The sequence below is a fragment of the Mariniphaga sp. genome (assembly GCF_041687215.1).
In the GTDB taxonomy this organism is placed as follows: Bacteria; Bacteroidota; Bacteroidia; order Bacteroidales; family Prolixibacteraceae; genus Mariniphaga.
In genome coordinates, this window is sequence record NZ_JAWLCI010000002.1 from 115,343 (window position 1) to 173,013 (window position 57,671).

The window sequence follows — 57,671 nt, forward strand, 5'->3', positions numbered from 1 at the left end:
CCCCGCCAACAGGAAGTTTCAGGGCGCGTTTTGCACCTTTTTCGGTAAGCAGTTCGCAGGCTCTGTCCACGCCAGCCACCGAGCCCGAAATAACAAGCTGTCCCGGGCAATTGTAGTTGGCAGCCACCACCACATCGTCAATGGAATTACAAACTTCTTCCACTACCTCATCGTCGAGGCCAACAATGGCAGCCATGGTTGAAGGTTCCAGTTCGCAGGCCTTTTGCATGGCTTGTGCACGTTTCGAAACCAGGGTCAGCCCATCTTCGAAAGTCAGCGCCCCGGCAGCTACCAGTGCCGAAAACTCACCCAGCGAATGACCGGCAACCATGTCGGGTGCAAAATCTTTTAATGTTTTGGCCAGCAGCACAGAGTGCAGGAAAATGGCCGGTTGCGTAACTTTTGTCTGCTTTAAATCGTCAGCCGAACCCTCAAACATAATGTCGGTGATGTTGAAGCCAAGAATTTCGTTGGCTTTTTCAAACAATGCTTTTGTTTCAGTCGAATTCTCGTATAAATCTTTCCCCATGCCGGGGTATTGCGCTCCCTGTCCGGGAAAAACGTATGCTTTCATTTTTTCGCTTTTAAATTCCGGGGCAAAGGTAATGGATTTTAAGAAAAATACGGAAAGGTATGTTTCCGGGAAGGTCTGAAAACTTAAAAGATTAGTAAAAGTATCAAACAATCCTATAATTTTCTTGTTTAATTTTTCGGGTTTGAATGGGTATTTAAAAACCAAAAAAACAGGATAGACTTTAAAAATCAGTTTAAGTTTCTTAAATTTAAAGCATGTTGAAAAAACACAACAATAAGTTAAAAATATCAGTATATAAGAAATACTAATACAAATTATCGGAATTTTAACACAACAAATAACTTAAAAAAACAAAAAAAGAATGGAAAACAAAGATCCGCACAACCAAGCTTACAACGCGAATGACGAAAGCAAATGTCCGGTAACCGGGCACGGGACAAAACCCGTTGCAGGCGGTGGCACACGAAACCGCGACTGGTGGCCAAACAAATTAAATCTGAACATTCTGCGCCAACACTCTTCAAAGTCGAACCCAATGGGGCAAAACTTTAATTATGCAGAAGAGTTTAAAAGTCTTGACCTGAATGCCGTAAAAAAAGACCTCACACAATTGATGACCGACTCACAAGACTGGTGGCCTGCAGACTGGGGACATTACGGACCATTGTTTATCCGCATGGCATGGCACAGCGCAGGAACTTACCGCGTTACCGACGGCCGTGGCGGCGGTGGCACCGGAAACCAGCGTTTTGCACCGCTGAATAGCTGGCCCGACAATGTTAGCCTCGACAAAGCCCGCAGGTTACTTTGGCCCATCAAACAGAAATACGGCAAAAAACTCTCGTGGGCCGATTTGATGATTCTGGCCGGAAACGTAGCCCTTGAATCCATGGGCTTTAAAACATTCGGATTTGCCGGCGGACGTGAAGATATTTGGGAACCCGAAGAAGACATTTACTGGGGCTCGGAAGGCAAGTGGCTGGAAGACCAGCGCCACAACGAAAAAGGCGAACTGGAAGGACCGCTGGCTGCCGACCACATGGGATTAATCTACGTAAACCCGGAAGGTCCCAACGGTGATCCCGATCCGAAAAAAGCCGCACATTACATCAGGCAGTCGTTTGAACTGATGGCCATGAACGACGAAGAAACTGTGGCGCTTATTGCCGGCGGACACTCGTTCGGAAAAGTGCATGGTGCCGCGCCCGATTCCAACCTCGGACCCGACCCCGAAGCCGCACCACTTGAGGAAATGGGCCTCGGCTGGAAAAACAAATACGGCAAAGGAAATGCAGAAGATACCATTACCAGCGGACTGGAAGGAACCTGGACAAAAACGCCCATCCAATGGAGTATCAACTTCCTTGAAAACCTGTTCGATTACGAATGGGAACTGACGAAAAGCCCGGCAGGCGCATGGCAGTGGAAACCACGCGGACAGGCAGGCGCCAACAGTGTGCCCGATGCCCATATCCCCGGAAAACGAAACCAGCCGTTTATGTTGACCACCGACCTTTCGCTGCGATTTGACCCCGATTACGAAAAAATTTCACGCCGGTTCCTCGAAAATCCAGCTGAGTTTGAAGATGCGTTCGCCCGTGCATGGTTTAAATTAACTCATCGCGACATGGGGCCGAAAACACGCTACCTCGGGCCGGAAGTTCCTGCGGAAGATTTGCTCTGGCAGGACCCGATTCCCGAAGTTACTCATAAGTTGGTTGACCAAAACGATGTGGCCAACCTGAAAGGCAAAATACTGGGTTCAGGACTGACTGTTTCTGAATTGGTATCAGCAGCCTGGGCATCGGCTTCCACGTATCGCGACTCCGACAAACGGGGCGGAGCAAACGGCGCCCGCATCCGACTGGCGCCTCAAAAAGACTGGGAAGTGAACAATCCGCAGCAACTGGCCAAAGTGCTGAATGCATTGGAAGGCATTCAAAAAGAATTCAATGATGCCGGCGGTGAAAAACAGGTTTCGCTGGCCGATCTGATTGTGCTGGGTGGTTGTGCTGCAGTAGAAAAAGCAGCCAAAGATGCCGGATTCGATGTTTCGGTGCCCTTTACACCCGGACGCGCCGACGCTTCACAGGAACAAACCGATGTGGAGAACTTCAAATATCTGGAACCACTGGCTGACGGATTCCGCAATTACATGAAAGTAAAATACATGGGCTCAGCCGAAGAAATGCTGGTTGACCGGGCCCAATTGCTGACACTCACTCCACCCGAAATGACGGCGCTGGTTGGCGGGTTGCGCGTGCTGAACTCCAATTACGACGGCTCGAAACACGGAGTGTTTACCGACAAGCCGGGAATGCTAACCAATGATTTCTTTGTGAACCTGCTGGATATGCGCACCGTTTGGAAAGCTGTTTCGGAGGACAAAGAACAATATGAAGGACACGACCGCAAAACCGGCGACCTGAAATGGAACGGCACCCGCGTTGACCTGCTGTTTGGTTCCAACTCCGAACTGCGTGCCCTGGCCGAAGTGTACGGTTCAGCCGATGGACAGGAAAAATTTGTGCACGATTTTTTGGCCGCATGGAACAAGGTGATGAACCTCGACCGGTACGATCTGGCATAACACTGGTTCATTAGATATTCATAACGTTATTTACTCAAAAAGGCGGTTCGGAAACGGACCGCCTTTATTTTGAGATTCACTTTATCAAATTCTTAAACGCTGATCCAAAAATTAAATAACTGGTATTTCCGCCAATGGTACCTTCGTTTTGGCCCCACAGGAACGGCCAGTCGTCGTAGTTTTCAAAATGGTCGGGTTGCCGGAACAGTATGCCCGGCGCCACATTGCCCGGAATGAAGGAAAAATCGGCCCTGTTATTCCCGTAAAAAACTTCTTTGGGACGGGCGGCGCCAATGGTTGCCACCAGTGAATAGTTGTGGTACGGATGGCAGCCATACAGCCAGTTGGTGGTTTTGAACGCATGGCTGGCGTCGATAATATCCGGGAAATATTTGTGGGCAAAACAGATGGTAGTGCCAAAGTTCACGATGGCTCCGCTACCTGCCCAGTTGCCCAATCCGATGGGGACTCCGTAGGGATTGTCCTTTTCAAGCCCTTCGACGTATTCTTTGTACTGTTCAACATAAGGCAGGAGTTTTTCCTTGTAGGAGGCGTCCATGTGCGGAATGCCGTGCAAGGCCGTCAAAATAACGTAACTGAGGTTCCTGTCGAGTGCGGGCCATAAAAGTTCCAGGAATTTATCGGCATATTGCTGCTCGCCAGTGGAGATGTACAACTGGAGATTGGTTCCCACATCTGCCGCTCCAAATCGCCTGCCGCGGCTTTCCTCCGGCTGGCTGGCAAGCAGTTCCGTGGCCTCGTTCAGCAATCGTTTTGACTGGGCCAGCGCGCGTTCCGAAAGATCGTCGTTGTATCCCTTCAGCGCGCGACTGACAGCGGCAAACATGGTGGCTGCCCTGAGGTCGAGGCCGGGATTGCGGCTCGTGAATGCCCACATGTCATCCTTCATCCCGCTGGAAAGGCCGGTGGGGGCCACTTCGTACGGACCGAGGTCAGGATTGAAGGGAAGGCCGTCGGTAATGGAGGCGGCATCGCCCAGGTGATGGTAATTGTACAGCACCGAGTTGGAAAGCGTTTGTGCCATGTGGCCGATAATCTCGGCCTGGGCCACCAGGTTTTTGGCTCCGTGTTCGATAAACTGCAAAATATCCGGAGTGCCGTCCGGACGGTGAAGATCCACATAGCGCTGCTCCTGACTGACAAACGTCTGGTCGCGTTGGGGTTTGAAATACTCCCAGGTTTGCACAAAGTTCTGCACCACACCAATGTTCGAGCCGGTTTCGATATCAAAATCTCCGGCGTCGAAAAAACCGCCAACGTTTAATCCGGGAATCAGTTCCAGCCCTTCGTATTTTGTATCGGTTGTGGGTCCCTGTCCGTGGAGGTCGAAATGATCGGTGTTTGGCGGCGCCTGCCGGTAGCCTTCCTTAAACGGTTCGCCATGCCACACCCGGTACCCCTCGCGCACAAACATGTGGTTCATGTGTATGGGAATCCATATATCGCTGGTGGCGTCTGTAATCTTGTCGTAAACGGTATTGGCTATAATGAAGTTGTTTGTTGTAAAGTCGCCATACTGAATGTAATAAATACCGGGAGTGGTCACCGCAGTAAAATCAAATTTCACATAGTGGTATTTGTAATAGTCTCCCCAGGGTTCGATGTTTCCGCTGAACACTTCGGCAGCTTTGCCGTCGGCGCCCATTTTATACAGCGATGCATTTGCAAGCGGTGTGTCTTTTTTGTCGAGTTCAATCACCGAAACTTTGGGTTGCGACGGGAGGTAGCCCACCTGTGAGAACCCGATGTTGGGCTCCCGAATCCAGCCTTCGATGGCATGGGGTTCCACAATCCAGCTCAGCACCTTACCTGTTTTTCCAGCGGGGAGCAGACTGCGCACCACATACCAGCCGTTTTGTGCCAGCATCCGGCCATCGAATAGCATGATTTCCGCATCGTGCGAGGTGATTTTCACCCTGCGTTCCGGGTCTTCGGGCGCGAGCAGAAAGGTACGTCCGGTTTCCAGTGGAAGCGGATCGACAAACCGGCCGGTTCCCCTGTCGTCGGAAGTTACATACCCTTTGTATTGCTTTATTTTTTCACGGTTGGACCGGGTAACGGTGTTGCCCACCACATAGCGCGGGAACCGGTTCAAACGCCCGTCCATCAGGTAGGTTTTTCCCCAATATTGCGAGGGCAAAAACTCCAGGTTAAATCCGGCAGCACCTTCCAGTTCGGCAGGAAAGGGTTTATCCAGGTAAACCGCTATCTCAACGCCTTTGCCTTTGGCCGTGACCACCACCCGCGAATCAAAATCGTAATCTTCGTACCTCAGCACCGCCTCAATGGCATTGGCCTCCCGGGTTACCGTGCGGGTTGGTATGGCAGGAACCAAATCCCACTGCTCCGGCGTGTTGGAAAGCCGCACCGCGCCGCCCTGCGCGGTACGCACGCCATGATGAATCAGCTCGATGCCGGCGGTTTTTTCGTCGTTGAACCCTCCGGTAAACAGGTTGCTGTAAACCAGAACATTGGCGCCCTGGGTTTCGAAATATTCCAGATCATTTAGTTTTAGCTCCTGCCCCAGAGCCTGTTGAAATGCTGCCAGCAGCAGCACTAATGTGAAAAGCATTGAAAATGTTCGTTTAGTCATATCAGTTAAAATTAAGCAGTGAATAAAAATCATTTCGGTTTGCCCCGGTTGCTCCTGCGTCAGGAAAAACAAATCTATTTAAAATGTGGTGGGAAACAAAATTATTATTTTTGGTTGGAGATTGATTAACATCGGAATGAACTTTTGTGAATCTTCATGTCTTCGTGTTTTATACCACAGGTATCACTATGTGTGTGGCATATCTTTTTTTGCCATAAAGCCTCAAAGACATAAAATTTCACGAAGTGGACTTGCGAAACTTTGGTCAGTTTTTTTATTCTTTTCCTGATACATAAAATGTCACATTTTCGCCATTCCAATAATCATTACTTTTTGGCAACACGTTATTGTAGCATTTTATTTCTCCAAACCCATGCATTTCTAAAATCTCAACCAAATCTTTTGTTTCGAAATAATGCGTCCAGAAAATGTAAGTATCAATTGTATCATTTTCACCAATGATTATATGATGATTGGCCAGGACCTTTGCTTCAGGGTAATGGTATCCATTTGTTAAAGCAATATATGGTGCATCTTTCCAAAACCCGGTTTCCTGAATTTCCCATGATTGTGCAATTATCTTCTTGTCGATATTCATTTCGTTTACGACATCACAGATAAATAATCCACCCTTTTTTAATGCTCTGTAAATGTTTCTTAATACTTTATCCCGTTCTTCCGGGAGCAAAACACAAAAATCGAGATAAATCAGGATGACCAAATCAAATTTTTCCACAAAGTCTATATCTAAGTAATTCTGATTCAGGTATTCAATGTCAAGTTGTTTTTCTCTCGCCTGTTTGATTGCATATTGAATGGAATTTTCCGAAAAATCAACTCCTGTTACTGAATGTCCTTTTTGAGCCATGAATTCGGCATAGAGCCCGGGCCCACAACCCAAATCAAGAATATTCATTTTAGAATTGTTGGCTTGTTGTAATATCCAATTTGAAATATTTTCAATCTTGGTTTTGTTTCTGCTTGCAATATCGTGGTCAGGATTTATATGCAATTCAAGCAATTTTTTCGAAATATACGGGTCAGTCCACATAACAGACGAACCTTTCTCATAAAGTTTGGGTTTAGAGGATAATTTTTTAATCAGTTCGAAATTCATTGCATTTTTTTTTATCTTTTGCTTGCAGCCTGTTTATGTATCGATTCATATCACCCAATTCACGGCACAAACGGTTGCCTGATATGTACAGGTATCCATGTTTTCAAAAACTTTGATGATTTTTTGTCTGGTCATTTTGGCTTTCATCCTGGTTTAAAATTTAACGGACTAAAACTATAAAACGATTTGATTTAAAACAAGTACCGGTAAGCGGAAATCCCCTGTGCGCACATAAAAAAGGCAGCAGATTACGTGAACCTGCTGCCTTTATTTGAATTTATACAGTTCAGGATGGTTTTCCACCCGCTCCTGTAAAATATTATTTGTTCATTGCCGGTGTGATAACAAATTTACGGAATTCCACAGCACCGTGGTCGCCTTGAATCATAATCGGCCCCGGGTTTCCTTCGTTACTGTCGAGCGAGCCGCCGGTAATTCCGGGGATAGGCCGGTTGGAAATCACTTCAATACCATTATGTACCAAAGTTAAATGACGCCCAACCAGCGTAACCTCAAAAGTTTGCCACTCACCGGGTTTTGCTCCTGCATAAAAAGCCGGTTCAATGAACCCGTAGATGCCTCCTGTAGTTAAGTCGCTAACCGAAAGACTATCCACAATTTGCATTTCGTACCTTCCGCGCAGGTATATGCCACTGTTGCTTCCCTTGGGATACTTGAATTCAACACTGAGTTTAAAATCATCAAATTTCTCCTTGGTTACCAAGTTCCCTCCTGATTCTGCGTTTACCAAAACACCGTCCACCATTCGGAACTGATTGTTTGCCGGAATAATCCACCGGGACATGTTGTCATCGAGCAGGTTTTTGGGATTTCCCCAAACCGGCGGGTTTTCGCGGGTAAGCGATGGTTGGCGTACGCCGGTCCACTGCAATTTATGGCCGTCGAGCATCATGTAGCCGTTCAGTTTATCGTTTTCCAGACTGAATTCAAAATATTTGTCCTCTATTTCCATCCACTGCGGAGGAATAGTGAAACTGTATTTTCCGGTTTCAGCCGAATAATGCACTTCCGAAATGGGACGGGCGCTTCCTTCGTAACCCACATAATACCCCACCAGGGTTGAGAATCCTGACAGTTTTACTTCGAGCCAACCCGGAAATCCGGCGGCATCCATAAGTCCGTGCCTGAAGAGCCCAAGTTCTTCCAATTCATCGCCTTCAATAACAATAGTGAGGTTCCAGCGGCCAATCACCTCCTGACCGTTATTCGCATTTTGTGCCATAACAGAAGTTTGGGTAACCAGTGCCAATACAAAGATTAACAGGGTGTTTTTTAATTTTTTCATCATAATCAGGAATTTAAATGATACATTTTCTGGAATAAGCCAGATTTTATTATTATTTGGACAAATCTACACAAAAAGGAATTTGGGAGAAAATTTTATATTCAATTCAATCGGGAAATTGAAAAAATACCAAATTTCAAAAACCAGTGACCGAAGAAGGAAGTCGGAAGACCGAAGTTAGAAGACCGAAGACGAAAGCCAATGACCGATGACATTCTTCTCCCCATTCCCTCATTCACTCACTCTCACTCACTCACTAATGACAAGTGACAAATGACTAATGACAGATGACAGATGACCGATGACCGATGACCGATGACCGGTGCCTACTAACAATTCAGGATTCCGCATTTTTTGACTTGTTACCCCGGGCGAGGCCAATTAAAATGGCCACACTTACAAACATCATGGCCAGGGTTAAGGTTACAAGCGAGAATGTAACAACTGCTTCGGCCACCGGATGTCCCTCCTGCCCCTTTGCTGCAACAGTCAACATTTTGCCGGCATTAAAAATGGCTGCGATTAAAATACCAAACCAGTTGGCAAAGGTGCCGTAAATAGCCATCCAAAAAGTTATTGCCAGCCATTTGGAAGGTAATTTTACCCGGTTCCAGATGAGTCCGAAAATGATGAGCAGCATCCCGTTCATCACCCCTTCAATATGACTTGAAAGTCCCATGCGCGGATTAGCCAGTACCGGTACAATTAATCCCACAATTAATCCCAGCAGAAACAACATAACACCTAGAAAAATCAGCCGATCAGCCTGGTTTTTAACAATAGTTTTAGTTTCCATATCCAAAATTTAAAATGATTAGCCCTCGTACTTATATCCCAGTCCGTTGACCGTCTGCTTTACTTTTTCCAGGTCGAAGCCGGAGCCGGAAATCTTCACCGTTTCGCTGCGGTTGTCGGCAATCACTTCTGCAATTCCTTTTAATGCTTCCAGGTTTCGTTTCACATTGGCTTCGCAGTGCGAGCAGGTCATTCCTGTAACTTTTACTGTAATACCTTCTGTTTTATTCATTTTCTTTCTTTTTTTATGAATGGAATAAAAATAACCGCCGACCATGGAAACAACTAAAACGATTGCCGAAACCCACTGAAGCCAGACCGGCAACATTTGCTGCTCATGGCCGTCGCCATGCAGATGGGGGATTTGGCTCAAAAACCAGTCTGCCGGAATAAACGCGTTGATAAGCACTCCAAAAAACAGCGCCCCGCCAATAATGGTTGCCATATAGGCCATCAACGACTTTCGTCCCATGGTTTTGCCCAGAACAGCCATAGTAGCTACGTTGGTAGCAGGCCCGGCCATAAGAAAAACCAGCGCAGCGCCCGGCGAAATGCCCTTCATGAGCAAAACAGCCGCAATGGGAATGGAGCCCGTGGCGCACATATACAGCGGCACGGAAGCAGCAAGCACCACCAGAAGTTCCAAAAACCCGAGACCGCTGAAGGAACTAAAAAAATCTTCGGGCAACGCCACTGAAATGAGCGCAGCCAGCAAAAACCCAATAACCAGCCATTTGGCGATATCCTGCAGCAATTCAATAAAAGCATAATCGGCGGCCCTGACCAGTGAATGTCGGTTGTCTTTCTTTTCTGGCTCGTGGCAACCACAGGAATCATCGCTGCAGGTCTCCTTGCGATTATTGATGGCACCGGTATCTATTTTCAGGTTCGAAAACGGCGATTGATCCTGAATTGTTACTTGTTTGTCTTTTACAAAAATATTGGTAATAACACCTCCGGCCACCCCGGTAACAAAAGCCACAAACGGACGTAGCAACGCAAACGGCCAGCCCAGCATGGAGTATGTAGCCAAAATAGAATCCACCCCGGTTTGCGGCGTTGAAATGAGAAAAGAATTGGTGGACCCTTTTGAAGCGCCATTCTGGTAAAATGAAATGCCGGTGGGAATTACCCCGCACGAACAAAGCGGTAAAGGAATGCCAATGAGGGAAGCATTTACCGACGACCGAAAATTTGATTTCCCCAGCAACCTGTTGATGTGTTTTTGCGGGAAATAGACTTTTAACAATCCGGCAAAAATAAGGCCCAGCATCAGCCACGGCGCCATTTCAAGCAACAGGTACCAAAGTTCGTCAACATATATTTCAATGTAATTCAGCATAAGCATTTTCCCCTCACACAAAGAAACAATTATTATCCTGCGATGTTTGGGCTGGAAGCTGCCAATTTTAGAAACCGGGGCAAATATAGTGGATGAACCAAAATTCTATCCTCAGCATGGAGAAAGTTATTATGCCCTGTTTTATAAAGACTTGATAGGGATTAAATATGAAATTGGCAGGGATTTGCAGTACAGGGCTTTTTGAATTGCTAACGAAAAGATAAAAGGCAAACCGGCACCCTGAAATCCAACCCGTTTAACTTTCAGGCCGGTCAACATACAATTGGGCAGTGCCAACTTTAACTACCACGATTTCTTCGCCGCGGTCAATAAATCCGCTTTCGGTCATGGCATCGTACACTTCACCGTCGATTAAGACTTTTCCTCCGGGACGCAAAACCGTTTGTGCTGTTCCGGTTTTACCTTTTAATGCAATAAACGATGCATCTACGTTCAAATACCCGTCGCTTACATTTTGAACCGTGTTTAGTGCAAAATTTTTAAACGGCCCGGAATGGGAGGTAAACACTTTTTTGCCCAGGTAAAGTGAAAGAATAAATCCTCCGAAAATACCTGCAACAACTGTCATTATCGCTACGCCAAGCCTTTGCGTATCAACCGGTTCAAAATCGAAAACCACGTTTTCAATCAAACTTAACACCAGCGCTACAAAAACCAGCAAAACGCCCGAAATTCCGGCAATTCCAAAACCGGGCAACACAAAAATTTCCACCGCAATTAAAATCAGTCCGACCAGAAAAAGAATAATTTCCCAGTTTTCGGCCAGACCTTCGAGGTAGAGCGGGGCAAAATAAAGCACAGCCGCCAGAATGGCTACACCCAACGGAAAACCAACTCCAGGCGTTTGCATTTCGAAATAAATTCCGCCTATTATAGCCATAATTAGAAGTCCTGAAAAAACCGGATGTACCAGAAACCCGATTATGCGTTCAATAAAAGAAGGTTCGTATTCCACAATCCGGTATTCTTCAATTCCAAGCTTTTGCATTACTGCCGGCACATTTTCGGCAACGCCTTCGCAAAAACCATATTCAATGGCCTCGGCAGGAGTAAATGTCAAAACCTTCCCGGTATCGATAATTCCTTCGATAAAAACCGAAGGGTCAACCATCGCCTCAGCTATTTTCGGGTCGCGTCGCCACTGTTCAATGGTATCGCTGCCCATAATAACAGTTCTTTTTCCTTTGGCCTCGGCAGTTGCACGCATGGTAGAGCGCATGTAACTCTGGTATTTGTCGGGCATAGCCTGGCCGGTTTGATTAACCACTGTGGCGGCACCAATACTTCCTCCGGGTCGCATATAAATGCTGTCGCAGGCAATGGAAATAAGCGCACCTGCTGAAGCGGCATTATTGTCAACAAAAACATAAACAGGAATGGAGCTCTGCAAAATTCTGGTTCGGATGGAATCGGCATCCAGAACAGTTCCTCCGTATGTATTCATGTGAATCAGGAAAATATCGGCCCCCAGCGAATCGGCAGCTTCAAATGCCTGCTGTGTTTGCCGCCAGGTGGCGCGGGTAATTTCCTGTTTGATGTTAAACTTATAAACCAACTTTTCACTGCTTTTTTCGTCTTCTGCAAACAAAAAAACCGGCAATAAAACCAGTATTAAAAATAGATTCCGGAATGTATTCATTGTTTATATTATTCATTTTTAAAAACTATTGACCTGCCTGTCAGGTTCAACAGCGAAGTTATAAATAAATCCGGCACATTGGATAAAAAATATACACACAGGTCAAGGAATAACAACTGACAATAAACAAATCGCAAACCTGGCTGCCGGATGTGCAGGTAGTTTCCAATTACCAATTCATTAAATTCCAATTTGTTTCATCTTATTGTTTTTTTGTGCTTTAAAATTTGGAATTTATGCCCCAGGCATCCATTCGGGGTTTGTATTTTGATGATCGATCTTTAAATATTTTGGCCTAGAATACAACAACAAAATTGTTAAGACACAGATCCGCCTAAATTACTACCTTTGTCGTGTTTTTTTAAGATTGAAAAAATGAATCTGAACAGCTTGACAGCCATTTCGCCGGTTGACGGCAGGTACCAAAACAAAGTGGAAAACCTTTGGAAATATTTCAGCGAATATGCCCTGATTAAATACCGGGTGTTTGTGGAGATTGAATATTTTGTGGCATTGTGCGAATTGCCTCTGCCACAACTAAGTGAAATTACGAAGAACCAACTGCAGCAACTGGGGGAAATTCATCGGCAATTTTCGGTTGAACATGCGGTGCGTGTTAAAGAGATTGAAAGCATAACCAACCACGATGTAAAAGCGGTTGAGTACTTCATCAAAGAAGAATTTGACAAAATTGGTTTGGGAAAATACAAGGAGTTCATTCACTTTGGACTCACTTCGCAGGATGCCAACAACACCGCCATGCCGCTGTCCATTCATGCAGCTTTAAATGAAGAATATTACCCGCTCATTCAGGAACTGACGAACAAGCTGGAAGAGCTGGCTGAACAATGGAAAGACATTCCCATGCTGGCCAAAACCCACGGACAGCCGGCCTCACCCACCAAACTGGGAAAAGAAATCCGGGTGTTTATTGAACGCATTCAGGTACAACTGGAACAATTGAAAGCCATACCATGCCATGCCAAATTTGGCGGCGCCACCGGCAACTTCAATGCGCACTTTGTTGCTTACCCCGAAACAGACTGGCAGCAGTTTGCCAACAGGTTCTGCAAAGAAAAACTGGGACTGGAACGGTCGCAATACACCACGCAAATTGCCCACTACGACAATTACGGCGCCATATTCGATGCCATAAAACGTATCAACAACATTGTGCTCGACCTCAACCGCGACATGTGGAGCTACATTTCAATGAACTACTTCAAACAAAAAATTAAAAAGGGTGAAGTGGGTTCTTCCACCATGCCGCACAAGGTCAATCCCATCGACTTTGAAAACTCCGAAGGGAACATTGGAATTGCCAACGCCGGGTTTGAGCAGCTTTCATCCAAACTGCCCGTTTCGCGTTTGCAGCGCGACCTCACCGATAGTACAGCCACCCGATTCATCGGGGTTCCGTTCGGGCATACAATGATTGCACTGAAATCAACGTTAAAAGGACTGGGCAAGTTGCTGCTGAACCAACCAGCCATTGAAAAAGATTTGGACGACAATTGGGCGGTGGTGGCCGAAGCCATTCAAACCATTTTGCGGCGGGAGTTTTTCCCCAACCCTTATGAGGCGCTGAAAGATTTAACCCGCAAAAATGAAGTGATTGACAAACAGGCCATACATCATTTTATTGATAGTCTTAATATTCCTGAAAACATTAAACAGGATTTGAAGCAAATAACACCAGAAAATTACACTGGCGTGTTTTAGTTGGATGTTTTATAATGACACATGAATGCAGGAAAAACCATATCTTTGAAAAAAAATAAAACATGGATGTTTCGGTAAAAATAAATGAAATTGTAAGACAGGTTTCTTCACTGGATTATAATTCAAAAATCCAGGTGGCGGAAAAAATTCTTTCCTTGCTAAAAAAACATAAAAAGGCTGATAGTTCATCTGTAAACCTCACACAACTCAAGGGTCTGGGTGCCGAAATGTGGAATCAAATTGATGTTGATTCGTATCTGCAAAACGAGCAGTCCTCAAGTAAAATATGAAAGACTTTTTAAATCTTCTTCGACGGTTTATTCCACCCTACAAATGGAAACTTGTATGGAATATTGTGTTCAACTTTTTAAGCGCTGTGTTTGGTGCATTTTCCTTTTTGCTCCTTATTCCGTCGCTGAAAATATTGTTTGGTACGCAGGAACTGATGTTGAACAAACCCGAAGTGGGTCTCAGCGTTTCCTCCTTTACAGAATACTCCAATTACCTCATCAGTAGGGTAATTGAACAATCAAGTCACGAAAAAGCACTCATTTTTATCGGTATTTTTATTGTCATCACCGTTTTTCTGAAAGTTGGTTTTTATTACCTGGCCAATTACATGATTGTGGTTATCCGAAACGGTGTGGTACGCGACATCCGCTCCAAAATCTACCGAAAAATTTTAAAACTGCAACTGGGCTTTTTCTCCGATGAACGCAAGGGCGACATTATGGCGCGCATGACGGGTGATGTTACCGAAGTGGAAAATTCCATTATGAACTCGCTTGAAATGATGATTAAAAACCCGATTCTCATCCTCGTTTCGGTGGGGGTAATGGTTTACATGAGCTGGAGTCTGACACTGTTTGTTTTTGTGATGTTCCCCATAGCCGGGTATATTATTGGCCGGATTGGAAAAAGCCTGAAAAAGGAGAGCCGAAAGGGTCAGAATAAAATGGGCGATATATTGTCGGTTATCGAAGAAGACCTCTCGGGACTTCGGATAATTAAAGCTTTTAATGCTGAAAAAAAGGCCACTGAGCGATTTGAAAAAGAAAATGAGAGCTATTTCCAAATTATGAACCAGTTGATGTGGAGGCGGTTCCTCGCCCATCCCATGAGCGAATTTCTTGGAACTACCGTTATCATCATAGTTCTTTGGTATGGCGGCCAGTTGATTCTGAACCAGAAAAGTTCGCTGGATGCAGCAGCATTTATTGGTTATCTGGTTTTTTTCTATAATATCATCAATCCGGCAAAAGCTTTTTCAACAGCTCTTTACAGTGTGGAAAAAGGCCTGGCCTCGATGGAACGTATCGACAAAATTCTGAATACGCAGGAAAGTATAAAAGAAAAACCAGGCGCCCTTAAAATAAATGACTTCCAAAATAAAATCACATACGATAATGTTTCTTTCGCCTACAATTCAACACCGGTTTTAGAAAATATTTCGCTTGAAATTGAAAAAGGAAAAACCGTGGCGTTTGTAGGACGCTCGGGAAGCGGAAAAACCACACTTGTTGATTTATTGCCACGCTTTTACGAGGTTACCGGGGGAAATATAACCATTGACGGAACCGATTTACGCGACCTGAAACTGAAAGACCTGCGCAACCTGATTGGTTATGTGAACCAGGAACCCATTCTTTTTAACGATTCATTTTTTAACAACATTGCCTTCGGGATGGACAATGTTACTGAAGAGCAGGTTGCAAATGCCGCTAAAATTGCCAATGCGCACGAATTTATTATGGCTACTGAAAACGGTTATCAAACTACCATTGGCGACCGCGGCGACAAACTTTCGGGAGGTCAGAAACAACGGCTGTCCATTGCACGGGCTGTTATGAAAAACCCGCCCATCCTTATTCTCGACGAAGCTACCTCATCGCTCGACACCGAATCGGAGCGGCTGGTGCAGGACGCCCTGATAAATCTGATGAAAAACCGGACTTCCCTGGTGATTGCCCACCGGCTTTCAACCATTAAAAATGCCGACATGATTTATGTGCTGCATAAAGGCAGAATTGCAGAAAAGGGCACCCACGATGAACTGCTGGCTACAGAAGGGCGCTACCGGAAACTGCATAAAATGCAAATGTTTTAGAAAAAAGAAACGGATTGCCTCATGGCTTTTGCTATGCGATAAATCCGTTTCCGGTGTTGTAAACTTTAAAATTAATCTATGTAACTGCGCTTTTTTTCTTTTTCGAAATTTAAAAGTGAGAATTGAAATTAAACTGCAGTTTCAATGTGCATCAGTACATCGCCTTTTGATACGGAATCACTTGCTTCAAATTTGATTTCCTTCACCACGCCGTCAACTGTTGAATCCAGGTTGTTCATCATTTTCATGGCTTCGATAACCACCACAGTTTCGCCGGCTTTTACTTTTTCGCCCACCGATTTTTTATACTCCACAATCATTCCCGGTAGCGGTGCGGTAATGCTACCGGTTTTTTCCACCTCTTTATTTGCAGTTTTGTTTTTCCGTCCACGGATTTGCATCACCGGTGGCGCCGTCGCATTCGGGTCGTTGATTTCTACTGAAAAAGTTTCTCCATCCACGATAACTTCCAACGCACGCCCGTTCCCCGACGCTTTTTTTGCAGTTAATTCTCCTGCCAGGGCTTTTCGAACAATTTCAGCTTCCTTTTTCACCTGCTCCATGGTCTTGGGTTTTACCTCTTCCGGGATTTCCTCCAACCCATACTTCCATTTCAGGAACCGTTTTCCAGTAACCGGATACAAGGCACAAAGCACTTCATCGTCAATGTCTTTTGCCAAATCCTTGAACGTACTTTTCACCCCGTCCATTTCCGGTTCGAGAATTGAGCCTGGTCGAACGGTAACCGGTTCTTCCCCGCGCGGATAATCCTTCAGCGCTTTTTTCATCACTTCCGGATTGATGGGCTCGGTGGTTTTACCATACAAACCGTAACAGAGGTCTTTTACCTCTTTGGTAATTTTGGCATATTCCCCTTCGTAAGAATCGAAAAGTACATTGTTAACCGTTTGAACGCCCACAATTTGCGATGTTGGTGTTACCAGAGGAATATTGCCCAAATCTTTGCGCACTTTCGGCAATAACCGGAAAACATCTTCCAGCTTATCCAGCGCATCCATGGCTTTCAACTGGTTCACCAGGTTCGAAAGCATACCACCCGGCGTTTGATGCAGCAGTACGTTGATATCGGTGATGGAATATTTCGGGTTATTGTCCAGATGCCGGTATTTCGGAATGTGTTTTTCCATTTCATCGGCAATGGCGGTAATTTTGTTGATATCCATGCCTGTATCGCGGTTTGTTCCCAGCAATGACATGATTATCGGCTCAACGGCAGCATGCGACGTGCGGTAAGCATATGGTCCGATACAGGTGTCAACAATATCCACACCGGCCTCAACGGCTTTAAAAATCGCCAAATCACCCATGCCGGAAGTAAAGTGTGTGTGCAAATTCAGCGGGATGTCGGTAAAGTTTTTAATCTCGCGAATCATATTGTAGATGTCGTAAGGCGCAATCAGGCCTGCCATATCTTTAATACAGATGGAATCCACGCCAAAATCAATCAGCTCCCTCACCTTGTTGATGTAGTATTCCATGTTGTAAACTTCTCCGCCAAGGCGCGGCTGGTTCAGCGTGTAGCAAACCACTCCCTGAAAATGCTTTTTATTGTTCCGGATAACTTTAGCCGCCGTTTCAAAATTGCGGTAATCATTTAGCGCATCGAAACAGCGAAAAATATCCATACCGTTATCGATGGCGCGCTGAACAAAGGCTTCAACCACATCGTCGGCATAGTTGCGGTAACCCACCACATTCTGTCCGCGAAGCAGCATGGAAAACGGGGTTTTGGGCATGTGCTTTTTCAAGACGCGAAGACGCTCCCAGGGGTCTTCGCCCAGAAAGCGGTGCATGGTATCAAAAGTGGCCCCTCCCCAGGTTTCCACAGCATTGAATCCTGCATTGTCAATCATTTCAGCCACTGTAAGCAAATCTTCGGTGCGGCCGCGCGTGGCAAACAGCGACTGGTGGCCGTCGCGCAAACTTACATCGTTAATTTTTACCGGGTTTTCGGCTTTCGGACGGTCGGCTTCAAAACGAAGCGGTGCCATCTCCAATACGCCGTGTTTATCATATTTCATCGTTTCCGTTTTTAAATGGTGTTCAATTGTATTCAAAAAATTAAGCACTCCGCAACAGGCGGCCCCTGCGTTGAATCACATACCGGTTACTCATGGCAATTTCTTTACCGGTTTGTGCCCATGCTCCCGAACGGTTTTGTTCGCCTGATGCAGTTGCGCTTGCTTTTTCCTGTTCTATGTAATAGGCGACAGCTATCATCGCTGCTTTTCTCTTTTTTTCGTATGCGTTCATAACTTTATATTTTATAATGGAATATTTCCGTGTTTTTTAGCCGGAAGTGTTTCGGTTTTCGTACTCATGGCCTCCAGCGCATCAATTAACCGCATACGCGTTTCCGATGGAATTATCACCTCATCGATGTATCCGCGCTGGGCTGCCAGGTATGGAATGTTAAATGCTTCCTCGTATTCATTGATTTTTTCCTGTGTTTTGGCTGCCTTATCTTCGGCCTCGCTGATTTCCCTGCGGTATGTGGAAATAACTTCAACGGCACCTTTGGCGCCCATAACTGCAATTTCGGCTGTTGGCCAGGCAAATACCATATCTGCTCCCAAAGGTTTGGAGCACATGGCCAGGTAAGCCCCGCCGTAATCTTTCCGGGTAATAACCGTAAATTTGGGAACGGTGGCTTCGGCATAACTCCAGAGCAGTTTTGCCCCGTGGCGGATGATTCCGCCCAGTTCCTGCTGAATGCCAGGCAAATAACCCGGCACATCCACAAACGTGACGAGCGGAATGTTAAAGGCATCGCAGGTCCGCACAAAACGGCTGATTTTATCCGATGCATCAATGTCAAGGCATCCGGCCTGAACCAGCGGCTGGTTGGCAATAATTCCCACCGAGCGGTTGTTTAAACGACCAAAACCCACGATGCAGTTTTCGGCATAATGTTCGTGCACTTCGTAAAAATGGCCCTGGTCTAGTACCGACTCAATCACCTTTTTCATGTCGTAAGGTGTCTTGGCATCGTCGGGAATGATGGTATCCAGTTCATTGCACATGCGCGTGGAGTTGTCGCCCATGGGTACAACCGGTGCATCTTCCAGGTTGTTGTTCGGAAGGTAACCCAGCAGTTCAATAATCGATTCGATGGTTTCCTCATCGCTTTCGCAGGCGAAATGGGCATTTCCGCTTTTGGCGTTGTGTGCCATGGCCCCGCCCAGTGCCTCAAAAGTGGTTTCTTCGCCGGTAACCGTTTTAATTACATACGGACTGGTAATAAACATGTGGCTTTGTTTTTTCACCATATAAACAAAGTCCGTCATGGCAGGAGAATACACTGCTCCACCGGCGCAGGGACCCATAATGGCCGAAATTTGCGGAATAACACCCGACGCCCTGGAATTGCGCATAAAAATTTCGCCGTATCCTTTCAGGGCATCCACCCCTTCTTCCACGCGCGCGCCGCCCGAATCGTTTAGTCCCACAACCGGAGAACCGGCTTTTACGGCAAGGTCCATAATCTTACAAATTTTTGCAGCGTGCATTTCGCCCAGTGACCCTCCCCGTGAAGTAAAATCCTGTGAGAAAGCAAATACCGTGCGTCCGTTCACTTTTCCGTGGCCAACAATCACACCGTCGGCAGGAACATTTTCTTTTGCCATTCCAAAATTCACCGAACGGTGATTCACAAACATGTCAATCTCACGGAATGTGCCATCGTCGAACAACAAATCGATACGCTCCCGTGCCGTTAACTTGCCTTTCGCTTTCTGTTTGGCCACTCTGGCTTCGCCGCCCATAGCCAAAACTTCCTCTCTTTTCTGCTTTAATTGTTCAATTTTTTCTGCTACTTTCATGTCCGTTTCCTTAAATCATCCTGTTTTTCAAACTGTTTTCTGTTTCTGATCCGAAAAATTCTTTCTGTAGAAATCTTCCGTTGTTCAATCATCATTATTCAATTGTCTTAATAAAGAAATATTTCTTTATTTTAGATTGTAATAATATGCATCGTTTTTGTTTCAATTTGTAATTTTTACCTTATATCCTTTTAACAGCTTAACTTTCATTGTCATTATCCTATCTAAATCCGGTTGTTGATTTCTTCTATAAATAAAGAAAAAAATCTTTAAACAATGAAATGCGGGTAATTGTCCTGCACCTAAAACAAAGGATTTTAAGTTAAAATTTGACCTTTTCAGATGATTCGGTCGAAAAATTTACTGTCTGTTAAGGAGTTGCGATTTATTATTTAATTGTTAATTTCAGAAAGACATGATTGCAGTTTGAAATCTGCATGAGTTACTCCGGATGTAAATAATTCTTAAGTGCTTTTATCCTGAATATGCCGGTCAGTAAATTATATAACGCAAATAACTCCAGTGAAAACGGAAGGTAGCCCAGGTATCCTGCAATTGGCATTTCAAAAAGTTTGGGCTCATTGAGGTACGGCAGATTGTAGGTCCATTTGGGCCATGAATAATAGTTCCACAGTTCCCAGAAAAACCCACATGCCAGCACGCCAATCCAAAGGTTCCAAACCGGTCGCCAGTTGCCTTTTTCGGTGTGCTGAAGCAGGTTCGTAAAACCCAACCGGTAATTAACAGGTTCTATAATAAAATAAACCGATACCCAGACCAGTGGGAAAAAGATTCGCGGCCATACCAGGAACAAAAAGAGCATGGTCCACCCTGAAATAAAAAACACCAATGGCAGGTTGCGTCCGGTTTTCCAAACAGGTTTGTCTAAAATTCGAAGCCGGAAAGTGGCCACCAATTCGGCTGTTACAAAAACCGCAGGCAAAACGGTACTAAAATTCAACGATGCATATAACGCATACGCAATATCACTAAAATATTCCCGGCCTGTGTAAAGCCAGTTTTGCAACACGGTGTTAAAAAGTTCGAACAACCACCAAAACGGAACTGAAAACACAAACAGAAGAATAAATCCTGCTTTACTCCTGCTCACCAGCGAAGTTCCTTTTCGCATAAAAACAAGGCCGTCAACGGCGAGGATGTAACCCAGCCACAGCGGAAAAAATGCCAGGTGTGTTCTTAAACCTTCCAAATACCAGTTCAGAAACCAGAAAACGGCAACCAGTAAAAATCCCAGCCATCCGTGAAGCGGATATTTTCTTTGCCAGTTCATCATAACAGGGTAAGTGATTACTGCCTGATTTCCCTCAATACGTATAGCTCATAAATGCCACTTTTTTGGAGTCGGGACTCCAGGAAGGTACGTTAATGGTTCCCTGGCCGCCGTAAAGAAATGCAACAGCTTTAATATCACCACCGTTTGCAGGCATCAACCGCAGCATTACGCGCTGATTATGCGGATGCGAACTTGCCGGCACTTCTGGTAAATAGGAAATCATAATCAGCCATTTGCCATCGGGCGACGGGTGGGCAAACCAGTTCTGAAACTCATCGCTGGTTACCTGCTCCTGCTCCGAGCCATCGGGTTTCATGCGCCATATTTCCATGCTGCCGCTGCGTACCGAGTTGAAATAAATGTATTTTCCGTCGGGTGAATACTCCGGACCATCGTCGAGTCCTTCGGCAGTTGTCAGGCGAATTTCTTCGCCACCTTCTGCCGGAATTTTATACACATCGTAATTGCCGTTCCGTTCGGCGCAGTAAACATGCCATTTATCGTCGGGCGACCAGCCATGCCAGTAGGACGGGCCTTTTTCGGTTACCCGCTTTGGTGTTCCGCCCTTCACCGGAACAGTATAAATAATAGAAACATTTCTTCCGTCAACTGCTGTGCCGCTACTGATTGCCAGCGCTTTTCCATCGAATGAAATGCCGTGGTCGTTGTTGTTGGCCGTGGCAAAACCGGTATCGATTAACTTTGGAACCCGTTTTTTCAGGTTGAAGTTATAAAGCAATCCGCCCGAGTTGTAAACCAGAAACTTCCCGTTACGCGACCAGTTGGGCGCTTCAATGTGCGTTTCGGTTTCGTAAATCACCTCGCGGTTGCCGGTTTCAATGTTCAGAATTTCCAGACGACTGGGCGATGGAGTCTGGTAACCATCAACGCTCTCGGTGGCGGGTTTTTCCAACCTCACATTCCAAAACTGTGCTTTTTCAACCACAGCCTCGTTGTGGGAGCTGATGAACATTCCGGCCAAAACTGCAGAAGGCATTTCCAATTTCACCCGGCCCACTTCCACTAAAGGTTCTCCTTCTTTTGAAAGCCGGAAAATGTATTCGTTTCCTTTCCGTTCCACCTGCACAAATTCCGGTGCTTTTAATTCGGAAGCGATTTCCTTTGTTTCTCCCCCGGCTTTTTCACGGTATTGCAGCGAAGTGAGCCCGTCGCCATGTACGGCGCCATCCATATAAATGGCATTTTCATCCTCTGCACTGCGAATCATCAGTCCCATTTTACGGTGTGCATCCACACCTACACCCAAAAATTTCAGGTTAGCTGAAAGAATAAAATCACCTTCCACTTCCTGCGAAACGAAGTAAAACTCATCGCGTTCGAACCAGATGTTGTAACCAGCTCCCTGCAAGGTAAATTGTTGATTTTTCTTATCAAACTTAAAATCACCTTTTAGTTTGGGATTTCCGATGTCAGTTCCCGAAAATTGCTGAAACATTTGCTGTGCCTGCATGGAATTTAAAATGAATATAGTGAAAGCAAAAAATAAGATCAGATTTTTCATATTAAAGATTTTAATTGTCAGTTTAAATTACCTGATAAACAGGAATGGTTTTTCAAAGGTAGCAAAGTAAAAAAAAATCAGTCCTTCCATTTCAAAGAAAATTCATTTCGTGTACTTCAAATCTCAATTAACATCATGTTTTAATATTTCGGTTCGATACACCTTCCTGATTTTTTCTACGTCTGGAATTTTATGAGTTACAGAGACTGCCTGATTTTCAGGGAAGTGGACAAAACCTCAGTTACCTTCTGTTTGTCTTTTACAAACCTGGCGGCTAACCTGCCCATCTGTTCAAAATCGGTGGAAATGACAGAGATTCCTCCACCGGCAATCTGTTTCATAGGCGTATCGTTGTATGATAGCACTCCAAAATCTTTTCCCAGCAGGAATCCTTTTGACCGGCAATATTTGATTACTTCCACCAAATCAGAATCGCGAATGGTAAACCAGCATTGTTCTTTTTTTACTTCAACGCCGTGGGTGTTTTTCAGCAGCCGAAAGCTGATATTGTGATTTTCGCAAAAACGACGAACAGCAGTTACGGTTTCAGCCGGATGAGGGGTTTCGGTTTCATCGTAAACCAAAATCATTTCCGAATATTTTTTCAGGTAAGTCAATCCTTCCTCCAGACAATTTTCCACTGCCTTGTTAAAATCCTGAATAACGTAACTTATGTTTTCAGATGGAGGCATTCCCATATCGAGGATGAGCAGCTTACCGGGATCAATTTTTTTCAGAACTGGTTCCATGCTCCGGTGATCAATATTCATCACCACAGACATGCTGTACCTGCCTAAACTACTGTTTACAAGCTGATTGAAAACCTCGCGGTTGTAATGATGAAAAAGCAAATCGACTGAATAGGTATTGGGAAGGTTATTTCTGAACGCTTTGTACAATTGTTCTTTAAACGCGCTGAAATCGTCGAGAAGCATAAAAACTTTGAACGAGCCACCTGTTACATAATATCCTCTTGTAGGCGCCGATTCAACCAGGTTTCTTTCCTTAAGAATTTTGTAGGCTTTAAAAACCGTATCGCGGGAAAACCCCGATTCGGTGCTTAGCTCATTCACCGAAGGAAGTGTTTCGCCTTCTTTCAACTGGCCACTGCTTATGGCTTCGCTAATGGAATGTACCAGTTGCTGAATTTTGGTTTGACCGGCTTTTTCTGAAATCCGAAATGGTAAATCTGCCACTAAAACACGTTTTTAACTTCTTCAAGAGAAACGTTAAAAATTTCCCGGCATATAGAATCCAACTCATTCTCAGGCCCTTCGAAATGATATGTTGACTGGATGTGGGTTACAGAAGAATCCCGTGCAAGTTCCAGTGCCGGTGAAGAAGATTCCAGTTCGTAAAACGGCCCCAGTTGCCCGCCATTTTCCAGCGGACCGTCGTTATAGGCATTAAGGACATCGCCCCGGTAAGGATTTTTCTGATGTTCCCAGGCCGAATTCACATAATCAGTTGCCCCTTTGGGCAATTCGGTTTTTAAAAGGGTAAGCACTTGGTTTTCTGCATCGTAACTACCTATTACCGGCATGGCGCGTTGGGGCGGAATTCCAATTTTCCCGCGGTGCTTGCCATCGCCTTTAAAATAGATGATGCCGTCGGAAATCTTTAATCTGTCCTCCGGAATTTTTCCGAAATAATCGTCTTTTAAAATGTAATCTGACCTTACATTTGTTTTGTAAGGAATAATCATTGTTACTTCCGGCGATGGAGTGAACATACCCAGCATCCAAATGGAAATTAATCCGGTTTCCTTTTTCCAGTCTTCGCCGGTTTTGTTTTTAACAATATTGGTGGATTCGTACCCTACATATTTAACATTTTGCGGAAGCGTAATTCCCAACGTGTCTTCAATAACCGGCTTTCCGAGCAAATGAACCTTACGGGTTAATTCGAAACTAAATTTGAAGTTGCTGTAATTCTCCACTTCCATGTCTTTCAGGAAAACAGCCACCGAATCGGTAGCCAGAAAAACTTCAAACGGGATGGTGTCGATGCAGGCAGGAACCTGCCAGTTTTCAAAATCGAATGAACTACCAGGCTTAAAATACAATGAGAATTGCCCCCCCTCGGGCCCAAGCCAGAAACGTTCTTCTCCGCCCACCGGGTTGAACTGCGGCAAAACCTCGCCCGATTCAATCAATTCGTGGTTAATCCACCCATAACTTCTGCCTGCATACCCACCTGACGAACTGGTCATTACCCTACCCTGGTATTTCAGTGAAATAATCAACCTCGAATCGCCGTTTTCCAGCTCTACGGTATTGGGAAAATCACGCAATAAATTCACATCGTAACCATAGGTTCCCTTTTCATATTTATCCAAAGGTTCTTTTTTTTCAGGTTCAATCTCAATCACTTTCTGCATCTCTGTTTCGTTTTGTCTGTTTTTTCTGTTTGAACACCCCAAAACAACCGCAAAAAGGGTAAAAATGATGACCGTCCTCATCGTATTCTGTTAAATGTTAATACTATAATGTTTCGGGCCGAAAATACAGGTAAAATCCGTAATAAAAAAGTCATACCTACTTTTAACCGGCAGGTATGACTTTATTTAATGAAAATTTATTTGTAGAGTGGTCCAAAATTTTGGCAGGCGCGGTAATCCGACCCTTCCTTGTCTTCACCAAAAGCGTTCCATGCACTGGGTCTGAAAATTTTATCTTCATCCACGTTGTGCATGCAAACAGGAATGCGCAAAATAGAAGCCAGAGTAATTAAATCGGCGCCAATGTGCCCGTAACTGATGGCTCCGTGATTGGCCCCCCAATTTGCCATTACCGAATACACATCCTTAAACGCTCCTTTTCCTGTAAGCCGCGGTACAAACCATGTGGTTGGCCAGGTAGGATCGGTGCGGTTGTCCAAAACTTGGTGAACAGCGTCCTCAATATCGGCAGTGTAACCTTCGGCAATTTGCATAACCGGACCCTGCCCTTTTACCAGGTTTATGCGCGACATGGTAACCGGCATTTGTCCGGCGGTTTTAAACTGACTGGAATAGCCTCCGCCCCGGAAGTAACCCTTATTGCCCGGACAAAAACGAGTATTTTCCAGGCAGCGCTTAACATCTTCTTCATTCACATCCCAATAGGGTTTCATTACTGAATTTCCATCGGCGTCGAGTTGCTGACCAGTGGCATCCAGCGTTGTGGCACCCGAATTAATCAAGTGAATAATGCCGTCTTTAGCAATGCCGGTCAGTTCTTTCTCGGTTACACGCTTAACGGCTTCGGGGCTCCAGTAAGTGCGCACATCAGAAAAAATCTGCGCGGTATTGGTTAGCAGGTGACCAAACAGCATGGGTACCGCGTTTAAACTATCGTTTTCGGTAGCAAATACAAACGCTTCGCGGATTCCATTCCAGTCGAAAGATGTATTTAAAAACACTTCCGAAAAATCTCCGTTGGGATAATAATCAGTCCACTGGCGCTGCCCCTGGAAACCACCTGCAATGGCATTTCTGCCCAACGCTTCTTCACCAAATCCGGCTTCCTTCAGTTTTGGGTTGCCTATCATCAGGTCGCGAAAAATCAGGGTCATTTTCACCACAATTTCCCATTCCCAGTCTTTACGTGCGCGGTCGCTTTGATTTTCCAAGGCATTGCGATCTTCACCTTCCAAACAATTTTCGCGAGTCCATTTCAGCGCTTTTTCGTATTCTTCCTTATCATAAATCTCCTCATCAATTCGCCGCTTCACTTCTGTCATATCCACAAATTCGGTGCGCATGCCCAAATAATCCTGAAAAAAGTCGGGATTTACCATGGAACCGGCAATACCCATTGAAGTGTAACCCAGTGAAAGATAGGATTTACCTTTCATTTGTGCCGCCGCCAGTGCAGCTTTCACAAAGCGTAATATTTTTTCCTGAACGTCTTCAGGGATGGATTCATCACCGGCATCCTGCACATCGCGGCCATAAATGCCAAAAGCAGGCAATCCTTTTTGTGTGTATCCCGCTAACGCAGCAGCCAGGTAAACTGCTCCGGGACGTTCGGTGCCGTTGAATCCCCAAACCGCTTTCGGAATCAAAGGATTGGAATCCATCACTTCAGTTCCGTAACACCAGCAGGGAGTTACCGTTAACGAAACCCCAACTCCTTCGCGTTCAAACTGGTCGGCACACATGGCCGCTTCGGCCACTCCGCCAATGGTGGTGTCCGAAATTACGCATTCCACTTCTTCCCCGCCCGGAAAACGTAAATTTTCTTCAATGAGCCGGGCTGCGGCTTTGGCCATATTCATGGTTTGCACTTCGAGTGACTCGCGCACGCCACGTTCCCGTCCGTCAATCACCGGACGAATTCCCACTTTGGGCAGTCTTCCTATTAATCTGTTTGCCATCTTTAAATTATTTTTTGAATAAATGATTTCACTTAAATAGTTATCTGTAATCTGTAATCATCAACTTCCCGCTTCCCAGCCTGCCTGCCGGTAGACGTCTTCCGTCTTCTGACTTCCGACTTCTCCCATAGGGATGCCTTCGGCACAACTTCCAACTTCTTCCCATTTTACTGTGCTGAACTGTGCTGCAATTTAGAAATAAATTTGAAACCCGGAAAATGTTCCAAAACATTTTTTTAAAACTCCTGTTGTTTAAATACAAAAGGAAATAATTAAACAAATGAATAAAATAAAAGAAGGAGATATTATTCCGGATTTCAAATTAAAGAACCAGTTTGGAGAACAAGTAATTATTTCAGATTTTATTGGGAAAAAGAGCCTGGTTTTGTTCTTCTACCCTAAAGACGATACACCGGGTTGTACGAGGGAAGCCTGCTCTTTTCGCGATCATTATGAAACTTTTTTAGATGCCGGGGCTGAAGTCATCGGAATCAGCGGGCAATCGGTTGAAAGTCATAAAAATTTCGCAGAAAAACACAACCTGAAATACCACCTTCTCAGCGACAAAGGCAACAAAGTACGAAAACTGTTTGGTGTGCCCGCCAACCTTTTTGGTCTGCTACACGGCAGGGTAACCTACGTGGCGGATAAATCGGGGAAGATAATTTACATTTTCAACTCGCAAATGCAGGTGGAAAAACATGTAGAAGAGGCATTAAAAGCGCTGAATGAATCAACAGAACTTTAATCTATTTCACCTTTTCTATATTCTCAACTGGCAGCCAGTCGTCCATATTTCCAAAATCGGAACGGTTAAATTTAAAATGACTCAGGTTTTCAAATTTCTCAACTTCAACCAGCGTTAAAAAACGTTTTCCTGCAAACCGTTTCAGTAAACCGCTGTTCAACCTTAATTTCGACTGGTTTTCCGCCACCACTTTTTCTGATTCATTTTTTGTAAGTTTTTCTGAAAAAAATACTCTTTTTATCTGGGCTTTTCCTTTGATTAAACCATCTCCGTTGTTTTCAGCAAAATATAAAACATCCGAAACATGCACTCTTCCATAGGGCAATTTTCTGCCCATGGCACCTCTCACAATCATCGTTTTACTGCCATTTTCAAGGTTTTCAAGTTCTTTGGCCCTGGCATCGAGATAAACAATGTGATCCATACTATTGAATTTTTGTCTTTTCAGTTTTGGTATTGGGAAAAGCCAATTTGTTACATATTTGGGCTCAAAATTCCATTCCTTCTTCAAAAAAAAGGATTCTTAAACGCGATATTTGGAATTGTTTCATTTAATTTCGTCCTTAAACTATCTGAACATGAAAAGAAGAAGTTTTATTGAAATCGTTTCAGCCAGCGGAGGAGTTGCTATAATTGGCTCTCCCTTGATCATAAACGCTGAGCAAACAAAAACCCGGGAAAAAAAATTTTCGAAACCAAAAGAACTTTCAGCAGATGTGATTATTGCAGGTGGAAGTTTGGGAGGTTGTGCCGCTGCCATTGCCGCATGCAGAAACGGATTAAATGTAATTATAACCGAGGAAACCGACTGGATTGGCGGCCAGGTTTCGCAGCAGGGTGTGCCGCCTGATGAACACCGCTGGATTGAAACACACGGCGCACCGGCATCTTACCGTGATTTTCGAAACAGAATCAGAAATTTTTATAAACGAAACTACCCGTTGACAGAGGAAGCTAAAAACCGGGAATTTCTCAATCCCGGCGATGGTTCGGTTTCCAGACTTTGCCACGAACCGCGTGTGGCAGTGGCTGTATTGAATGAAATGCTGGCGTCGTACATGAGTTCAGGGAAGTTGAAAATTCTGACGGATTACAAAATTAAAACAGCCAATGTTTACAGAGACAAAGTGCGCGCCGTTGAAGCCCTAAATCTGAAAAATGGCAACTCACTTGTTTTATCAGCTCCGTATTTTATTGATGCCACTGAGTGTGGCGATTTGCTTCCACTTACCGGAGCTGAATACATTACCGGAACCGAAGCAAAAAGTGAAACCGCCGAGTTGCATGCTCCCGAAAAGGTAAACCCGGAAAACAACCAGGCTTTTACCATGTGTTTTGCCATGGATTACCAACCCGGCGCAAACAACGTGATTGACCGTCCGGCAGATTATAATTTCTGGAAAAATTATGTACCCCAAATGAATCCGCCATGGGCGGGCAAACTGCTTGAACTAAACTATTCAAACCCGCGTACGCTGGAGCCAAAAAACCTCGGATTTCACCCGGAAGGAAAACCAACGGGAGATTTGCTTAACTTATGGAATTACCGGCGAATCATCAACAAAAATAATTTTCTTCCGGGAACTTACGACGGCGATACTACCATTGTGAACTGGCCGCAAAACGACTATTTCCCGGGAAACATTATCGATGTAAGCGACGAAGAATTTAAAAAGCATATTGAAGCTTCAAAACAATTAAGTCTGTCGCTGTTTTACTGGCTCCAAACCGAAGCGCCCCGGCCCGACGATGGATTGGGCTGGCCCGGCTTGCGACTGCGTGGTGATTTAATGGGAACCCAGGATGGTTTGGCCAAATATCCGTACATCAGGGAATCCAGAAGGATTAAAGCCGTTTTTACCGTTTTGGAAGAACATGTGGGAGCCGAAAACCGCAAACTCGTAGCCGGAGAGGAAGCCGGAAAAAATGCCGCCGATTTTTACGACAGCGTGGGAATTGGGTATTACCACATAGACCTGCACCCCAGCAGTGCCGGCGATAATTACATTGATTTTGCATCCCTGCCGTTTCAGATTCCGTTGGGAGCATTATTACCCGAACGCATGAACAACCTGCTGCCGGCTAACAAAAACATTGGCACCACGCATATTACCAACGGTTGTTATCGTCTGCACCCGGTTGAATGGAGCATAGGCGAAGCGGTTGGGTCGCTCATTGCTTTTTCCGAAAAGAAAAAAGTGCCACCGCGAGTTGTTCGGGAGAAAACTGAACTCTTGAAAGAATTTCAGCAATGGATTCGGAAACAGGGACTGGAAACGCACTGGCCAAAATCAGTTTAAAAGTATTTGAAAGGAAATAACCCAAGGTTGCCATTCCTATCCTGAAAATGATTTAAATTCGCCATTAAGGAATAAAGAGAAAAATTAATGAATTCACTTGAAAAGGCTTTGATAGATTCCATTAAAAAAGGGAATCATAAATCCTTTGAGTTGGTTTTTAAAACTTACTACGGTAAATTGTGTGTTTACGCTTTTGATTACACCAAACAAATGGAAACCGCCGAAGACCTGGTGAAAGACTTTTTTGTCGATTTTTGGGGCAACCGCGAAAGAATCTCTGTGAATTCATCGCTTTCCGGGTACCTTTTCCGATCGGTCCATAACGCATGCATCAATTACCTGCAACGCGTTAAAGAGAAAAACAAAATCGCATTGGTTGATGATTTCACTTCTATTGAAATAAAACTTAAAAATCCTTATTCTGAGGAATATCCAATTGGGAATATTTTTGCTAAAGAACTGGAAGAACAATTAAACGGTGTTATTGAACAGCTTCCTGCGCAGTGCAAAGAAATTTTTGTGCTTAGCCGGGTTGAAGGATTACCACACAAAAAAATTGCAAAAAAACTAAACATCTCTGAAAACACAGTTAAAGTACAAATTTTCAGAGCATTATGCAAACTCAAAGCAGCCATTCTTCCGGCTTTTATTTATTTATTTTCATTTTTTAGCTAATTTTTTTTGAATCCCTGTAATACCTCTCTCTTAAAATTGTGTCAATAATTACAGAAACCAATAAATGGAAAAGAACTTGAACATATCGTTGAACGAGAAAAAAGCCCTCATTGATTATTTTTCTGGTCATCTCTCTGCTGAAGATTCAAAAATTCTCAGTAACTGGCTCGAAAAAAGTGAGGCAAATAAACTACTCTTCGACCAACTTTCAGATATTTGGCAATCTGTAAACTTCGTGAAGTACCATGACAAAATTGATATTGAAAAAGCCTGGGAAGAAATAGAGGTACAATTAAACCGAAATTCAAATTCAGTAATTCAAATCTGGTTAAAATGGACAAAAATTGCTGCCATTTTTATATTGGTATTCGTTTTAGGCGGAATTGGCCATTATTTTTTAAGTCAGAAACCTGAACCAAATCAATCCCAACTACTTGTAGAATACGTGGCACCCCTGGGGTCTCGGTCCTTTATTAAAATGTCTGATGGAAGCAAAATCTGGTTGAATGCAGGGACAACTCTTTCATACAAACATACATTTGGGAACACCCACCGCGAAGTGATCCTTTCGGGCGAAGCTTATTTCGAGATCGCAAAAAATCCTGATATTCCCTTTGTGGTTCAAACCAGCGACATCAGCATCACAGCCCTCGGAACCCAGTTTAATGTAAAGGCCTATGCCGAAGAAAAAACCATTGAAACCACCCTGATTGAAGGGTCGGTAAAGCTGGAGGGCAACAAATTTAAACTTGCTGAGGATGTGATTCTTAATGGAAAGGAAAAAGCAGTTTTTACAAAACAAAACCGAACCCTTGATTTAGCCGATGAAAACCAACCTTCAACAGAAAATGAAACAGAACCCAAACAAAAATCAGAACTAAGAATTATCACCTCCATAGAACCTGATCCGATTATTTCGTGGAAAGATGAAAGATGGTTAATTAATAACGAAAAATTAAGTTCGCTTTCCCAAAAACTTGAGCGCAGGTATGCAGTAAATTTCATTTTCGATAATGAATTGCTGAAAGATTACTCATTTGGTGGTACGCTTGAAGATGAAACACTGGAACAGGTTTTGGATGCCATTTGCTCAAGTTCACCCATTAAATATTTAATTGAAGGAAAAACGGTGTATATTATGCCTGATAAACAAAGAATGGATAAATTTAAACATTTGCTTATGAGATAAAAACTATCAAATTAAAAAAGGGAGATCCGGTTAGACCTCCCAAATTCCGTGTTAATTCATGTTGCAACATATTGGTAGTATGTGTGCAACACATTTTAAACCTTAACGATTCAAAAATATGAAAAAAATTTTTATGGAACTGTCTCATCCTTATAAACGAGACATAAAAAAGGTTTTACTTATGACAAAACTAACATTCTTTCTAAGCGTATTTTTGGTTTTGCAAATGTCTGCAAGCGTGTATTCACAAACGCGCCTGTCTGTTGAATCCAAAAATAAAACAGTAAAAGAGGTACTTTGGGACATAGAAAAGCAAAGTGAGTTTCGTTTCTTTTACAATGAAGACTTTGTAGATATGAAACGCAGGGTCGGTTTTAACATTCAAAATGAAACCATCCACGAAATCATGGATAAGCTTTTCGATCCATCAAAGATTACCTACAAAATTGCCGAGAATAATTTGATTGTAATTATTCCCGATGTAAGTCAGCAACCACAGACTATTAGAGGTCGGGTAACCGACAATAACAATCAACCTCTGCCAGGTGTTACGGTAATGGTAAAAGGTACTACACAAGGCACTGTAACCAATAATGCCGGTGAATATACCCTCTCGAACATTCCCGAGGATGCCACTCTGGTTTTTTCGTTTGTTGGGATGTTGACACAGGAGGCGGTTATTGGGAACCAGACGAGCATTAATATGGTAATGCAGGAAGATGTAATTGGAATTGAAGAGGTGGTAGCTATAGGTTACGGTACCATGAAAAAATCGGATTTAACCGGTTCTGTGTCACAAGTTAAGTCAGAAACACTTGAATCTGTTCCTGTTTATAACATGGAACAAGCTTTAAAAGTTGGGGCTGCCGGTGTAAGGGTTACTCAAAATTCGGGTATTCCCGGCGGAAGAATTGAAGTTCGTATTCGTGGTGGGAACTCAATGATTGGTGACAACCAGCCATTATATGTAGTTGACGGATTTCCTGTAACAGGTGGAATAAACTTTCTTAACCCTTCCGATATTGAATCAGTTGATATTTTAAAAGATGCCTCAGCGACTGCTATTTATGGTTCAAGAGGTGCCAATGGGGTAGTTCTCATTACATCAAAAAGAGGAAAACTCGGACAAAAAAGCAGAATAGAAGTAAACAGCTTTTATGGAATTCAACAGGAAGTTAACCGGTTTGATGTACTCGAGGCAAGAGACTATGCTATTATTGCCAATGAGTGGTTAAAAAACCAGGGGTTAGAGCCTTTTTTCAATCCGGATCAGGTAGAAAATCCCGGAACTGATTGGCAGGATGTTATTTTCAGAACATCTCCCATACATAATCACACCGTTACCTTTACAGGAAGTTCCGAAAAAACCAGGTATTCCTTTTCAGGAAATTATTACGATCAGGAAGGGATAATGATTAATTCGGGAGTTAAACGAGGTTCAGCAAGGCTAAACCTTGATCATGAAATGAACAACTGGCTAACGATGGGCGTAAACATACAATTATCAAGAAGGGAGCGATTTTTTGTCAGTTCGGATAACGGATATCGTGGGCAAGGATTATTGTCAGCCGCAGCATCAGCTCCTCCTACACTACCTGTTTATGACGAAAATGGCCTGCCCTACCAAATTGAGCAGGAATACAACTTTGGGTCAGCAGACATGCGAAATCCTTTGATTTACGCATCAGCTAAAAACCGTTCTTTTGCAAACAGTGTTTTGGGAAATTCAACCTTCGACATTAAAATAACACCGGATTTATCTTTCAGAACACTTCTGGGGTTGCAATACGATTATGGGTTAGGCGATAATTTTACACCTATTATTTATAGCAGCGACCGTGGTTCTGCATCAGTAAGTAACTCATACAGCAATTCATTCCTGAATGAAAATACATTAACTTACGCAAAAGTATTCAATGAAATTCATAATTTGAATTTAGTTGGTGGTTATACATACCAAACCAGTATGTTTCGCAATTCAAGTATAGGAGTTAGCGGTTTTGCAAATAACACCACTGAGAATTATGATTTGTCGGCTGCAGAAACTATTGGTAACCCCAATTCAGGATATTCTGACTGGACCCTGGCGTCTTTCCTCTCAAGAGTAAATTACTCATACAATGACAAATATATGATAACAGCAAGTATCAGGGCAGACGGTTCTTCACGTTTTGGTGCCGACCATAAATGGGGATATTTCCCGTCTGCAGCATTGGCATGGCGTGTTTCTGAGGAGTCATTTATGCAGAATGTTACCGTTGTAAACAGCCTTAAAATGAGGGCCAGTTATGGAATAACCGGAAATACTGCACTTAGTCCTTATCAATCGCTCAACAGGTTATCTTCTGTTAAATTTATTTATGCAAATCAGGCTGATGTTATTGGATTTGTTCCAACAGGCATTTCAAACAGCGACTTAAGATGGGAATCTACAGGCCAATTGGATTTAGGATTTGATTTAAATATACTGGACGACAGGTTAAGGTTTGTTTTTGATTATTACAAAAAGAATACAAAAGACCTGCTGGCTTCGGTTCCGCTTCCTCCATCTGTTGGCTTCGGTTCAATTCTTCAAAACCTGGGGGAAATACAAAACCAGGGAATTGAATTAAGTGTGAATGCCGATATTTTAAGAAGGGGATTCAACTGGAATGCATCTGCACAAATTTCTGCAAACAGAAATGAAGTAATTGAGATTGCCGGCGACAGTGATATTTTTGGTGCTGAACAAGGAGCCGCCTGGCCAAGTACCAATATTGCAAGAGTTGGAGAACCATTAGGGGCATTTTACGGATTACTTGAAGATGGGCTGGATGAAAATGGTTTTATTAAATACCAGGACGTAAGTGGTCCCGATGGAGAACCCGATGGCGTTATAAATGCGTTGGACAGGGTTATTCTTGGAAGTTACCATCCCGATTTTATTTATGGTTTTACATCTGATTTTAAATACAAAGATTTTGAATTGAACATTATCCTGGAAGGAGTATATGGAAATGAAATTTTCAATGCAACAAACGGTACAAACTTAAACTCATTCCAAAGGGGTAACAATCAGTTAAAAGAAATTATGGGTAATTACTGGACACCCGAAAACCCGGACCCAAATGCTAAATACCCAAAAATCAGTGCAGCTACACAGGTTACGGCATCCGAAAGATTTATAGAAGACGGCAGTTATTTAAGATTAAAATCCCTGAGATTTGCTTATAACCTGCCCGTTTCAAAATTGGGAATATCATTTTTTGATATGGCACAGGTTTATGTATCGGGAACAAACCTGTTCACCATTACGAATTATACGGGACTTGACCCGGAAGTTAATACGAGGGGTTCGGACAGCGGGAGTGTTGCAAACCGGTTATGGATTGGGATTGACCAGAATGGTTATCCTAATGCAAAAGTTTATGCAGTGGGTTTAAAACTTAGTTTTTAATCTAAAAGTTAAAGAATCATGAAAAAAATAACATTACTATTATTAACTATAATATTGTTTTCAGCTTGCGAAAACATGCTGGATGAAGTTCCAAAAAGTTTTGTTTCCAAAGCAAATTATTATCAAAACCAATCCGATGCCGAAGGTGCAATTGCCGGAGCCTATAATGGTTTGCAAAGTGATTTTTATGGAATTACATATTACCTGATGATAGAGTTGCATGGCGATTATTTAAATGGAAGAGGCTCACAGGCTCCAATTACAATTTGGGATCAAATTCTTGACCAAACAAATATTGGTCGTGCTGCAACAAATTGGTCAACTCTTTATCGTGCCATTAACCGTGCAAACGCAGTACTGGATAATGTTCCGAATATTACTGATATAAATCCTGGTGTCCAAACACGAATTCTTGCTGAAGCGCACTTTCTCAGGGCATTAGCTTATTTTGAACTGGTAAGAGGCTGGGGACCGGTCCCATTAAAAACATCTGAAAGTATTGACTTAACAGCACTGGAAGCTCCCAGGGCACCCGAAAGCCAGGTGTATGATTTAATAATTTCAGATTGCATTGCTGCTGAAAGTGGTTTAGGCGAAGTAGGTTCTCAGACTGGCCGTGCATCAAAATGGGCTGCTAAAATGCTGCTGGCCCATGTTTACTTAACCATTGAGAATTGGACACAGTCTGCGGAAAAAGCAAATGATGTGATAACCAATGGTCCTTTTTCTTTAATTAATGTTACTGAGCCGGATGATTTTTATAAAATGTTCAGGGTTGATACGCATTCTGAAGATATTATGTCAATGCATCATTCCGAAACAAAGGGTTCAACTATTCCAACTTATATTCACAGAGCAAGAGCATATCCATATCATTATGGAACAAGTGGATTTTTTGCATGGCTTCCTGATATGAACACTTTTATTGGAGACAGTTGGGATGAAAATGATCTAAGGAAAAGTTTTAATTTATATACCGAATATCAAAATGAAGATGGTGAATGGGTAAGCTTACCTTCAACCGTACCAATCCTTTTTAAGAAATTCAGTAGTAATCCCGATGGAATTAGCCTTTATAGTGTACCTATTTATAGATTTACAGAAGCTTTTCTATTTTACGCCGAAGCTTCTGCTATGGCCGAAGGTAATCCATCTGCACTTGCTTTGGAGCGTTTAAATATGATCAAAAGAAGGGCATATGGTTACGACCCAACCGCAGTTTCGCCTGTTGATTACCCTGCCGGAATGAGCCAAACTGAATTCAGGGAAGCTGTTTTAAAAGAAAGATCTTATGAATTTTTAATTGAACGGCGAAGATGGTTTGACCTGAAACGGACAGGAAAAGTGCAAGAGGCATTTACTGCAGCCGGCAAAAATATTCTTCCTGAACGTCTTTTGTGGCCTATTCCGGAAGATGAAATAAATAACAATCCTGCAATAAACCAGGATGATCAAAATCCGGGTTATTAGTTTAGTTAGATTAAATCCCGGTAGAAATTCTACCGGGATTTTTGTCTCCCTTTTTATTCATTTTAAAAACTACTACAATGAAGGTTTCACGTAGAAAAGCAATAGAAAAAACTTTAATTGCTGTTACTGGTGCAACATTTTTATCGAATCTGCCAAAATCTACACAGAGTTCTGAAAAAAAAGCCACAAAGGATACCTATCTATTAAAAAGAGAAATTCCCGTTTCGAAGAAATACGATGTTGTTGTGGCAGGTGGAGGTCCGGCAGGAGTTGCCGCTGCTGTTTGCAGTTCACGACTTGGTGCAAAAGTACTACTAATCGAAAGTACAGGTTGCCTTGGAGGAATGGGAACTTCGGGGCTGGTTACAGCTTTTGACCCTATGGCAAACGGAGAAGAGCTTCTTGTCGGTGGTTTTATGAAGGAAATTCTCTTTGATATGTATAAACGGGGTTTTCTCGGCCCTCAGGAAAAACCTGAGGTATTTACAAAAGCTTATCATCACTGGACTCCTTTTAATGCCGAAGGGTACAAATTACTTTTAGATGAAAAAGTTGTTGAAGCGGATATTGAAGTACGATTTTTCACCAAAGTAATCGATGCCGAAGCAGACTACAAAAATAGTAAAATCGAAGGTGTGATAATTAATAATATTGAAGGATATGAATTTATTCCCTCAAAAACATTTATTGATTGCACAGGAGATGCAGTTTTGGCAGATTTATGTGATGCAACTTGCAGGGAAGCCGGAAGGGATACTCCCAATATTATGCCGGCAACACTGTGTTCCTATTTTGTAAACATTGACTTTGAAAACAGTGTAAAAGTTGGAACCGAGCATCCAATTTTATTAAAAGCGATTGAGGATGGACATTTTACCCATACCGACAGGCATTTACCGGGCTTGTCCCAGGTCGGAAATACAATTGGATACCTGAATGGCGGACATGTGTATAACCTTAATTCGTTAAGGTGCGAAAGTTTGACAAAAGGGATGATGTTGGGAAGAAAGATAGCAAAAGAATATTTGTCTTTTTATAAAAAATATGTTCCAGGTTTCGAAAATGTTGAACATGTTACAACCGCTTCTGTTATGGGCGTCCGTGAATCACGGAGAATTCTTGGAGAGTATGAATTAAATTTTGATGATTACATTTCTAAACGTGAATTTCCTGATCAGATTGGAATATTTAACAAATCCGTTGATATTCATGCGTACAATGATTCCTTGGAAGAATTCAATCGTTTCAAAAAGGAATACAATGAAACGGGCAGATTGAAACAGGGAGAATATTTTGGAATACCGTATTCAATTTTAGTTCCCAAAGGATGGACAAATCTATGGGTAGCAGGAAGGTGCAATTCAAGCGATATAAAAGTTCACGGGTCAATAAGGGTGCAGCCGGCAGCTTCGATGATGGGTCAGGCAGCAGGTACGGCTGCAATTCAGTCAATTAAAACCGGTCAGCCGGCAAATGATATAGACACATCAATGCTGATTTCTACATTAAGAGATGAAGGCGCCAATCTGCCACAAAAGAGTTTAGCAAAAAGTATGACACGGACCTAAGTTTTTATAATTCAGAACATTTTAGTATGAACATTTATCGTTTCATATTAATTTTGTATTTACCCGTTTTTGTATTTAATTGCTCTAAAATATTTATAAGAACAAATTGAAAATTCACAGGTATGAGAATCATTTTTTCAACAATACTTTCCATCCTCTTTCTTGTTTTTTCCATACAAACAAGTACCAGCCAGGATTTGTCCAATCAGTATGTAAGTCAATCTGCACGAAATATACCCATTGTTAAAAATGTCGATGTTGTAATTATAGGTGGTGCAACACATGCAGTTGCTGCTGCGGTTTCTTCAGCGCGAAATGGTGCCAAAGTATTTTTGGTTGCTCCCCGCCCATATTTAGGAGAAGATTTGTGTGCAACACTTCGTTTGGAAATAGAAGATGACAGAACCCTAAAAAGCCAAATTGAAAAACAAATTTTTGGAAATAAATTAAGAACAAATCCACTGGAAGTAAAGGCAACATTGAGTGAAGCTTTGGTTAATGCCAATGTCGATTTCGTTTTTGGTTCATACGTTACAGATATTTTATGGGATGAAAATAATCAACCGGCTGGTATTGTTATTGGGAACAGGGCAGGCAGGCAGGCAATTATTGCCAAAACCCTCATAGATGCCACCGACCGTGCCTGGGTCGGACGAATAGCTGGAGCTAAAGCACACCAATGGAACGGCAAGGAACTGGATTTTCAGCGAACGGTTGTAATGCCGGGGGAAGAAAAAGATAACCCGAAATATATTATACACAACTTGAAAATTCAGATGGCTGATCTTCAATTTCCATCTTTTGCCAAAGCAGAACAAATCGCCAGAGAAAAAACCTATACACATGGTCAACTCAGGGCATCGGAATCACTTTTCCATATTCCACCCGACCCCATTATTTGTAAAAAAAGTACTGATGACTGGAGTATCAATACGAATTCTGTATTAGAACATTTTCAGACAAAAGACTTTAATAATCTGTTCATTTTAAGTGGTTGTGCTGATATCCCGCGCACTGTTGCCGATTCGCTTTTAAAACCGGCAGCTATGACCGGAATTGCCGAAAAAATTGGCCGGGAAGCTGCCCAAATGGCGAAACAAAAAGAAATGCCCCAGAATATTTCATTCAAAAACACATCTCACAAAGAAAATTCAACTGGCGATATTAAAGAAATTTTACGCGGTTTAAGGCCAGTAGATATAGTGGACGAAACACTAGATTGTCCCGAAATGAATATACCTGTTCTGGCTGATTACGATGTGGTTGTAATCGGTGGTGGAACAACCGGAGCCCCGGCAACCATTGCAGCAGGATGGTGGGGAATGAAAGTTCTGGTTGTTGAATATTTGGAAGGTTTAGGTGGAATCGGGACTCTCGGTTTAATTGGAAAGCCCTGGCACGGACAAGAAATAGGTTTTGCAGCAGAAGTTCCTTTCCCCGAAGGAAACGCCGAACCCAAAATGGAATGGTACCGTTCTGAAATAGAAAAAGTCGGCGGTGATATTTGGCTTGGAGTTTTGGGATGCGGTGCATACACCGAAAACGGTGTAGTAAAAGGTGCAGTGGTTTGCACTCCCGGCGGAAGAGGTGTTGTAACAGCCAAAGTGGTAATTGACGCCACCGGAAGTGCCGAAGTAGCGATCGCAGCCGGCGCTGATTATATGTACGGTGACATTGAAAATAACGATATCGCCTTGCAGGGTACCGGTTTTTCGTCGCGACCTCTAACCGGAAATTATTACAACAGCGATTATTTGCTTGTTGACGAGTCAGATATGACAGACGTTTGGCGTTCCCTTGTAAGCGTGCACATAACCAAAGCTTCAGAAAATATTTATGATGCCGTTCCCATTATTCAAAACCGGGAAAGAAAAAGAATAGTCGGCGATTATGTTATTAATTATCTCGACCAGGTTTCAGGAAGGACATTTCCTGATGCTATTGTAATCTCAAGCAGTTCTTATGATTCTCACGGATACCCCAGCTCACCATACTTTGCACTATTACCACACGACAGTATTTCGAAGAAACTAAATCAACCTGCCCCTGGAGGTGTTTGTTTTACGCCGTACCGGAGTCTTCTGCCCAAAAAACTGGATGGCATTTTGGTTACCGGGCTCGGAATCAGCATGGAAAGAGATGCTTCTGCCTTGATTCGCATGCAGCTTGATTTGGCCAACCAGGGATATGCTGCAGGTGTGGCAGCAATGCTGGCTGTTACCAACGAGGTTCATCCAAGAAACATAAATATTAAAGAGTTACAAAAAATTCTGGTGGAAAAAGGAAATGTAGCCGATTCTGTTTTACATCTCGAAGATTCCTTCCCTGTTTCTGATGAAAAAATCTACCAGGCCATTCAGTCATACGGACAAGCCACAAATCCGGAAACCGCAGGAAAACCACTGGCAATAATTCTTTCGCATAAAGAAAAAGCATTACCCCTTCTGAAAACTGAATATGCAAAATCCACAGGAAGAAGCAAACTTCTTTACGCGCAGGTATTGGGCATGTGCGGAGAAAAAGACGGAATCCCCACTCTTCTGGCTGAATTGGAAAACTTCTCCGGCTGGGATGAAAAAATTTTTCAGGGTTCGATGGCTGATTACGCTCACCTTCCAACTCCCATTGATGCGGTAATTCTGGCACTTGGTTACAGCGGAGATAATTTGGCCCTGCCAAAACTTCTTGAACTGACTGAAAAACTGGATTCGGGAGTTACCTTATCGCATCACAGATCGCTTGCTTTGGTACTGGAAAAAATTGCAGATCAATCTGCGGCCGAACCGCTTGCCAAACTTTTACAAAAACCGGGCATGCAAGGTCATGCCATGCTTAATCTGAATGATGCCCTTACTGAACTGGATAATAACGGCAAAGGCCCAAACCCGGTAAAAAACTCCTCTTACCCAAAAAGAACAAGAGCGTTGCGCGAAATTATTTTAGCCCGTGCTTTGTATAACTGCGGAGATTACAACAAAATAGGGGAAAACATTATTAAATCTTATCAAAACGATATGCGGGGATTGTTTGTCCGGCATGCAAATCAAATATTAAAAGAATAAATTTATACCCATTATATTTAGCATTAAAATTGAATTATGGTTACACTTCTTATTTCTATCATTATTTTATTAATAGGGTATTTTGTTTATTCCAAATACATTGAGCGGGTGTTTGGGGCCGATGGAAACAGGCCAACCCCGGCAATTACCATGACCGACGGCGTGGATTACATGCCTATGCCCTGGTGGCGCGTGTTTCTCATTCAGTTCCTGAATATTGCCGGATTAGGTCCAATTTTCGGGGCGGTTGCAGGCGCCATGTGGGGACCGGTGGCCTACCTTTGGATTATCCTGGGCTCGGTGTTTGCCGGTGCTGTTCACGACTATTTTTCCGGGATGCTTTCCATAAAACACAATGGCCTCAGCATTACCGAAATTGTGGGAATTTATCTGGGCCTCACAACCAAACAAATTATGCGGGGTTTTACAGTTTTTTTAATGGTCATTGTAGGAGCCGTATTTATTTTAGGTCCGGCAAAAATTTTGGCTGGCCTAACACCCGATTATGCCACCATGACTTTCTGGGTGTGGGTGGTTTTTGGCTATTACATTCTTTCAACCCTGTTGCCCATTAACAAAGTGATTGGCCGTGTTTATCCTGTTTTCGGATTTGCCCTGGTTTTTATGGCCGTGAGCTTAATTATCGCTTTGTTTGCTCAGGGGTACCACATTCCTGAACTTTCTTTAGACAATTTCAAAAATTTTCACACTCAATCCGATGATTTTCCCATTTTCCCCATGTTGTTTATTACCATTGCCTGCGGTGCCATTTCGGGGTTCCATGCCACACAGTCGCCACTGATGGCCCGTTGTATGAAAAACGAAAAACTGGGTCGCCGGATTTTTTACGGCGCCATGATTACCGAAGCGGTGGTTGCCATGATTTGGGCCACCATTAGCATGAGTTTTTTTGGCGGAATTCGCGAATTGAATGAAATTATGGTTGAACACCAGGGAAATGCAGCCTGGGTGGTAAACGAATCGGCCAACGTGCTGCTTGGAAAATTCGGGGCATTCCTGGCCATTCTTGGTGTGGTGGCAGCGCCAATCACCTCGGGCGACACTGCTTTCCGAAGTGCCCGGCTGATTGTGGCTGACTTCCTCAACCTGAAACAGGGCCCCATGAAAAACCGGCTGTACATCAGCATTCCGTTATTTGCCGTCGGGTTCTTCCTTACGCAAATCAACTTTGATGTTATCTGGCGGTATTTTGCCTGGTCGAACCAAACCCTGGCAACGGTTGTGCTTTGGACTATCACGGTTTACCTGGTGAAATACAAAAAGAATTACTGGATTACCTTCATTCCTGCCCTGTTCATGACGGCAGTCGTTTCTACTTATCTTTTCCTCGCTCCTGAGGGATTTCATCTTTCGAAAGAGATTTCCTATTCAGTGGGGATTGGAATTACAGTTCTCTCATTAATTCTTTTCATCATCTGGTTCAGAAATGAAAGGAATTTAAAATCAATTCATAACACTTAATTAAAATGCTATGCTTTCAATAAAAAATTTTCTGGGTATCATTTTAACCCTCATCTTTTTTTCAACCATTCAATTTGATGCCAAAAGTCAAACCCTAGAATACGATATTGTGATTTACGGCGGAACTTCAGCCGGAATTGCATCAGCTATTCAAAGTTCGCGAATGGGAAAATCGGTGCTTGTCGTTGAGCCTTCGTCACGTATAGGCGGATTAACCACCGGAGGACTTGGGCAAACCGATATTGGCAACAAACAGGCCATTGGCGGAATTTCACGCGAATTTTATCAGAATATTAAAAAGTACTACGACAATCCGGCCAATTGGAAATGGCAAACGAGTTCTGATTATCGCGATGGCGGTCAAACCCGGACTGCCGAAGGAGAAGATGCCATGTGGACTTTTGAGCCTTCGACTGCGTTAAAAGTTTATGAAGAAATGATGGCTCCCGAAAAAATTGATGTGGTTTATAAACAACAAATAAACCGGGAAAACGGCGTTAAAAAGCAGGGGCAAAAAATTGTTGAAATTGAAATGGAAAGCGGTGAAAAATACCGCGGAAAAATGTTCATTGATGCCACTTACGAAGGCGATTTGATGGCAACTGCCGGTGTAACTTATACGTATGGGCGGGAATCAAACAAAGAATATGGCGAAACGCTGAACGGCGTTCAGGCCAATGATATCGGGATGACCTTGAAAAGAACCATCTCCCTCAATTCTCATCACCACAATTTTATTGATGGCGTTGATCCTTACGTTGTAAAAGGAGATCCTTCCAGCGGATTGCTCCCGTTTATTGTAGAAGGAGGTCCCGGAATTGACGGGCATGGCGACAAAGGAATTCAGGCTTATTGTTTCAGAATGACCCTGACCGACCACCCAGAAAACCGCATTCCATTTAAAAAACCCGACGGGTACAACGAGCTGGAATACGAACTGCTGTTCCGGAATTATGAAGCTGCTGATGGCCCGATTGAGGAGATGTATTCTTATGGCGATCCACTTGTGCCATGGATCAATTCAAAAATGCCTAACCGAAAAACCGACACCAACAACCAGAAAGGTTTCTCCACTGATTTTATTGGGCAAAACTGGGATTATCCCGAAGCCAGCTATAAAGAACGTGAAAATATTATTGAACGACATCGCAGGTATCAGCAGGGATTGATGTGGACACTGGCTTACCATCCGCGCATTCCGGAAAAAGTCAGAAATGTGGTTTCCAAATGGGGAACCTGTAAAGATGAATATGAACGGGAAGACGGCTGGCAGCAGCAGTTGTATATCCGCGAGGCCCGACGAATGATAAGCGATTATGTAATGACTCAACACAATTGCGAAGGATTGGAGGTGGCCGAAGATCCAATCAGTCTGGCAGCTTACGGAATGGATTCACACCAGGTGCAACGCTATGTTGATGCCAACGGCTATGTTCAAAACGAAGGCAATGTGGAAGCACACGGATTTTCTCCCTACCCCATCAGTTACCGTTCCATCATCCCAAAAAAGGGAGAATGCAACAACCTTTTGGTACCGGTTTGCGTGAGTTCAACACACATTGCATTCGGCTCCATCCGCATGGAACCGGTGTTTATGATTTTGGGGCAGTCGGCAGCCACCGCTGCAGCTTTGGCCATAGAAAACGGAGCGGATGTACATTCACTGGATTACAATATCCTGAAAACCCGTTTACTGAAAGACAAGCAAATTCTTGCACATGAACCGAAATAAAAACGATTTCAGAAATCCTTTCAGAAATGATTAAAAATTATAAAATGAGGTTAAAACCTCAAAAACAATTGCAATCCAAAAATCCGTTCACTGAAGTGAACGGCAATACAATTAGCTCTCTTGTACTTGCATTGCCGTCAGTTTTAACTGACGGATTAATTAAACAACTGAATGAATTGGCTTTAGCCGCATTTTTAAACCTATATGAAAAACGTATATTTCAAAAATTTCCTTAACAATTACTAATTCATTCAAAATGAAAACAAAACTTTTTACCCGATTCGTAACCACCGGAATTTTAAGCATCTTGCTGCTTGCAGTTGCATTTACCGGATGTCAAAAACCTCAACCCAATGTGTATGAAGCCGATGTCATTATTTACGGAGGAACTTCCGCCGCTGTGATTGCTGCCGTTGAGGTGGCACAGTCAGGGAAATCGGTGATTATGGTTTCGCCCGACATCCACCTCGGCGGTCTCACTGCCGGCGGGCTCGGCTGGACCGACACCGGCAAAAAGGAAACCATTGGCGGACTGGCCCGGAATTTTTATCACCGGGTTTACAACCATTACCAGCAGGACGAAGCCTGGAAATGGATGAAAAAAGAAGAATACGGAAATACCGGACAGGGAACACCTGCGATTGACGGCGACATGCGCACCATGTGGATTTTTGAACCGCACATTGCCGAACAGGTTTTCGAGGAACTGATTCAGGAGAACAACATTGAATTGTATCGAGACGAATGGCTCGACCGGGAAAACGGCGTGGAAAAAACCAACGGAAAAATTACGTCCATCACTACGCTTTCGGGCAAAACATTTAGGGGGAAGATGTTTATGGATGCCACCTACGAAGGCGATTTGCTGGCTACTGCCGGGGTGGGTTACCACGTGGGCCGGGAAGGAAACGATGTATATGGCGAAGAATGGAACGGTGTGCAAACTGGTGTTTATCATCACCATCACCATTTTAAGGCAGTTGATGAACCTATTGATCCTTACTGGACTCCCGGTGATCCTTCCAGCGGATTGTTACCACGCATCAGTCCCGATCATCCCGGAGAAAAAGGACAGGGCGACCACCGCGTGCAGGCCTATTGCTTCCGTACTTGTATGACCAACCATCCCGAAAACCGTATTCCTTTTCCGAAACCAGAGGGTTATGATTCTACACAATATGAATTGCTGGTGCGTATTTTCGATGCAGGCTGGCGCAGGTGGTTCGGGAAGTTTGACGCCATTCCCAACCGCAAAACCGACACCAACAACCATGGCCCGTTCAGCAGCGACAACATCGGTATGAATTACGATTACCCCGAAGCCAGTTACGAACGCCGAAAAGAAATTATAAAAGAACACGAAACCTACCAGAAAGGCCTGCTTTGGTTTGTGGCCAACGACCCACGCGTGCCGGAAGAAATTCAGACCGAAATGCAAACATGGGGACTGGCAAAAGACGAGTTCACCGACAACGGGAACTGGCCGCATCAAATGTATATTCGCGAAGCCCGTCGCATGATTGGCCATTTTGTAATGACCGAAAATGAACTTTTGAAACGCAGGCCCACGCCCGAATCGGTTGGAATGGGTTCCTACACCATCGACTCACACAACGTGCAGCGCTATGTGGATGAAAACGGCCACGTGCACAACGAAGGCGATATTGGCGTTCCGCTTCCCGGTCCTTACGAAATTGCTTACGGTGCTCTGATTCCCAAAAAGGAAGAGTGCCAAAACCTGGTGGTTCCAGTCTGTGCATCGGCCAGCCACATCGCATTTGGCTCCATTCGTATGGAACCCGTGTTTATGATTCTGGGACAATCGGCAGCCGTTGCCGCATGTATGGCCATCGACGAAAACATCGCGGTGCAGGATGTGGAATATGAAAAACTGAAAAGTGTTCTCATTGAGAAGGGACAAGTATTGACTTTGGAGGATAAAATTAAACGCTAAAGCCAATAAAAAATCAAAGTGGCAAACCACCGGGCTAAAGCTCCGGTGTAAAAAAAAAATTATTTTGAACCGCGTCTCAGGTTCTGGCATTTTACACCGCGGCTTTAGCCCGGTGACTACCAAAATTAGAGATAAAAACAGCTTCAGCCATTAACAGATAAAATACAAATCATGATGAAACGACGCAACTTTATAAAAACCACAGCAGCAGGTTCAACATTTTTGATGACCTCCGGCGCGTTTGCCTTTGGAAATTCAGTCAGTCAAAACAACTATAAATATGGTTTTCAATCGGAACGCAGAATTCCAGTAGCCTACGATGTGGATGTGTTGATAGTTGGTGGATCTTCCGCCGCAGTGGCAGCGGCCACGGCAGCCGCAAAACAGGGGGCTTCGGTTTTTCTGGCTGCGCCGAATCCCTATTTGGGGGAAGATATTTGCGGAACCTATCGGCTTTGGGCTGAACATGAAAAAGCAACCGCCACTGAGCTGGGCGAAAAAATATTCGGTGCCGGGTTACCCACACCCATGCACGTTAAAAAAACACTCGACAACGAACTTATTGAAAACGAGGTGGACTTCCTTTATTCAAGTTATGTCACCGATTTAGTGCATGACAGTGAAGGCCACCCGGCCGGAGTAATTATTTCAAACCGTTCGGGCCGTCAGGCGATTAAGGCTAAAGTAGTTATTGACGCAACTCCGCGCGGACTGGTTACGCGTATGGCCGGAGCTGATTTTTCTGAATATCCGGCAGGGAAACAGGAGTTTCGCTACATTGTGGTTGGAAATCAACCCAAAACCATTCCTGGTGCTAAAGTAAGAAAGCTTCCTGAACCGGTTGTTTTTAAGGATAAAACCTACGAAGCGCTGGAATATACCTTGTTGCTGGATATGCAAAACGATTCATGGGAATCGTTTTGCAAGGCAGAACATGAAGCGCGCGACCTGATCTGGGACCCCGGACAAGTGGATGCCGGCGACCTGCTTTTCCAGGTACCGCCTGATTTCATTACCGGAAAGGAAAAGTGGAACCAACCGGCTTTGGATGAAGCACGCATCAAAATCGGTTCGTTCCAGCCAAAAAATACCGAACGGCTATTTGTGCTAAGCGGAATTGCGGATGTGCACCGGGATGCTGTTTCTGAACTTTTACAACCCGGTTTGCTCATTCACATGGGAGAACGAATTGGCCGGGCAGCAGCAGAAATGGCCGAAAGCATTGTTCTTGCAAAAGAATTCCATGTTAAAGGTATTATTGAAGGAGAGTCTTTTCCCGGTGATGTGGGTGAAATTCTGGAAGGACTGCGACCCTCGTTTAATCTCGGTGATTTACCGTCGGAAGAAACCACACTTCCTGTTCTGGGAAGTTTCGATGTGGTGGTGCTGGGCGGAGGAACTGCCGGAGCGCCGGCTGGTGTGGGAGCATCACGGCACGGAGCCAAAACACTGGTGCTGGAATACCTGCACGGACTGGGCGGTATGGGAACCATGGGAATGATTGGACGCTACTGGGACGGATACCGCGAAGGTTACACGCTGGAGGTGGACTGGGGAGTTCGTGCCACCGGCGGCGACCATCCCCGTCAGAAAGAACGGCTCGACGAGTGGGTTTTCGACTGGAAAACTGAATATTATCGGCGGGAAATTCGCGATTCAGGCGGTGAAATATGGTTTGGCGTACTCGGTATCGGCGCTTATGTGCACGAAGGAACCGTAAAAGGAGTGGTGGTTGCAACACCTGCCGGAAAAGGGATTGTACTGGGCCACACGGTTATCGACTCTACCGGAAGCGCCGACATTGCCATTGCAGCAGGCGCAGCCTACGAATATACCGATGGATTGTCGGTGGCTGTTCAGGGGGCCGGAATGCCTTTTAAAAACCCAAACGACCATTACAACAATACCGACTGGACTTTTACCAGCGATACAGATATGCTCGATGTGTGGCGTACCTTTATTGTTGCCAAAGATAAATTTGCAAACGAGTACGATTTGGGCAAACTTCCGCAAACCCGCGAGCGCCGCAGAATGATCGGTGATTATACGGTTTCGGTGCTGGATGTTTACAACCAACGAACCTATCCCGATACGTTCTCCATTCACCAGAGTTCGTTTGATACACACGGGTACACCGAAGACCCGTTCTTTTCACTCAGGTGGCCCGATGAAAGAACCAAACACATTACGGCACTGGTGCCTTTTCGTGCTTTGTTGCCCAAAGGTCTCGAAGGAATTGCCGTCACCGGTTTGGGCGCCAGTGCCCACCGCGATGCCATGCCGGTAATCCGCATGCAGCCCTGCCTGCAAAACCAGGGATTCTCCATGGGTTGGGCGGCTGCGTTGGCTGCCGACAATAACCAAATGATCAGGCACATCGATTTGAAATGGCTGCAAAAACAACTGGTGGAAATAAAAAGCCTGCCCGAGGGTGCGGATAATTACACCGATAATTATCCTCCTTCCATGGAACAAATTCAGGATGCCGCCAAAAAAGTAGTGAATGATCTCGAAGGGCTTGAAATCCTTTTGTGGGATAAAGAAAGAGCCATTCCTGTTATGGAAGATTTTTTCCATTTGAGCCAAAACAAAGAACACAGACTGGTTTATGCCCGGATACTTGGAATGCTGGGTAACCCTGCCGGTTGGAAAGAACTGATTGATGCCATCGATGCATACGATGAGTGGGACGAAGGCTGGAACTTCAGGGGAATGGGACAGTTCGGAAGAAGCCTGAGTTACCTCGACAGCCTGATTATTGCACTCGGGCGGACCCAAAAAGTGGAAGCCGTTCCCTCCATTGTAAGGCTGGCAGGTATGCTTACTCCGGAAAGTGAATTTTCACATTTTCATGCCGTAGCCATTGCCCTCGAAACCATCGCCAGCAGGGAAGGTTCCGAAGTATTATTCCGATTGCTGAACATGGACGGAGTGCGGGGACATGCCATGACTGATATTGAAACCGCAAAAAGACTTGCTCCGGCCGATCGGAATGACACCTCCACCCGGAACAACTCGCTGCGGGAGCTTATGCTGGGCCGGGCGCTTTTCAGGGTTGGCGACCTGAACGGCCTTGGCAGGGAAATTCTCGATACCTATTCCAAAGACCTGCGCGGACACTACTACCGCCATGCCAGCGGGGTGCTGAAACTGTTTTCTGATCAAAAAGAAGTGGAGGTGGAATTGTAATGAAAACAGAAACGATTACAACAAAATACGGACAAATTGAATATGCTGTAAAAGGAAATGGAAAACCAGTATTGTTTTTGCATGGCGGTCACTCAAACTGTCGGGAGACTCTTTTTCATAAAGGATTCGACCCAGCCAGATTTCAATTGATTACGCCTTCGCGCCCGGGATATGGCAATACTCCTTTACTAAACAATAATTCACCCAAAGAGGCTGCGGAACTGATAATTTCCCTGGCAGAACAATTAGGGCTAAATAAGTTTATTGTTTATGCTGTTTCGGCAGGCGGATTAACAGGAATTGAAATGGCTGGTAATTACCCGGAAAGAGTGGAAAAACTGATTTTAGCTTCTGCCGTAACAAAAAAATGGTTGGATAAAAACGGAAAGATTTACAAAACAGCTAAAATGCTGTTTAATCCAAAAACAGAAAGTTTTGTATGGGGAATGATGCGGTTTTTTTCAGGAATATTTCCAGGTGCGATTGCCAGTAATTTTTACCCGCAGTTTTCGAAAAAAAGACCACACAAACTGGCAAAAAGTGACATAAAAGAATTGATAACCACATTTAAACATTACCATTCAAAATCTGGTTTTATGTGCGATATTGAACATGATATTGAGGGAGATTTAATTTCAAAAATTAAATGCCCGACACTGATTATTCACAGCAAAAACGATAACAGCGTTTCATTTGAACATGCTGAATATGCAAGCACGATGATTAAAAATTCCAAACTCATTGAATTGGATAACGAATGGGGGCACATGTTTTGGATTGGAAGTGACTCCACCAGGCCAATAAAAGAAACCATTAAATTTATTGAACAGTAAACTTTATGCACATATCCGGGCAAATGGCCGCTAAACCAGCTCGCCACAAATTGTTCTTTTCTCCTGGGTCGCCAAACCACCAACTAATCAAAAAATCTGTTTGTTCTTGTTTTTCCCCGCGGCAATTCCTAATTTAGCTCCCGTAATTTTTAAAAAAAGGAAAAAACCAAAAGTCTATGTTGAAATCCGAACAGAGGAACTCACAGGAAAAAATTTTCAGCCTTTTTAAAAGTTCAGAAAGCGAGGGATTTTCCATCCTTTTAAAAACATGGGTCAATGCGCACCAACCGTTAAAAAAGTCAGAATTATGAATCGTATTTTAATTTTAAAAACGCTGATTCTTTTGCTATCAGTTAATGCATTTGGCCAGCTTCGATACGATAACTACGACAATGTAATTTCCTTTTCGTACATCTACTCGCTAATCGATAGTTTAAAAGCAGAGAATAAAATAAATACCCTGCAACTTCCTGCTTTTAATAACGATTCTCTTTTTTGGGTTAATAACATAAAATATTTGAATCCGGAAAACGAAAAGCGTAATCCAAACTTAACAAGAGTGGGTGGCTTTGCGAAAGACACGATAATTAATTTCTTTGAAGTTGCCACTAAAATTAAAATAAAGGAAGGAAATATTTGGCTATACAAAATAACTTCACCAACTGCTTTCGGCCTTGGAGTTTTTCTAAATAACTTAGATTTTAAAACCGGGGACTATTTGTGTGCGCATTCAAATTTTCATGACTCCATTGGTGGACCTTACCTTTTTCGGCAACCAGAAGTTCACACAGGCAATTTTGTTGAAGAAACGGCAAAGGCTTTACCAATTATACATAAAAGAGGATTTCCTTTAAACATTTTTGGAAACGAAATGTATATTGAGGTATTTTCTCCCCGAGAATCTATTCTGGAATCTGGATTGAAAATTACAAATTGGTCATATGATTATCCTACAAATTACAACTTGTCCGATGCCCCTGATTGGGTGAGAAAAAAATATCCGGAAATTAATTTTGATTATTATAAAAGATAAGTATTTATAACTGGGAAAAAGAAACTTCTGAAAGAAAAACTTTCAAAAACCAGTTTGGAAAGGATAGCAACTGGAAAAGACCGGATTATGGGTTACAGGCCGGGGCCGGGGTGGAAATTCAAAATATTGTTTTAAAACTGCATTACAGTTACGGGTTGGCAAATATTTCGCAAATGAATTCAATTACAGCTAAAAACAGGGCAATTGGATTGACGCTGGGCTATAAGTTTTTCACAAAGGATTAAGATACAGCACCAATGGAAATTACTAAATGTATGCTTCGCAACTTGCACCAAACATCAGCGGTATTTAGGGAGATCAAAAATATTGCAAGTGACGTATTGAATTATTATATTTGTACGTAATATAATTTTCAGATTATGGAAACCAAATTAACTTTAAGATTAAATGACAATGTTATTGAAAGAGCTAAAATTTATGCCCGAAGTCATAAAATCAGCCTTTCAAAAATGATTGAATCTTATCTTGACAGCATAACAAAACAAAATGAAAAGGAGAAAAAATTCTCCATTACTCCTCTTGTTGAGAGTTTAAGCGGTGTGATTGATTTGCCTGCTGATTTTGATTACAAAAAAGAGTATCGTGACTATTTGGAAGAAAAGTACAAATGAAAAAATTATTCGTTGATACAAACATTGTGATTGATTTATTATCAAGGAGAGAACCATTTTTTGAAAAAGCAGCAACTCTGTTTTCACTGGCAGACAAAAAACAAATTGAATTATCTGTATCATCTTTAACTTTTGCCAATACCAGTTATGCGTTATTGAGACAAATGGATTCGAACAAAGCGAAATCAATATTAAGAAAACTCAGATTGATAATGACAATTTTACCGTTAGATGATAAAATTGTTGGATTAGCTTTGAACGACGATACATTCTCAGATTTTGAGGATGGACTTCAATATTTTACAGCCATTGAAAACGGACAGGAATTGATTATTACCAGGAATTTAAAAGATTTTAAAGGTTCAAAAATTCCGGTAATGACCGCTAAACAATTTATTGAAACTATTGATTAAGGCCGGTTGCCAATAAAAGGACTCTGAGCGGCGTGCAGCACCCAGCGATGAGTCCTTTTTATTATAACCAAAGTTTGACAAATTATTTTAATTCCGATTATTTTGACCGTTTTGACGACTCCGCAAGAAAACATTATGGATTTTCACTTTCGGTAGGATTAAAATATAGATTTTGGGGTTGAAAGGAACCGTTCTCTCCGAAAAAGAACGGTTCCCTTTAGAAAACACAGAGTTTCTTGCCAAAGTCATGCCCATGCCGTGGGGACGTCAGAAACGCCAAACAATATCATGCCCATGGCGTTGGCGGATATTGTGGCACAGCAAGTTAGCTGTTTTTAGGTTTTTCATGCTCCGGCGAAAAAAACCAGGGTGTTTCTGTTGTGCCGATGTGTTTTTTTAGCAAAAGATTACTATTTTTAAAACCTAAAAACCAAAACATGAACCTTTCCAACAAATATTGTTCAGTGGATTCGAAAAATATGAACAGACAAAAAAGTTGGGTGTAATTGAAGAAAGACAATGCAAGCAACATATTGATAAATCATATAAAATATTCTTATGGATATCGAGACTTCAAAAGTATTCATTGAAAATTGGCCCAATAATCCATGGTATAATGAATGGATACCAATTTCCATTGCTATTATAGCATTAATAACATCGTTTATTTCTCTTTATTGGACAAGACAAGAATTTATAAAAAGCAGTAGGCCATATGTCTGGGCTTCTAACTATGGAGTAATTGATGCTGAGAAAAAAACAATTATTCCAATTCCTTTTCGGATTGGCTTTAGAGTTAAAAATACTCCAGCAAGGATAATTAGTCTCAATGTAGAAGTTAATTATAAATCTGATAAATTATTTACTCATACATTAAATAATATTGTTAGATTTCCAGATGAGTCTTCTGAATGGTCTTTTTCAATTGGGAAAAATGATTTCGATAAAATTATGAGCCGACCAGATTCTGAAAAACCTAATTTGACCAGAACCATAATAATAGAATATTCTTCTTTGGGTGGTGGCAAAGTATATCGATATGAATTACAACAAAAATATGAACCGACTGATAATCAATGGAGAGACACATTTGAAAAAGCAGATTAAAAAAACAACTACACCCAATCGAATAGCCCGCCCCACCAGCAAACGCTGGCAGGGAGCACCTCTCTCACCAATCCGGTTACTCGGGACGGTTCGCCAAGTCGTCAGGAATACCCGAGGGACAATTTTCGCAAAACTCCATCCGGTTAAAAAATTAAACTCAGTGCCAAGTATTTCAGAAACAGTCCGAGTACACTGAAAATAACAAAATCTTTAAACCGGTATTTTAATAACCCCGCTGCCAGGGCAATTACGGGCGACGATAACGGGAAAAAATTGAACACAAAAATGGTGAGGTTTCCGTACTTCTGAATGTACCGTTCAGCTTTCATAATTCGTTTTTCGCCCACCAGCCTGGTTAGCGATTGCAGGCTGAAAAACAGCCCGATAATATAATCGATAAACTGTGCCGTTACTGCTGTAACAATGGCAACCCAAATCAATTCCGTTTCGCGGTAATAGGAAAGGTAATAGACAAAAGCCATTTCAACCGGCATGAGAAGAAAAAACAGGTAACCCGAAAAGTGAACCAATCCGAAGGAAGTGAGGCTTTGAGTGCGACCTTCGTACAACTCGCGGCCAATGGTAAACGAAAAAATGGCAATGGCAACAGCAGATGCAATTACAATGTACAGGGCTTTATTCAGTTTTATTTTACCTAATCCCATTTACTTCATTTTCACACGGTTTTGAATTCAATGGCCAAATAGTGGTTAAAACTAATTTTTTGTGAAAGGTAATAAAAATCTAATCGACAACTGTTTGGTTTTATTCGTTTACCACCGCTTGGGGGAAGGTGAACCGGAAAATCAAATAATTCCCTGAATTTGTTTTGCAAAAGCAGAAATTACACGCTTCGACTACGTTCCGGGTGGCATCCAGGAAAAAAAATCAATACGCCAACTTCCGGTTATTCCACGGTAACCGATTTGGCCAGGTTCCGGGGCTGATCAACGTTGCAACCCCGCAAAACGGCAATGTGGTAAGCCAGCAGTTGCAGCGGGATTACAGCAAGCAATGGCGCCAGCGCCGGGTGCGAACGCGGAATTTCGATAATATCGTTTGCCAGTTCTTTCAATCCGTCATCCCCTTCGCTAACAATGGCAATTACATTTCCCATCCGGGCTTTTACCTCCTGAATGTTGCTCACAATTTTCTCGTACCAGACATCGCGGGGCGCCACCACCACAACAGGCAGGTTGTCGTCCACCAGGGCAATAGGTCCGTGTTTCATTTCGCCGGCAGCGTAACCTTCAGCATGAATATATGAAATCTCCTTCAGCTTCAACGCCCCTTCCAGCGCCACCGGGAACAAATACCCGCGGCCCAGATAGAGCGCATTTACAGCATCTTTATACTTTTCGGCCACTTTTTTTATCTGTTCGTTGTTTTGAAGAATCGTCCTTCCTTTTTCCGGAATTTCAGCCAGTTCTTTTACCAGCTCGCTGTACTCGGCGGAAGAAATGGTGCCTTTTGTTTTGGCCAGTTTGAGGGCAAAAAGAGTTAAAACTGTTACCTGGGCGGTAAATGCTTTGGTTGAAGCCACACCAACTTCAACGCCTGCATGGGTATAAACTCCCGCTTCGGTTTCGCGCGACAAAGTGGAACCCACCACGTTGCAAATTCCCAAAACCAGTGCGCCCTTTTCCCGGGCCAGCCGCAAAGCAGCCAGCGTGTCGGCTGTTTCGCCACTCTGGCTGATTAGCAACACCACATCCTTTTTTCCCAGCACCGGTTTTCGGTAACGAAACTCTGAGGCGTATTCTACCTCCACAGGAATTTGCGCAAATTCTTCCAGCATGTATTCGGCAATCAGGGCTGCATGCCACGAAGTTCCGCACCCGATAATCACAATCCGTTCGGCTTCTGCCACACGGGGAAAAACATGAAGCAGCCCGCCCAGCACGATGTCGGAATATTCAGGTTTTAAACGGCCTTTAAACGTTTCTTCAATGGTTTGCGGTTGCTCATAAATTTCCTTCAGCATAAAATGTTCGAAATCGCCTTTTTCCATCTCCCCAATTTTCATATCAAGATTTGAAATGGTGAGCGAAACCGGACTGTTTTCAATATTTTTCAGGGTAAAATTATTTTTCTGAAGTATGGCCATGTCATTGTCGTTCAGGTAAACCACATGGCTGGTAAATTCGGCAATGGGCGAAGCATCGCTGGCCACAAAATATTCTCCGTTTCCAAGCCCCACCACCAGCGGACTTCCTTTGCGGGCAACAATCAGTTTATCTTTTTCATCGCGGCACAACACGGCAATTCCGTAAGCGCCAACTACTTTCGAAAGGGCCAGTTGAACAGCCATTTCTGCCGAAACTTCCTCGTTCTGGTTATAAAAATATTCTATCAGGTTGGCCAGCACTTCGGTATCAGTTTCACTGGAAAACTGAAATCCATGTGTTATCAAATCGGTTTTTAACTGCATGTAGTTTTCAATGATTCCATTGTGAACAATCGAAAAATGCCCGTTCATAGACTGGTGAGGATGGGCATTTGCATCGCTGGGTTCGCCATGGGTAGCCCAGCGCGTGTGGCCAATTCCAACGTTTCCGCCGGCATTTTCACCAGCCACAAAATTTTCCAATCCGACAACTTTGCCCATTTTTTTAAACACGTTGAGGCTGCCGTTAAGCAAAGCCACGCCTGCCGAGTCGTATCCGCGGTATTCCAGTTTTTTCAATCCGCTAATCAGAATGGGGTATGCTTCTTTGTTTCCAATGTATCCTACTATTCCACACATATGAGTTGAATGTTAAAAGTTTAAAGTTTCAAGTTCCAGGTTTCAGGTTTCAGGTTTCAGGTTTCCCCGCTGCGCGGGATTAGTTCGCCCAACAATATTTGGTTCGTTGACCTCCCAAATATTGGGGCTCACTGAACGGGTTCCGGGTTCCGAGTTCGGAAAAAATATTGTATTAATTTACTGTAACCGGTGAACTTTTTGTTTGTTTCATTCGCTGAATGAGTTCGTTGCCAAGCGCTTCCTTATTTTGCATGTGCACCTGAATGGCTTTTACCGTATCATTTTTTTCGAATTCGCCCCGAACCTGGGCAAAATCCAGCTCACGGGCGCCATTCTCCCCGTCAACGCCAAACCCGGTCATTTTGGCCATGGAAAATTCTTTTTTGGCATCTTCATATAATAACCGGTCAATTCCGAGCACACTCTCCTTCCATTTTTCAACAACAACAATCACATCCTGTGTGGTAAATTGGCTGATGCTTTTCCCATAAAATTCGCCAACCACATCGGCGGCCCAAGTCCATTCGTAATTGTAATAATTTTTATGAAGGGCAACCAAACCTGCATTCACCTCTTCAAGTGTGGTCATTTCACCGTTTTCAACCGATTTAAGCAAATTATCCAGCGCTTCAAACGGACAAATCAAACCCGATAAATCAACCCAACTCCCTTTTCCCAGTGAAGTATCCGGTTTTAATGTTTTCCATATATCATGGTCGGAAGTATAATTTTTTCCCTGTAAACGGGTAATGAGTGAATTGCCCAGAAATTTCCAGATGGCCATTTCATACAACTGAATGCCACGGTCGAGCGCCCGTTTTTCAATTTTCATTTTATCGTAACTGTATTCGCTGGCAAATTCGCCTGAAGATTTGCGAATATCGATAAGCTTTTTTCTGCCATTTAACATGCGATGGACGGTGTAGGGACTCAGCAGGTTAAAATTAATCAGGTCGAGCAGGTTGGAGTCCGTCCGGTTATCGCGCCGGGGCCATTTTTGCGAATCGCGCACCGTTCCAATACTTTTTAGATTGATGCCCGGCACCAGAATACTTTCGTCTTTGCTTTCAATCAGGTACGAAAACGGAAAATCTGCCGTGTCGCAATGTTTGTAATGGCGGCCCATTACCAGCGAAAAAGCACCGATGTGCGAAGGCCAAAGCAAATACGAATCGCTGGTTGTTTTAGCACCGCGTTCCATAATTCCCTGATGAATGGGGCCCAGTTTATACAAATGGTTGCTTTGGTTTGACCCGCTTCCCGCGTTGAGAAACGAAAACATTCCGGCAATAAGCAA

Annotated in this window: 41 protein-coding genes (2 of these 41 running past the window's edge); 22 read left to right on the forward strand and 19 right to left on the reverse strand. The window is 43.5% G+C overall.

Translation table 11 applies throughout. The features are described from left to right. Nucleotides 1–574: the 5' portion of an ACP S-malonyltransferase gene (gene fabD, locus ACESMA_RS01770; RefSeq protein ID WP_372947034.1), read on the reverse strand. 314 nt of this gene lie to the left of the window's left edge; 574 of the gene's 888 nt are visible here — the first part of the coding sequence; its start codon is at nucleotides 572–574; its stop codon lies beyond the left edge, outside the window. A gap of 322 nt (nucleotides 575–896) precedes the next feature. Between fabD and katG the strand changes: the two genes are divergently transcribed. Further along, a complete protein-coding gene (gene katG, locus ACESMA_RS01775; RefSeq protein ID WP_372947035.1) occupies nucleotides 897–3,125 on the forward strand; it encodes a catalase/peroxidase HPI in 2,229 nt (742 codons plus the stop codon). 76 nt (nucleotides 3,126–3,201) lie between these two features. Here katG and ACESMA_RS01780 read toward each other — a convergent pair whose 3' ends face one another. The 6 genes from ACESMA_RS01780 to ACESMA_RS01805 all read right to left on the reverse strand — a co-directional run bounded on the left by ACESMA_RS01780 (nucleotide 3,202) and on the right by ACESMA_RS01805 (nucleotide 11,959). After that, on the reverse strand, nucleotides 3,202–5,739 hold the full coding sequence (locus ACESMA_RS01780) for a cellulase N-terminal Ig-like domain-containing protein (protein WP_372947036.1): 2,538 nt from the start codon (nucleotides 5,737–5,739) through the stop codon (nucleotides 3,202–3,204). Between the two features lie 274 nt (nucleotides 5,740–6,013). After that, entirely contained in the window at nucleotides 6,014–6,856 is an 843-nt protein-coding gene (locus ACESMA_RS01785; RefSeq protein WP_372947038.1) for a class I SAM-dependent methyltransferase, read from the reverse strand. Between the two features lie 319 nt (nucleotides 6,857–7,175). Next, nucleotides 7,176–8,165: a DUF1080 domain-containing protein gene (locus ACESMA_RS01790; protein WP_372947040.1), complete on the reverse strand. Its 990-nt coding sequence runs from the start codon at nucleotides 8,163–8,165 to the stop codon at nucleotides 7,176–7,178. Nucleotides 8,166–8,499: 334 nt separating this feature from the next. After that, nucleotides 8,500–8,958: a hydrogenase gene (locus ACESMA_RS01795; RefSeq protein ID WP_372947041.1), complete on the reverse strand. Its 459-nt coding sequence runs from the start codon at nucleotides 8,956–8,958 to the stop codon at nucleotides 8,500–8,502. An 18-nt stretch (nucleotides 8,959–8,976) separates the two neighbouring features. After that, on the reverse strand, nucleotides 8,977–10,299 hold the full coding sequence (locus tag ACESMA_RS01800) for an SO_0444 family Cu/Zn efflux transporter (RefSeq protein ID WP_372947042.1): 1,323 nt from the start codon (nucleotides 10,297–10,299) through the stop codon (nucleotides 8,977–8,979). Between the two features lie 256 nt (nucleotides 10,300–10,555). After that, nucleotides 10,556–11,959 carry an NfeD family protein gene (locus ACESMA_RS01805; protein WP_372947043.1) on the reverse strand — a complete coding sequence of 468 codons (1,404 nt, stop codon included), beginning with the start codon at nucleotides 11,957–11,959 and terminating at the stop codon, nucleotides 10,556–10,558. Nucleotides 11,960–12,334: 375 nt separating this feature from the next. On the opposite strand from ACESMA_RS01805, the gene purB reads away from it, so the two are divergent. The 3 genes from purB to ACESMA_RS01820 all read left to right on the forward strand — a co-directional run bounded on the left by purB (nucleotide 12,335) and on the right by ACESMA_RS01820 (nucleotide 15,788). Continuing rightward, nucleotides 12,335–13,681, forward strand: a complete 1,347-nt coding sequence (gene purB / locus ACESMA_RS01810) for an adenylosuccinate lyase (protein WP_372947044.1) — start codon at nucleotides 12,335–12,337, stop codon at nucleotides 13,679–13,681. A 62-nt stretch (nucleotides 13,682–13,743) separates the two neighbouring features. Further along, nucleotides 13,744–13,971, forward strand: a complete 228-nt coding sequence (locus ACESMA_RS01815; protein WP_372947045.1) for a hypothetical protein — start codon at nucleotides 13,744–13,746, stop codon at nucleotides 13,969–13,971. After that, on the forward strand, nucleotides 13,968–15,788 hold the full coding sequence (locus tag ACESMA_RS01820; RefSeq protein WP_372947046.1) for an ABC transporter ATP-binding protein: 1,821 nt from the start codon (nucleotides 13,968–13,970) through the stop codon (nucleotides 15,786–15,788). Before ACESMA_RS01815 ends, ACESMA_RS01820 begins: the two co-directional genes overlap by 4 nt. A gap of 128 nt (nucleotides 15,789–15,916) precedes the next feature. Here ACESMA_RS01820 and ACESMA_RS01825 read toward each other — a convergent pair whose 3' ends face one another. The 8 genes from ACESMA_RS01825 to ACESMA_RS01860 all read right to left on the reverse strand — a co-directional run bounded on the left by ACESMA_RS01825 (nucleotide 15,917) and on the right by ACESMA_RS01860 (nucleotide 26,805). Beyond that, nucleotides 15,917–17,830, reverse strand: a complete 1,914-nt coding sequence (locus tag ACESMA_RS01825; protein WP_372947047.1) for a pyruvate carboxylase subunit B — start codon at nucleotides 17,828–17,830, stop codon at nucleotides 15,917–15,919. 40 nt (nucleotides 17,831–17,870) lie between these two features. After that, nucleotides 17,871–18,062, reverse strand: a complete 192-nt coding sequence (locus tag ACESMA_RS01830; RefSeq protein ID WP_372947048.1) for a hypothetical protein — start codon at nucleotides 18,060–18,062, stop codon at nucleotides 17,871–17,873. Nucleotides 18,063–18,073: 11 nt separating this feature from the next. Beyond that, a complete protein-coding gene (locus ACESMA_RS01835) occupies nucleotides 18,074–19,630 on the reverse strand; it encodes an acyl-CoA carboxylase subunit beta (protein WP_372947049.1) in 1,557 nt (518 codons plus the stop codon). Between the two features lie 442 nt (nucleotides 19,631–20,072). Continuing rightward, complete coding sequence (locus ACESMA_RS01840) at nucleotides 20,073–20,924, reverse strand: hypothetical protein (RefSeq protein ID WP_372947050.1); 852 nt, start codon at nucleotides 20,922–20,924, stop codon at nucleotides 20,073–20,075. A 31-nt stretch (nucleotides 20,925–20,955) separates the two neighbouring features. Beyond that, nucleotides 20,956–22,446 carry a TolB family protein gene (locus ACESMA_RS01845; RefSeq protein ID WP_372947051.1) on the reverse strand — a complete coding sequence of 497 codons (1,491 nt, stop codon included), beginning with the start codon at nucleotides 22,444–22,446 and terminating at the stop codon, nucleotides 20,956–20,958. 197 nt (nucleotides 22,447–22,643) lie between these two features. Then, entirely contained in the window at nucleotides 22,644–23,642 is a 999-nt protein-coding gene (locus tag ACESMA_RS01850; RefSeq protein WP_372947052.1) for a GntR family transcriptional regulator, read from the reverse strand. Continuing rightward, the gene (locus ACESMA_RS01855) at nucleotides 23,642–24,826 is read right to left on the reverse strand and encodes a DUF6786 family protein (RefSeq protein WP_372947053.1); all 1,185 of its coding nucleotides are present in this window, start codon (nucleotides 24,824–24,826) and stop codon (nucleotides 23,642–23,644) included. Before ACESMA_RS01855 ends, ACESMA_RS01850 begins: the two co-directional genes overlap by 1 nt. Nucleotides 24,827–25,023: 197 nt before the next feature. After that, nucleotides 25,024–26,805, reverse strand: a complete 1,782-nt coding sequence (locus ACESMA_RS01860) for an L-fucose isomerase (protein ID WP_372947054.1) — start codon at nucleotides 26,803–26,805, stop codon at nucleotides 25,024–25,026. 280 nt (nucleotides 26,806–27,085) lie between these two features. Between ACESMA_RS01860 and ACESMA_RS01865 the strand changes: the two genes are divergently transcribed. Further along, complete coding sequence (locus ACESMA_RS01865) at nucleotides 27,086–27,553, forward strand: peroxiredoxin (protein WP_372947055.1); 468 nt, start codon at nucleotides 27,086–27,088, stop codon at nucleotides 27,551–27,553. A 1-nt stretch (nucleotide 27,554) separates the two neighbouring features. Here ACESMA_RS01865 and ACESMA_RS01870 read toward each other — a convergent pair whose 3' ends face one another. Next, nucleotides 27,555–27,977 (reverse strand): hypothetical protein, encoded by a 423-nt coding sequence (locus ACESMA_RS01870; protein WP_372947056.1) that lies wholly within the window; start codon nucleotides 27,975–27,977, stop codon nucleotides 27,555–27,557. A gap of 154 nt (nucleotides 27,978–28,131) precedes the next feature. Here ACESMA_RS01870 and ACESMA_RS01875 point away from each other — a divergent pair, with 154 nt between their 5' ends. The 17 genes from ACESMA_RS01875 (at nucleotide 28,132) to ACESMA_RS01955 (ending at nucleotide 53,628) form a co-directional block, all read left to right on the forward strand. Beyond that, nucleotides 28,132–29,853: an FAD-dependent oxidoreductase gene (locus ACESMA_RS01875; RefSeq protein WP_372947057.1), complete on the forward strand. Its 1,722-nt coding sequence runs from the start codon at nucleotides 28,132–28,134 to the stop codon at nucleotides 29,851–29,853. Nucleotides 29,854–29,940: 87 nt separating this feature from the next. Next, on the forward strand, nucleotides 29,941–30,528 hold the full coding sequence (locus ACESMA_RS01880) for an RNA polymerase sigma-70 factor (protein ID WP_372947058.1): 588 nt from the start codon (nucleotides 29,941–29,943) through the stop codon (nucleotides 30,526–30,528). Between the two features lie 64 nt (nucleotides 30,529–30,592). Next, nucleotides 30,593–31,717: a FecR family protein gene (locus ACESMA_RS01885; protein WP_372947059.1), complete on the forward strand. Its 1,125-nt coding sequence runs from the start codon at nucleotides 30,593–30,595 to the stop codon at nucleotides 31,715–31,717. Between the two features lie 181 nt (nucleotides 31,718–31,898). Then, on the forward strand, nucleotides 31,899–35,153 hold the full coding sequence (locus ACESMA_RS01890; RefSeq protein WP_372947060.1) for a TonB-dependent receptor: 3,255 nt from the start codon (nucleotides 31,899–31,901) through the stop codon (nucleotides 35,151–35,153). Between the two features lie 18 nt (nucleotides 35,154–35,171). Further along, nucleotides 35,172–36,623 carry a RagB/SusD family nutrient uptake outer membrane protein gene (locus ACESMA_RS01895; RefSeq protein ID WP_372947061.1) on the forward strand — a complete coding sequence of 484 codons (1,452 nt, stop codon included), beginning with the start codon at nucleotides 35,172–35,174 and terminating at the stop codon, nucleotides 36,621–36,623. Between the two features lie 77 nt (nucleotides 36,624–36,700). Next, nucleotides 36,701–38,191 carry an FAD-dependent oxidoreductase gene (locus ACESMA_RS01900; protein ID WP_372947062.1) on the forward strand — a complete coding sequence of 497 codons (1,491 nt, stop codon included), beginning with the start codon at nucleotides 36,701–36,703 and terminating at the stop codon, nucleotides 38,189–38,191. A 122-nt stretch (nucleotides 38,192–38,313) separates the two neighbouring features. After that, nucleotides 38,314–41,253, forward strand: coding sequence for an FAD-dependent oxidoreductase (locus ACESMA_RS01905; protein WP_372947063.1), 2,940 nt, complete (start codon nucleotides 38,314–38,316; stop codon nucleotides 41,251–41,253). A 36-nt stretch (nucleotides 41,254–41,289) separates the two neighbouring features. Further along, the gene (locus ACESMA_RS01910) at nucleotides 41,290–42,735 is read left to right on the forward strand and encodes a carbon starvation protein A (RefSeq protein WP_372947064.1); all 1,446 of its coding nucleotides are present in this window, start codon (nucleotides 41,290–41,292) and stop codon (nucleotides 42,733–42,735) included. A 10-nt stretch (nucleotides 42,736–42,745) separates the two neighbouring features. Beyond that, a complete protein-coding gene (locus tag ACESMA_RS01915) occupies nucleotides 42,746–44,467 on the forward strand; it encodes an FAD-dependent oxidoreductase (protein ID WP_372947065.1) in 1,722 nt (573 codons plus the stop codon). Nucleotides 44,468–44,723: 256 nt separating this feature from the next. Continuing rightward, the gene (locus tag ACESMA_RS01920) at nucleotides 44,724–46,421 is read left to right on the forward strand and encodes an FAD-dependent oxidoreductase (RefSeq protein WP_372947066.1); all 1,698 of its coding nucleotides are present in this window, start codon (nucleotides 44,724–44,726) and stop codon (nucleotides 46,419–46,421) included. A gap of 171 nt (nucleotides 46,422–46,592) precedes the next feature. Next, on the forward strand, nucleotides 46,593–49,610 hold the full coding sequence (locus ACESMA_RS01925; RefSeq protein WP_372947067.1) for an FAD-dependent oxidoreductase: 3,018 nt from the start codon (nucleotides 46,593–46,595) through the stop codon (nucleotides 49,608–49,610). After that, nucleotides 49,610–50,443, forward strand: coding sequence for an alpha/beta fold hydrolase (locus ACESMA_RS01930; RefSeq protein ID WP_372947068.1), 834 nt, complete (start codon nucleotides 49,610–49,612; stop codon nucleotides 50,441–50,443). The genes ACESMA_RS01925 and ACESMA_RS01930 overlap by 1 nt, the downstream gene beginning before the upstream one ends. A 307-nt stretch (nucleotides 50,444–50,750) precedes the next feature. Next, a complete protein-coding gene (locus ACESMA_RS01935) occupies nucleotides 50,751–51,476 on the forward strand; it encodes a hypothetical protein (protein ID WP_372947069.1) in 726 nt (241 codons plus the stop codon). 2 nt (nucleotides 51,477–51,478) lie between these two features. Next, nucleotides 51,479–51,721, forward strand: a complete 243-nt coding sequence (locus ACESMA_RS01940; RefSeq protein WP_372947107.1) for an outer membrane beta-barrel protein — start codon at nucleotides 51,479–51,481, stop codon at nucleotides 51,719–51,721. A 135-nt stretch (nucleotides 51,722–51,856) separates the two neighbouring features. After that, nucleotides 51,857–52,108: a DUF6364 family protein gene (locus tag ACESMA_RS01945; protein WP_372947070.1), complete on the forward strand. Its 252-nt coding sequence runs from the start codon at nucleotides 51,857–51,859 to the stop codon at nucleotides 52,106–52,108. Beyond that, entirely contained in the window at nucleotides 52,105–52,521 is a 417-nt protein-coding gene (locus tag ACESMA_RS01950; RefSeq protein WP_372947071.1) for a type II toxin-antitoxin system VapC family toxin, read from the forward strand. Before ACESMA_RS01945 ends, ACESMA_RS01950 begins: the two co-directional genes overlap by 4 nt. Before the next feature lie 558 nt (nucleotides 52,522–53,079). After that, entirely contained in the window at nucleotides 53,080–53,628 is a 549-nt protein-coding gene (locus tag ACESMA_RS01955) for a hypothetical protein (RefSeq protein WP_372947072.1), read from the forward strand. 143 nt (nucleotides 53,629–53,771) lie between these two features. Here ACESMA_RS01955 and ACESMA_RS01960 read toward each other — a convergent pair whose 3' ends face one another. The 3 genes from ACESMA_RS01960 to ACESMA_RS01970 form a co-directional block, all read right to left on the reverse strand. Continuing rightward, a complete protein-coding gene (locus ACESMA_RS01960; RefSeq protein ID WP_372947073.1) occupies nucleotides 53,772–54,293 on the reverse strand; it encodes a DedA family protein in 522 nt (173 codons plus the stop codon). A gap of 242 nt (nucleotides 54,294–54,535) precedes the next feature. Continuing rightward, nucleotides 54,536–56,374 (reverse strand): glutamine--fructose-6-phosphate transaminase (isomerizing), encoded by a 1,839-nt coding sequence (gene glmS, locus ACESMA_RS01965; RefSeq protein WP_372947074.1) that lies wholly within the window; start codon nucleotides 56,372–56,374, stop codon nucleotides 54,536–54,538. A 172-nt stretch (nucleotides 56,375–56,546) separates the two neighbouring features. Next, nucleotides 56,547–57,671, reverse strand: the 3' portion of a protein-coding gene (locus ACESMA_RS01970) for a DUF4954 family protein (protein ID WP_372947075.1). 903 nt of this gene lie beyond the right edge of the window; only the last 1,125 of its 2,028 coding nucleotides appear in the window; its start codon lies beyond the right edge, outside the window; it ends in the stop codon at nucleotides 56,547–56,549.

Coding starts and splice junctions, on each gene's coding strand:
- ACESMA_RS01955 (WP_372947072.1), top strand. CDS start 53,080: ATGGATATCGAGACTTCAAAAGTATTCATTGAAAATTGGCCCAATAAT.
- ACESMA_RS01870 (WP_372947056.1), bottom strand. CDS start 27,977: ATGGATCACATTGTTTATCTCGATGCCAGGGCCAAAGAACTTGAAAAC.
- ACESMA_RS01815 (WP_372947045.1), top strand. CDS start 13,744: ATGGATGTTTCGGTAAAAATAAATGAAATTGTAAGACAGGTTTCTTCA.
- ACESMA_RS01800 (WP_372947042.1), bottom strand. CDS start 10,299: ATGCTGAATTACATTGAAATATATGTTGACGAACTTTGGTACCTGTTG.
- ACESMA_RS01855 (WP_372947053.1), bottom strand. CDS start 24,826: ATGCAGAAAGTGATTGAGATTGAACCTGAAAAAAAAGAACCTTTGGAT.
- ACESMA_RS01830 (WP_372947048.1), bottom strand. CDS start 18,062: ATGAACGCATACGAAAAAAAGAGAAAAGCAGCGATGATAGCTGTCGCC.
- katG (WP_372947035.1), top strand. CDS start 897: ATGGAAAACAAAGATCCGCACAACCAAGCTTACAACGCGAATGACGAA.
- ACESMA_RS01845 (WP_372947051.1), bottom strand. CDS start 22,446: ATGAAAAATCTGATCTTATTTTTTGCTTTCACTATATTCATTTTAAAT.
- ACESMA_RS01840 (WP_372947050.1), bottom strand. CDS start 20,924: ATGATGAACTGGCAAAGAAAATATCCGCTTCACGGATGGCTGGGATTT.
- ACESMA_RS01885 (WP_372947059.1), top strand. CDS start 30,593: ATGGAAAAGAACTTGAACATATCGTTGAACGAGAAAAAAGCCCTCATT.
- ACESMA_RS01860 (WP_372947054.1), bottom strand. CDS start 26,805: ATGGCAAACAGATTAATAGGAAGACTGCCCAAAGTGGGAATTCGTCCG.
- ACESMA_RS01875 (WP_372947057.1), top strand. CDS start 28,132: ATGAAAAGAAGAAGTTTTATTGAAATCGTTTCAGCCAGCGGAGGAGTT.
- ACESMA_RS01865 (WP_372947055.1), top strand. CDS start 27,086: ATGAATAAAATAAAAGAAGGAGATATTATTCCGGATTTCAAATTAAAG.
- ACESMA_RS01915 (WP_372947065.1), top strand. CDS start 42,746: ATGCTTTCAATAAAAAATTTTCTGGGTATCATTTTAACCCTCATCTTT.
- ACESMA_RS01825 (WP_372947047.1), bottom strand. CDS start 17,830: ATGAAATATGATAAACACGGCGTATTGGAGATGGCACCGCTTCGTTTT.
- ACESMA_RS01900 (WP_372947062.1), top strand. CDS start 36,701: ATGAAGGTTTCACGTAGAAAAGCAATAGAAAAAACTTTAATTGCTGTT.
- ACESMA_RS01925 (WP_372947067.1), top strand. CDS start 46,593: ATGATGAAACGACGCAACTTTATAAAAACCACAGCAGCAGGTTCAACA.
- ACESMA_RS01930 (WP_372947068.1), top strand. CDS start 49,610: ATGAAAACAGAAACGATTACAACAAAATACGGACAAATTGAATATGCT.
- ACESMA_RS01935 (WP_372947069.1), top strand. CDS start 50,751: ATGAATCGTATTTTAATTTTAAAAACGCTGATTCTTTTGCTATCAGTT.
- ACESMA_RS01780 (WP_372947036.1), bottom strand. CDS start 5,739: ATGACTAAACGAACATTTTCAATGCTTTTCACATTAGTGCTGCTGCTG.
- ACESMA_RS01820 (WP_372947046.1), top strand. CDS start 13,968: ATGAAAGACTTTTTAAATCTTCTTCGACGGTTTATTCCACCCTACAAA.
- ACESMA_RS01795 (WP_372947041.1), bottom strand. CDS start 8,958: ATGGAAACTAAAACTATTGTTAAAAACCAGGCTGATCGGCTGATTTTT.
- ACESMA_RS01895 (WP_372947061.1), top strand. CDS start 35,172: ATGAAAAAAATAACATTACTATTATTAACTATAATATTGTTTTCAGCT.
- ACESMA_RS01950 (WP_372947071.1), top strand. CDS start 52,105: ATGAAAAAATTATTCGTTGATACAAACATTGTGATTGATTTATTATCA.
- purB (WP_372947044.1), top strand. CDS start 12,335: ATGAATCTGAACAGCTTGACAGCCATTTCGCCGGTTGACGGCAGGTAC.
- ACESMA_RS01880 (WP_372947058.1), top strand. CDS start 29,941: ATGAATTCACTTGAAAAGGCTTTGATAGATTCCATTAAAAAAGGGAAT.
- ACESMA_RS01910 (WP_372947064.1), top strand. CDS start 41,290: ATGGTTACACTTCTTATTTCTATCATTATTTTATTAATAGGGTATTTT.
- ACESMA_RS01805 (WP_372947043.1), bottom strand. CDS start 11,959: ATGAATACATTCCGGAATCTATTTTTAATACTGGTTTTATTGCCGGTT.
- ACESMA_RS01945 (WP_372947070.1), top strand. CDS start 51,857: ATGGAAACCAAATTAACTTTAAGATTAAATGACAATGTTATTGAAAGA.
- glmS (WP_372947074.1), bottom strand. CDS start 56,374: ATGTGTGGAATAGTAGGATACATTGGAAACAAAGAAGCATACCCCATT.
- ACESMA_RS01785 (WP_372947038.1), bottom strand. CDS start 6,856: ATGAATTTCGAACTGATTAAAAAATTATCCTCTAAACCCAAACTTTAT.
- ACESMA_RS01890 (WP_372947060.1), top strand. CDS start 31,899: ATGACAAAACTAACATTCTTTCTAAGCGTATTTTTGGTTTTGCAAATG.
- ACESMA_RS01835 (WP_372947049.1), bottom strand. CDS start 19,630: ATGAAAGTAGCAGAAAAAATTGAACAATTAAAGCAGAAAAGAGAGGAA.
- ACESMA_RS01905 (WP_372947063.1), top strand. CDS start 38,314: ATGAGAATCATTTTTTCAACAATACTTTCCATCCTCTTTCTTGTTTTT.
- ACESMA_RS01790 (WP_372947040.1), bottom strand. CDS start 8,165: ATGATGAAAAAATTAAAAAACACCCTGTTAATCTTTGTATTGGCACTG.
- ACESMA_RS01920 (WP_372947066.1), top strand. CDS start 44,724: ATGAAAACAAAACTTTTTACCCGATTCGTAACCACCGGAATTTTAAGC.
- ACESMA_RS01960 (WP_372947073.1), bottom strand. CDS start 54,293: ATGGGATTAGGTAAAATAAAACTGAATAAAGCCCTGTACATTGTAATT.